This is a genomic window from Mesorhizobium sp. M0518, assembly GCF_040321125.1.
GTDB lineage: Bacteria > Pseudomonadota > Alphaproteobacteria > Rhizobiales > Rhizobiaceae > Mesorhizobium.
In genome coordinates this window covers 1-56,970 of the sequence record NZ_JAMYQY010000001.1, presented here as the reverse complement: position 1 = coordinate 56,970, position 56,970 = coordinate 1, and the positions used below count along the sequence as shown (strand labels likewise).

General features: G+C 63.5%; 52 protein-coding genes. 32 read left to right on the top strand and 20 right to left on the bottom strand.

What is annotated here, in order from left to right; genetic code table 11:
- Positions 1-30: 30 nt before the first annotated feature.
- Positions 31-1,599 (bottom strand): alkaline phosphatase family protein, encoded by a 1,569-nt coding sequence (locus NKI66_RS00260; RefSeq protein WP_352750501.1) that lies wholly within the window; start codon positions 1,597-1,599, stop codon positions 31-33.
- A gap of 227 nt (positions 1,600-1,826) precedes the next feature.
- On the opposite strand from NKI66_RS00260, the gene NKI66_RS00255 reads away from it, so the two are divergent.
- From NKI66_RS00255 to NKI66_RS00230, 6 genes are all read left to right on the top strand, one after another.
- Positions 1,827-2,759, top strand: a complete 933-nt coding sequence (locus tag NKI66_RS00255) for a VOC family protein (RefSeq protein ID WP_023811008.1) — start codon at positions 1,827-1,829, stop codon at positions 2,757-2,759.
- Between the two features lie 4 nt (positions 2,760-2,763).
- Complete coding sequence (locus tag NKI66_RS00250; RefSeq protein WP_023811009.1) at positions 2,764-3,384, top strand: alpha/beta hydrolase; 621 nt, start codon at positions 2,764-2,766, stop codon at positions 3,382-3,384.
- Between the two features lie 2 nt (positions 3,385-3,386).
- Positions 3,387-3,686, top strand: a complete 300-nt coding sequence (locus NKI66_RS00245) for a GNAT family N-acetyltransferase (RefSeq protein ID WP_023811010.1) — start codon at positions 3,387-3,389, stop codon at positions 3,684-3,686.
- A 144-nt stretch (positions 3,687-3,830) separates the two neighbouring features.
- Positions 3,831-4,889: a dipeptidase gene (locus tag NKI66_RS00240; RefSeq protein WP_352722430.1), complete on the top strand. Its 1,059-nt coding sequence runs from the start codon at positions 3,831-3,833 to the stop codon at positions 4,887-4,889.
- Between the two features lie 99 nt (positions 4,890-4,988).
- Entirely contained in the window at positions 4,989-6,299 is a 1,311-nt protein-coding gene (locus NKI66_RS00235; protein WP_352677419.1) for a flavin monoamine oxidase family protein, read from the top strand.
- A gap of 209 nt (positions 6,300-6,508) precedes the next feature.
- Complete coding sequence (locus NKI66_RS00230; RefSeq protein ID WP_352750499.1) at positions 6,509-6,919, top strand: hypothetical protein; 411 nt, start codon at positions 6,509-6,511, stop codon at positions 6,917-6,919.
- A 112-nt stretch (positions 6,920-7,031) separates the two neighbouring features.
- Here the strand turns inward: NKI66_RS00230 and NKI66_RS00225 are convergent, their stop codons facing one another.
- Together NKI66_RS00225 and NKI66_RS00220 are read right to left on the bottom strand one after the other, a co-directional pair.
- Complete coding sequence (locus tag NKI66_RS00225; RefSeq protein WP_352733900.1) at positions 7,032-9,119, bottom strand: ATP-binding protein; 2,088 nt, start codon at positions 9,117-9,119, stop codon at positions 7,032-7,034.
- An 84-nt stretch (positions 9,120-9,203) separates the two neighbouring features.
- Positions 9,204-9,977: a response regulator gene (locus NKI66_RS00220; RefSeq protein WP_352750713.1), complete on the bottom strand. Its 774-nt coding sequence runs from the start codon at positions 9,975-9,977 to the stop codon at positions 9,204-9,206.
- A 46-nt stretch (positions 9,978-10,023) separates the two neighbouring features.
- On the opposite strand from NKI66_RS00220, the gene NKI66_RS00215 reads away from it, so the two are divergent.
- Positions 10,024-10,725, top strand: a complete 702-nt coding sequence (locus NKI66_RS00215) for a response regulator transcription factor (protein ID WP_127271440.1) — start codon at positions 10,024-10,026, stop codon at positions 10,723-10,725.
- A 72-nt stretch (positions 10,726-10,797) separates the two neighbouring features.
- Here NKI66_RS00215 and NKI66_RS00210 read toward each other — a convergent pair whose 3' ends face one another.
- Both NKI66_RS00210 and NKI66_RS00205 read right to left on the bottom strand, forming a co-directional pair.
- Positions 10,798-10,965 carry a hypothetical protein gene (locus tag NKI66_RS00210; RefSeq protein ID WP_023811016.1) on the bottom strand — a complete coding sequence of 56 codons (168 nt, stop codon included), beginning with the start codon at positions 10,963-10,965 and terminating at the stop codon, positions 10,798-10,800.
- Positions 10,966-11,021: 56 nt separating this feature from the next.
- The gene (locus NKI66_RS00205; protein ID WP_352750498.1) at positions 11,022-11,354 is read right to left on the bottom strand and encodes a hypothetical protein; all 333 of its coding nucleotides are present in this window, start codon (positions 11,352-11,354) and stop codon (positions 11,022-11,024) included.
- Positions 11,355-11,709: 355 nt separating this feature from the next.
- On the opposite strand from NKI66_RS00205, the gene NKI66_RS00200 reads away from it, so the two are divergent.
- A complete protein-coding gene (locus NKI66_RS00200; protein ID WP_023811018.1) occupies positions 11,710-12,171 on the top strand; it encodes a L,D-transpeptidase in 462 nt (153 codons plus the stop codon).
- 225 nt (positions 12,172-12,396) lie between these two features.
- Here NKI66_RS00200 and NKI66_RS00195 read toward each other — a convergent pair whose 3' ends face one another.
- On the bottom strand, positions 12,397-15,480 hold the full coding sequence (locus NKI66_RS00195) for an efflux RND transporter permease subunit (protein ID WP_023811019.1): 3,084 nt from the start codon (positions 15,478-15,480) through the stop codon (positions 12,397-12,399).
- Positions 15,477-16,808, bottom strand: a complete 1,332-nt coding sequence (locus NKI66_RS00190; protein ID WP_128305042.1) for an efflux RND transporter periplasmic adaptor subunit — start codon at positions 16,806-16,808, stop codon at positions 15,477-15,479. Before NKI66_RS00190 ends, NKI66_RS00195 begins: the two co-directional genes overlap by 4 nt.
- A gap of 146 nt (positions 16,809-16,954) precedes the next feature.
- Here NKI66_RS00190 and NKI66_RS00185 point away from each other — a divergent pair, with 146 nt between their 5' ends.
- Positions 16,955-17,488: a TetR/AcrR family transcriptional regulator gene (locus tag NKI66_RS00185; protein WP_023811021.1), complete on the top strand. Its 534-nt coding sequence runs from the start codon at positions 16,955-16,957 to the stop codon at positions 17,486-17,488.
- Between the two features lie 122 nt (positions 17,489-17,610).
- Positions 17,611-17,796: a hypothetical protein gene (locus NKI66_RS00180; RefSeq protein WP_352750495.1), complete on the top strand. Its 186-nt coding sequence runs from the start codon at positions 17,611-17,613 to the stop codon at positions 17,794-17,796.
- A 41-nt stretch (positions 17,797-17,837) separates the two neighbouring features.
- Here NKI66_RS00180 and NKI66_RS00175 read toward each other — a convergent pair whose 3' ends face one another.
- From NKI66_RS00175 to NKI66_RS00150, 6 genes are all read right to left on the bottom strand, one after another.
- A complete protein-coding gene (locus tag NKI66_RS00175) occupies positions 17,838-19,517 on the bottom strand; it encodes a dipeptide ABC transporter ATP-binding protein (protein ID WP_352442058.1) in 1,680 nt (559 codons plus the stop codon).
- 1 nt (position 19,518) lies between these two features.
- Complete coding sequence (locus NKI66_RS00170; protein WP_155930577.1) at positions 19,519-20,316, bottom strand: ABC transporter permease; 798 nt, start codon at positions 20,314-20,316, stop codon at positions 19,519-19,521.
- A gap of 50 nt (positions 20,317-20,366) precedes the next feature.
- A complete protein-coding gene (locus NKI66_RS00165; protein WP_023811025.1) occupies positions 20,367-21,305 on the bottom strand; it encodes an ABC transporter permease in 939 nt (312 codons plus the stop codon).
- Between the two features lie 74 nt (positions 21,306-21,379).
- On the bottom strand, positions 21,380-22,912 hold the full coding sequence (locus tag NKI66_RS00160; protein ID WP_050592685.1) for an ABC transporter substrate-binding protein: 1,533 nt from the start codon (positions 22,910-22,912) through the stop codon (positions 21,380-21,382).
- Between the two features lie 74 nt (positions 22,913-22,986).
- Positions 22,987-24,429: an amidase gene (locus NKI66_RS00155; RefSeq protein ID WP_352750493.1), complete on the bottom strand. Its 1,443-nt coding sequence runs from the start codon at positions 24,427-24,429 to the stop codon at positions 22,987-22,989.
- Between the two features lie 46 nt (positions 24,430-24,475).
- Positions 24,476-25,378, bottom strand: coding sequence for a MurR/RpiR family transcriptional regulator (locus tag NKI66_RS00150; protein WP_352554470.1), 903 nt, complete (start codon positions 25,376-25,378; stop codon positions 24,476-24,478).
- A 436-nt stretch (positions 25,379-25,814) separates the two neighbouring features.
- Here NKI66_RS00150 and NKI66_RS00145 point away from each other — a divergent pair, with 436 nt between their 5' ends.
- The 5 genes from NKI66_RS00145 (at position 25,815) to NKI66_RS00125 (ending at position 31,041) form a co-directional block, all read left to right on the top strand.
- On the top strand, positions 25,815-27,143 hold the full coding sequence (locus NKI66_RS00145; RefSeq protein WP_352750491.1) for an NAD(P)H-dependent oxidoreductase: 1,329 nt from the start codon (positions 25,815-25,817) through the stop codon (positions 27,141-27,143).
- A 2-nt stretch (positions 27,144-27,145) separates the two neighbouring features.
- Positions 27,146-28,174 (top strand): thiamine pyrophosphate-dependent dehydrogenase E1 component subunit alpha, encoded by a 1,029-nt coding sequence (locus NKI66_RS00140; RefSeq protein ID WP_127261511.1) that lies wholly within the window; start codon positions 27,146-27,148, stop codon positions 28,172-28,174.
- Positions 28,174-29,172 carry an alpha-ketoacid dehydrogenase subunit beta gene (locus NKI66_RS00135; protein WP_128305050.1) on the top strand — a complete coding sequence of 333 codons (999 nt, stop codon included), beginning with the start codon at positions 28,174-28,176 and terminating at the stop codon, positions 29,170-29,172. Before NKI66_RS00140 ends, NKI66_RS00135 begins: the two co-directional genes overlap by 1 nt.
- 3 nt (positions 29,173-29,175) lie before the next feature.
- Positions 29,176-30,558, top strand: a complete 1,383-nt coding sequence (locus NKI66_RS00130) for a pyruvate dehydrogenase complex dihydrolipoamide acetyltransferase (protein WP_352750489.1) — start codon at positions 29,176-29,178, stop codon at positions 30,556-30,558.
- Positions 30,559-30,672: 114 nt separating this feature from the next.
- Positions 30,673-31,041, top strand: a complete 369-nt coding sequence (locus tag NKI66_RS00125; RefSeq protein ID WP_013529317.1) for a hypothetical protein — start codon at positions 30,673-30,675, stop codon at positions 31,039-31,041.
- Between the two features lie 45 nt (positions 31,042-31,086).
- Here NKI66_RS00125 and NKI66_RS00120 read toward each other — a convergent pair whose 3' ends face one another.
- Entirely contained in the window at positions 31,087-32,058 is a 972-nt protein-coding gene (locus tag NKI66_RS00120; RefSeq protein ID WP_352750488.1) for a sugar-binding transcriptional regulator, read from the bottom strand.
- A 257-nt stretch (positions 32,059-32,315) separates the two neighbouring features.
- On the opposite strand from NKI66_RS00120, the gene NKI66_RS00115 reads away from it, so the two are divergent.
- The 6 genes from NKI66_RS00115 (at position 32,316) to NKI66_RS00090 (ending at position 39,365) form a co-directional block, all read left to right on the top strand.
- Positions 32,316-33,302, top strand: a complete 987-nt coding sequence (locus tag NKI66_RS00115; RefSeq protein ID WP_352750486.1) for an ABC transporter substrate-binding protein — start codon at positions 32,316-32,318, stop codon at positions 33,300-33,302.
- 87 nt (positions 33,303-33,389) lie between these two features.
- On the top strand, positions 33,390-35,093 hold the full coding sequence (locus NKI66_RS00110; RefSeq protein ID WP_352750485.1) for an ABC transporter permease: 1,704 nt from the start codon (positions 33,390-33,392) through the stop codon (positions 35,091-35,093).
- Positions 35,081-36,160, top strand: a complete 1,080-nt coding sequence (locus NKI66_RS00105; RefSeq protein WP_023811035.1) for an ABC transporter ATP-binding protein — start codon at positions 35,081-35,083, stop codon at positions 36,158-36,160. The genes NKI66_RS00110 and NKI66_RS00105 overlap by 13 nt, the downstream gene beginning before the upstream one ends.
- Positions 36,160-37,326: an MBL fold metallo-hydrolase gene (locus tag NKI66_RS00100; RefSeq protein WP_023811036.1), complete on the top strand. Its 1,167-nt coding sequence runs from the start codon at positions 36,160-36,162 to the stop codon at positions 37,324-37,326. The genes NKI66_RS00105 and NKI66_RS00100 overlap by 1 nt, the downstream gene beginning before the upstream one ends.
- Entirely contained in the window at positions 37,323-38,081 is a 759-nt protein-coding gene (locus tag NKI66_RS00095) for a 5'/3'-nucleotidase SurE (protein ID WP_023811037.1), read from the top strand. The genes NKI66_RS00100 and NKI66_RS00095 overlap by 4 nt, the downstream gene beginning before the upstream one ends.
- A 108-nt stretch (positions 38,082-38,189) precedes the next feature.
- Entirely contained in the window at positions 38,190-39,365 is a 1,176-nt protein-coding gene (locus NKI66_RS00090; RefSeq protein WP_023811038.1) for a DUF930 domain-containing protein, read from the top strand.
- Here NKI66_RS00090 and NKI66_RS00085 read toward each other — a convergent pair.
- The gene (locus NKI66_RS00085) at positions 39,362-40,036 is read right to left on the bottom strand and encodes an HAD family hydrolase (protein WP_023811039.1); all 675 of its coding nucleotides are present in this window, start codon (positions 40,034-40,036) and stop codon (positions 39,362-39,364) included. The two genes, NKI66_RS00090 and NKI66_RS00085, sit on opposite strands and share 4 nt — an antisense overlap.
- Positions 40,037-40,129: 93 nt before the next feature.
- Entirely contained in the window at positions 40,130-40,771 is a 642-nt protein-coding gene (locus NKI66_RS00080; RefSeq protein WP_023811040.1) for a hypothetical protein, read from the bottom strand.
- Positions 40,772-40,966: 195 nt separating this feature from the next.
- Here NKI66_RS00080 and NKI66_RS00075 point away from each other — a divergent pair, with 195 nt between their 5' ends.
- The 5 genes from NKI66_RS00075 to ptsP all read left to right on the top strand — a co-directional run bounded on the left by NKI66_RS00075 (position 40,967) and on the right by ptsP (position 45,796).
- The gene (locus NKI66_RS00075; protein WP_023811041.1) at positions 40,967-41,404 is read left to right on the top strand and encodes a transcriptional regulator GutM; all 438 of its coding nucleotides are present in this window, start codon (positions 40,967-40,969) and stop codon (positions 41,402-41,404) included.
- A gap of 88 nt (positions 41,405-41,492) precedes the next feature.
- Positions 41,493-42,254 (top strand): PTS glucitol/sorbitol transporter subunit IIC, encoded by a 762-nt coding sequence (srlA, locus tag NKI66_RS00070; RefSeq protein ID WP_013529328.1) that lies wholly within the window; start codon positions 41,493-41,495, stop codon positions 42,252-42,254.
- A 16-nt stretch (positions 42,255-42,270) separates the two neighbouring features.
- Positions 42,271-43,272 (top strand): PTS glucitol/sorbitol transporter subunit IIB, encoded by a 1,002-nt coding sequence (gene srlE, locus NKI66_RS00065; protein ID WP_023811043.1) that lies wholly within the window; start codon positions 42,271-42,273, stop codon positions 43,270-43,272.
- 108 nt (positions 43,273-43,380) lie between these two features.
- Positions 43,381-43,761 (top strand): PTS glucitol/sorbitol transporter subunit IIA, encoded by a 381-nt coding sequence (locus NKI66_RS00060; protein ID WP_023811044.1) that lies wholly within the window; start codon positions 43,381-43,383, stop codon positions 43,759-43,761.
- Between the two features lie 55 nt (positions 43,762-43,816).
- Entirely contained in the window at positions 43,817-45,796 is a 1,980-nt protein-coding gene (gene ptsP / locus NKI66_RS00055; RefSeq protein ID WP_023811045.1) for a phosphoenolpyruvate--protein phosphotransferase, read from the top strand.
- Positions 45,797-45,810: 14 nt separating this feature from the next.
- Here the strand turns inward: ptsP and NKI66_RS00050 are convergent, their stop codons facing one another.
- Positions 45,811-46,614: a hypothetical protein gene (locus NKI66_RS00050; protein ID WP_023811046.1), complete on the bottom strand. Its 804-nt coding sequence runs from the start codon at positions 46,612-46,614 to the stop codon at positions 45,811-45,813.
- A gap of 159 nt (positions 46,615-46,773) precedes the next feature.
- Between NKI66_RS00050 and NKI66_RS00045 the strand changes: the two genes are divergently transcribed.
- Positions 46,774-47,784, top strand: a complete 1,011-nt coding sequence (locus NKI66_RS00045) for a sugar-binding transcriptional regulator (protein WP_023811047.1) — start codon at positions 46,774-46,776, stop codon at positions 47,782-47,784.
- On the opposite strand, the gene NKI66_RS00040 is transcribed toward NKI66_RS00045, so the two are convergent.
- The 3 genes from NKI66_RS00040 to NKI66_RS00030 are packed head-to-tail and all read right to left on the bottom strand — an operon-like array spanning position 47,771 to position 50,944.
- Positions 47,771-48,622, bottom strand: coding sequence for a TIGR01459 family HAD-type hydrolase (locus NKI66_RS00040; protein WP_023811048.1), 852 nt, complete (start codon positions 48,620-48,622; stop codon positions 47,771-47,773). The genes NKI66_RS00045 and NKI66_RS00040 overlap by 14 nt on opposite strands.
- Positions 48,619-49,893, bottom strand: coding sequence for an FGGY-family carbohydrate kinase (locus NKI66_RS00035; protein ID WP_031213187.1), 1,275 nt, complete (start codon positions 49,891-49,893; stop codon positions 48,619-48,621). The genes NKI66_RS00040 and NKI66_RS00035 overlap by 4 nt, the downstream gene beginning before the upstream one ends.
- A gap of 7 nt (positions 49,894-49,900) precedes the next feature.
- On the bottom strand, positions 49,901-50,944 hold the full coding sequence (locus NKI66_RS00030) for a class II aldolase/adducin family protein (RefSeq protein WP_023811050.1): 1,044 nt from the start codon (positions 50,942-50,944) through the stop codon (positions 49,901-49,903).
- A 192-nt stretch (positions 50,945-51,136) separates the two neighbouring features.
- On the opposite strand from NKI66_RS00030, the gene NKI66_RS00025 reads away from it, so the two are divergent.
- The 5 genes from NKI66_RS00025 (at position 51,137) to NKI66_RS00005 (ending at position 56,841) form a co-directional block, all read left to right on the top strand.
- On the top strand, positions 51,137-51,913 hold the full coding sequence (locus NKI66_RS00025) for a DeoR/GlpR family DNA-binding transcription regulator (protein ID WP_023811051.1): 777 nt from the start codon (positions 51,137-51,139) through the stop codon (positions 51,911-51,913).
- Positions 51,910-53,289 carry an FGGY-family carbohydrate kinase gene (locus NKI66_RS00020; RefSeq protein ID WP_023811052.1) on the top strand — a complete coding sequence of 460 codons (1,380 nt, stop codon included), beginning with the start codon at positions 51,910-51,912 and terminating at the stop codon, positions 53,287-53,289. The genes NKI66_RS00025 and NKI66_RS00020 overlap by 4 nt, the downstream gene beginning before the upstream one ends.
- Positions 53,286-54,830, top strand: a complete 1,545-nt coding sequence (locus tag NKI66_RS00015) for a sugar ABC transporter ATP-binding protein (protein ID WP_023811053.1) — start codon at positions 53,286-53,288, stop codon at positions 54,828-54,830. The genes NKI66_RS00020 and NKI66_RS00015 overlap by 4 nt, the downstream gene beginning before the upstream one ends.
- Positions 54,827-55,825 carry an ABC transporter permease subunit gene (locus tag NKI66_RS00010; protein ID WP_352611812.1) on the top strand — a complete coding sequence of 333 codons (999 nt, stop codon included), beginning with the start codon at positions 54,827-54,829 and terminating at the stop codon, positions 55,823-55,825. Before NKI66_RS00015 ends, NKI66_RS00010 begins: the two co-directional genes overlap by 4 nt.
- A gap of 77 nt (positions 55,826-55,902) precedes the next feature.
- The gene (locus NKI66_RS00005; RefSeq protein ID WP_023811054.1) at positions 55,903-56,841 is read left to right on the top strand and encodes an ABC transporter substrate-binding protein; all 939 of its coding nucleotides are present in this window, start codon (positions 55,903-55,905) and stop codon (positions 56,839-56,841) included.
- Positions 56,842-56,970: the final 129 nt, after the last annotated feature.

The following is a 56,970-nucleotide window of genomic DNA, read 5'->3' as shown; positions in this document are numbered from 1 at the left end:
AGCCCGCGCTGGCAACGGCGCGGGCTTTATTTATGTGTGGCCAGGTGGCAGGCCAGCGGCATGGCCGACTAGGCCGTTCTCGGTCAATTCGGCCAGTGCCAACGACTGGTCGAGATGTTCGGCCCGCCAGGCGAGCAGCCGTTCGGCGAATTCCAGGCGCACGGTGAGATGACTGGGGTCGGCCGCGAGATTGTCCAGCTCGCCCGGATCGTTTTCCAGATCGAACAGCAGCGGCGGCAGGTTGCCGCCGAAATGCACATACTTGAAATGTTCCGTGCGGATAACGGCGAGGTTGCATTGACGTGCGGCGATGCCGAAATGGTTTTCGGCCTCGCCCGCGGCAATCGAGCGGAAGTCAAACTCCCAATGCGCGGCATCGCGCCACGCCGCAGGGGTTTCTCCGCTCAGGAACGGCTTCAGCGAGGCGCCGTCGAGATGCGGCGCGGGCTTTTCGCCGAGTAGGTCGAGAAGGGTCGGCAAAATGTCGACCGCTTCGGTGAAGCTGTCGACACGGCCGCCGGCAGCCTTGCCGTGGCGCGGATCGCGGACAATCAGCGGAATGTGGTAGCTGCCGTCGAAATAGCCGCCCTTGCCCAGCATGAAATGGTCGCCCATCATCTCGGCATGGTCCGAGGTGAGCACGATGATGGTGTCGTCCCACGCGCCCGCGGCCTTAAGTGCTTGCCAGACGCGGCCGAGCTGCGCGTCGACCTCGGAAATCATGCCGTAATAGATCGCGCGGATGCGGCGAAAATCGTCTTCGCTCCAGTCGTGCACCTTGTCTCTGGCTTCGGGCCGGAATTTTATCTGTTTCTGCCGGCCGAGATCATAGGCTAGATAGGGATGGTTTTCCGCCTCTTCCTGCCAGCTTGCCGCGCGCCGGAAGGCCGGGCCGTCAGCCGGATCGTACATTGTATTGTAGGGCTCCGGGGCAATGAAGGGCGGGTGCGGGCTGATGAAGGAAAGATGCGCGAACCACGGCGCGGCGTGCTCCTGTTCGCCAAGCCAACGCGTGAATTCGCCGGTCAGGAAGGCCGCCGGGGTTTGTTGCCCGCGGTAGACGGGCGGCGCGTTGCTGATGGTGGTCCCGGCGCCGTCGGCCAGCGGACGGTGGATGTCGGGGGAGCCGGCGCTGGCGTCGACACCTTGCAGCTCCAGCCAGGATAGCCATTGCTTCTGGTGCTCCGGCAGCAACTGGCGCACCGTAAAGCCGGGCAGCACGCCTTCATAGCTTTGCAGCCGCGGATCGCCCGGGGCCAGCAGGCGCGGATCGAGCGAGACGTCGGTGTAGCCGAACAGCGTCGGATCATAGCCCAAGGCCCGAGCCGAGAGCGCGATGTTGCCGTGGCGCGCGTCGAGCGGCGTGCCGTTGCGGCAGACGCGGTTGTTCATCTGGTAGAGACCGGTGTAGAGGCAGGCGCGGGCGGGCGAGCAGGGCGCCGCGCCGCCATAGTGCCGCTTGAACAGCACACCCTCCCCGGCCAGTGCGTCGGCGTTCGGCGTCTGCACAACCGGATGACCGGCTGCGGACAGACAATCGCCACGCCACTGATCGCATGTGATCAGGAGAATGTTGGGCCGCCTGGCTTTTCCAGTCACTCACGATACCTTTGTCCCGGAATGTCGAATGCCGTTCATGGAAACGAATTCTGGCCACGGCGCAAGCCCGACTCTGCGAGCCAATTGGTGAACGAACTCTGTTCCATCGTTCACTTTTGCGACACAGTCCATTCTGTGTTTGCCGCCTTTGCGTAAACTGCTCGGGTCCTCATATTGGCATGGACAGCGGCGAGGGCCGCACAAGTACCAAGGGAAGGAGCAAGACAATGCTCGACCAGATCAAGGGCCTGCATCACGTCACGTCGATGGCCAGGGATGCCCGCCAGAACAACGATTTCTTCACCAGGAAACTCGGCCAGCGCCGGGTCAAGAAGACTGTCAATTTCGACGCGCCCGACGTCTATCATCTCTATTATGGCAATGAGACCGGCACGCCGGGTTCGGTGATGACCTATTTCCCTTTCCCCGACATCGGCAAGGGCCGGCATGGCGTCGGCGAAGTCGGAACCACCGTCTACTCGGTGCCGGAAGGCACGCTTGCCTATTGGGAAAAACGTTTTGCCGATGAGGGCGTCACCGGCCTCTCGCGCGAAGAGACCTTCGGCGAGAAGCGCCTGACTTTTGCCGGACCGGATGGTGACGGCTTCGCGCTGGTCGAGGGCAAGGGCGACGGCAGAGCGCCCTGGGCGAAAGGCGGTGTTCCGGTCGACCAGGCGATCCGCGGTTTCCATTCGGTATCGCTCAGGCTGAAGGATGGCGGCGCCACTGAGGAGCTGCTGAAGTTCATGGGCTATGAGGAAGTCGACAAGTCCGGCAATCTCAGGCGGCTGGCGGTGAAGAACGGCAATGGCGCCGATGTTATCGACATCGAATCGCTGCCGAGCACGGCCTTCGCCGATCTCGGTGCCGGCTCCGTCCATCACGTCGCCTTCGCGGTCGAGAACCGCGCCAGGCAGCTCGAGGTGCGCAAGGCGTTGATGGACACGGGCTATGGGGTGACGCCGGTGATCGATCGCGACTACTTCTGGGCGATCTATTTCCGCACACCGGGTGGCGTGCTGTTCGAAGTCGCCACCAACGAGCCGGGTTTCGATCGCGACGAGGATACCGCTCATCTGGGCGAAGCGCTGAAGCTGCCGTCGCAGCATCAGCACCTGCGGCCGTATCTTGAACAGCATCTGCAGAGCCTGGAAGGCTGAGGTCATGAGCAAGGACGCTTACATCCACAAGCTGCTGCCCGGTTCGCCGGGCGGTCCATTGCTGTTCGTCTTCCACGGCACTGGGGCCGATGAGAACCAGCTTCTGTCGCTGGGGCGCGATCTCGCGCCCCAGGCAACCATCATCTCGCCGCGCGGTGATGTGTTGGAACAGGGTGCCGCGCGCTTCTTTCGCCGCACCGGCGAGGGCGTCTACGATATGGACGATCTGGCGCGGGCGACGGATAAGATGGCGGGCTTCGTCAAGGCCCATGTAGAAGCAGCGAAGCCATCGGCCGTGCTGGGTCTCGGCTATTCCAACGGCGCCAATGTCCTGGCCTCGGTGGTGTTCGCGGTTCCGGCGCTGTTCGACGCGTCGGTGCTGATGCATCCGCTGATCCCGTTCGAGCCGCAGGTCAAGGGCAGCCTCGCCGGCCGCCATATCCTGATGACCGCCGGCAAGCGCGACCCGATCTGTCCGCCGAACCTGACCACGCGGCTCGAGGCCTATTTGCGTGCCGACGGCGCCGATGTCACAGTGGAATGGCACGATGGCGGGCACGAGGTGCGGCCAAACGAGATCGAGGCGGCACGGCGGTTCTTTGCCGATGCTGCCCAAGGAGCATAGCGATGCCTGAACAACTGCCTGAGATCGAACTTGAGGATCGCGGTTCCAAGGGCCGCTATGTCCTGCGTGGACCCGATGGCGCCGAGGCCGAGATGACCTTCACCAAGATCGGTGAGCACCAGATCATCATCGACCACACCGAAGTGCCGGACGTCTTTCGCGGCCAGGGTGCCGGGCTTCGGCTCGTCACCCGCGCCGTCGAGGATGCGCGTGCGGCAGGCAAGAAGATCATCCCGCTCTGCCCGTTCGCCAACGCCCAGTTCCGCCGCCATCAGGAATGGGCCGACGTGCTGAAGCGGTAGGGATTTCGTTGCTTGGAAACGGCGCGGCAAGCGGCTGCCATCCTGCCGGGGCGGCTTTGGCATTTGCGCGGGTGGCGCATCCTGCCTAAGTAGATAGGATATATCCTAGCCGCCGCGCCGACAAACGAACCGAATGATCCCCCAATGACCGAAACCGATCTCGTTCCCGTCTTCGACGGCCACAACGATACGTTGCTCAGACTCTATCAGTCGAAAGACACGGACGTCGAAAAACTGTTCATCGAGGGGAAATCGGGCGGCCATATCGACCTGCCACGCGCGAAAGCCGGCGGCTTCGCCGGGGGCATGTTCGCCATCTTTCCGCCGCCTGTCGAGAAATCCAGGCGCGGCGCCGTGCCCCTGGCGCCGAGCGTCGCCGAACCGCTGCCGCCCGAGGTTCCGCGCAATGAGGCGCTGACCTCGACGATCGCCATGGCCTCGATCCTGTTCAGGCTGGAACGGGCCGGAGCGCTCACCGTCTGCCGCAGCGCCGGCGATGTGCGCAATGCCATGGCGCAAGGTTCGATCGCCGCGGTGTTCCACATCGAAGGGGTCGAGGCGATCGATCCCGAGCTCACCCTGCTCGACGTGCTGCATGAAGCCGGCCTGCGCTCGCTCGGCATCGTCTGGAGCCGTCCGAACGCCTTCGGCCACGGCGTGCCGTTCCGCTTCCCGTCCTCGCCCGACACCGGACCCGGCCTGACCGATGCCGGCAAGGCGCTGGTCAAGGCATGCAACCAGTTGAAGATCATGATCGACCTGTCGCATCTCAACGAGAAGGGCTTTCGCGATGTCGCGGCGCTCAGCGATGCGCCGCTGGTCGCGACCCATTCCAACGTGCACGCGATCTGCGGCCATTCGCGCAACTTGACCGACTGGCAGCTCGGCGCGATCCGCGAAACCGGCGGCATGGTCGGGCTGAACTTCGCAACAGGCTTCCTGCGCGAGGACGGTCGCATGAATGCCGACACCAGCCTCGATATCATGGTGCGGCATATCGATTCGCTGCTGCAGGCGCTGGGTGAGGATGGCGTTGGTCTTGGCTCCGATTTCGACGGCGCCATGATCCCGGCCGTCATCGGGGATGTCGCCGGCCTGCCGAAGCTGATCGATGCATTGGCGGCACGCGGTTTCGGCCGCGCACTGATCGAAAAAATCGCCTATCGCAACTGGCTCAATATGCTCGAGAAAACGATAGGTTAGAGACAAGCCTGCGGCATGGCGTGTGCGGCCCGCCGGCATATGTCGACAAGGACATACTTCGTCTGTGGAAGCCGGATGCGACTGGGTGGATAGCCGGCAATGCTGAAGACCTTCACGGATGAGGGCGGCGAATTCGAGCGAACCGATGTCGTCATCGTCGGTGCGGGTTTCACAGGCCTGTCGGCGGCGCTCGAGATGAAGAAGGCCGGCATCGATTTCATCCTGCTCGAAGCACGCGACCGCGTTGGCGGACGCGTCGAGTCCCGACTGAACGGACTTGGCGAACGGATCGATAGTGGCGGCCAGTTCCTGTGCGAGGACATGCCGGAATTGATGGCCCTGGTCGAAGCACGCGGCAAGACGCTGGTTGAAACCTATGTCGATGGCGATTTCATTACCCAGCCGACGATGTCCGTACAGAGAGCAGAGCGGATCTATGACGCGGCAATGGCAATCCGCGAGCGCATGAACGGGATCGATCCGGACGACGTCTCGATTGCCGGACTGGCCGTTGCCGACTGGCTTGCCCGCCAGCGCGATTCCGCCGATGCCAGGGCCGTCTTCCGTTCGATGATCGAAGGTCTCTGGTGCATGGCGCTGGATCAGATTCCTCTCTGGTATCTGATCGACAATGACCGACGCGTCACCAACGAGGTGCCGGAGCTGCAATATTTCGTGCGCGAAACCATGCATTCGCTGGCCGACGATCTGGCCCGCGACCTTGGCGATCGGTTGCGGCTCAGCGAGCCCGTCACGCGCATCGAGCACAGTTCGCAAGGTGTTCTTGTCGTTTCGGCCGGGAGTGCCATCGCGGCGCGCGCGGTTCTGGTTGCCGTCCCCCCGGCGACGGTGACGGAGCTCGCCTTTGTCCCTGCCTTGCCGGCTGGACTGGGGCGGGCGCTCGGCGCCTGGAAAAGCGGCGCGGCTATCAAGATCCTGGTGCGCTATGCCAAACCGTTTTGGCGCGGGCGGGATTTGAACGGCATGGTGATGTGGCTCGATCCGCCGGGACTGTTTGCCTGCGACGCCGGCAAGGATGTCGAGCATGCCGCGCTCGTCGTGTTCGTCGGCGGGCCGCTCGCGCTGCGCTGGCGCGACCTCGGCGAGCCGGAACTGCGTGCGGAGGTGACCGGCCGGTTGGAGGCAGCCCTTGGCCCGAGTGCCGGCGACGTCATCGATTTCAGTTTGCGTGACTGGGTAGGAGATCGCTGGAGCGGCGGCGCGTACAGCGATCTTGTTGTCGACGTGACAGCAAGAGATGCCGAGCGAACGATCCTTGCCGGCGCACCCCCGGTGTATCTCGCCTGTTCAGAACTCTCGCCGTCGTTTCCGGGGTATGTCGAGGGCGCTATTATTGCCGGGCGTATCGCCGCGCACAAGATCATTGCCGAGCTTCAAGCTCCGGCCTGAGCCTGGTCTTTTCGAAAAACTGTTTGGCAAGATCGGTCAGGTTGCGCCTCGAGCCCGAGCGCCGTCGAAGCTATGCCCGATTTTGCCCGACTTCGCCCGAATGCTGTTTCGAACTCGTTACAGTGCCAGTCCTTCGCCACCCCATCGTCGTTACAAAGTGCGGATAAGTTCATTTCACCGCCAAAAGAAACTCAGCGAAGGGGAAGGCAATGCATGCGAAAATCCAGACGATCCGCGGCGAGAGCCGCCTTCAGGCTCCAGAACGCAATGACCGCCGTCCGAAACTGGCGCTGCGCCAGCGGGCCAGCGACCACCCCATGGCGATGTTCATGGTGCTGGCTGCTTGCGCCTTCGTCGGCATGGCGTTCACGCCGACAATCGGGCCGGCCTTCGCTTCGTTGAATCCGCCGTCCAAACTCATCGACGGCGCGCAGACGACGACCAGGACCGCGCGTCTGCCGGTGCCGGTGACCGACTTCGCCTGCAAGGGCCAGGCATGGGGTGCCGAGAGTATCGATTGCCTGCGCGCCATCGCCGAACAGTCCGGAACACACAAGAACCGCGCCATCCGCATGATCGCCTATGCCGCGCCCTTGGCCGACACGCCGAATATTTTTTGATTTTGTCGAAGCATGATCCGAAACCGTTCCCGCTTTGGGATCATGCTCTAGACTCCCCGAGCGCTCCCTCCGGCGCGCTCTTCTTCGGCCCCCGCCCCCGGGGGCCTCTTTTTTATCCTTTCAAGACCGCCTGTTCGGCAATGGCGGACAGCACGCTGCGCACGTCCAGTGTGCTGAACGGCTTTTCCAGGATCTGCGGCCGCTGCTGTGCCGGCAGGGCCTCGATTTCGGCTTTCGCACCGATCAGGTCGCCTGTGACCAGCACGAAACGCCGTGCCAGATCAGGCTTTTCGGCGAGCAACTCGCGATAGATCGATATGCCGCTAACGCCGGGCATGCGCAGGTCCGAAAAGACGATGTCCGGCGGCATGTGGCCGCTCAAAGTGGCGGCGCCCGTTTCCCAGACAGGAACGATCCGTGACTTGATGCCCATCAGTTCGAGAATGTCGGAGAGCGAGCCGGCGACATCCGGCTCGTCGTCGATGATCAAGGCGTGGCGCAGGCCGCTCGATCGCGGCTGGTTGTCGCCGGCGGTGGCGAGGCCGGCCACGATGGCCGGCAGCTGGACGACGAAGCGCGCGCCTCTCGGGAGCACTTCCTCGAACCAGACATTGCCATTGTGCCGCTCGATGATCGATTTCGAGATCGACAGGCCGATGCCGGTGCCGACACCGACCGGCTTGGTGGTGAAATAGGATTCGAAGATGCGGCCGCGGATCGTTTCCGGCACGCCGGGCCCATTGTCCTCGACCGAGAAGCAGGGATGACCGCGGTCGCTGCGGAACGTCCGCACCTTGATCAGCCGGTCGCCGGCAATGCCGGCCAAAGCGTGCTGGCTGTTGATGAGGAAATTGGCCGCCACCTGCGTCACATGGTCGGCGTCGGCCATGGCCAGCAGCGGGCCGGCGGCGAAATCGGTGTCGATGGTGATGCCGCTCGAGCGCGCGCCATAGGCGGTCACTTCGAGTGCCGACCGGATCACCTGGTTGAGGTCGGTTTCGGCTTGTGCCGCGGGATGGAGGCGGACCATCGACAGGAAGCTCTTGACGATGCGGCCGCAGCGCTCGGCGGCCGCACGGACTTTCTCGGCGCGCACCTTGGTCTGCGGGTCGGAAGCGAATTCGTGCAGCAGCGTCGATTGCGCCACCACCACGGCCAGCGGGTTGTTGAGCTCGTGCGAGACGCCGGCCAGCAACGAACCCATCGCCGCCATCTTCTCGTTCTGGTGCAGCTTCTCGCGCTGCCGGCCGATCTCCTCCTCGGCGCGCAATTTGTCGCGCAGGTCGCGGATGGAGCCGAAGATCAGGCGGCGGTCGGCAACCCGCATCTCGGTTGCCGTCAGCTCGATCGGGAACACTTCGCCGGCGGCGTTCTGGGTCACCGTCTCGAGCCGTTGGCCGACCATCGGCGCACCGCGGCCGGACATGTATTCGGCCCCCGAAGCATAGCCCTTGCGGTAGTAGATCGGCACGATCGTATCGAGCAGGTCCTTTCCGAGGATGTCGCTGCGCTGAAAGCCGAACATCTTCTCGGCAGCCGGATTGAATTCGATGATTGAGCCGGTCTCGTCGATGACGACGATGGCATCGAGCGAGGCCTGCAGCATGGTGCGGCGAATGACCTCGCTGGCGTGGGCGTCCGAGGGCGAGCGCTCGATGGCGTCGCCGATGGCGAGCGCGATGATATGCAGCGTCGCCTCTTCCTCGTCCGTCCATGCACGCTCGTTGACGCAGTCATTGACCGCCAGCGTGCCCCAGAGATGGCCATGCGCGAAGACCGAGACCGAGAGGAACGATTTGATGTTCTGCTTCTCGAAATCGGTCCTCAGGAAGCCTTCGAGGTCGCGCGTATGGCCGGCGAAGATCTTGCCTTGCCGTTCGTCCTCGGCAAGCCGCTCCAGCAGGGGGTCGGAATTGACGATCGATTGCATGATGACGGTTGGCGACGCCAGTTCGCCGCCGAAAAGAGGGTCGATCCAATAGGCGGCGACGGATTGGGCGAAGCCCTGGCCGGGCAGTTCGCGCAAGCGAAACAGGATGCCGCGCTGGCAATCCATGGCCCGGCAGAGCGTTTCCAGTATGCCGTCCATCTCGCGCTGCCAGTCGCCGGCCTCGCGAAGCCGGCGAACGACGCGCACGGCCGCCATCGCCGCGCCCTGCCTGAACCCTTGCATATCGGTGCTTGCTGCTTCAGCGATCATCTTGTGCCGTCATTCCGGAGTCGCGCCAATTCGGAGTCGTGCCAATTTCGGCTGGCGAGCAACCGAATCCTTCTGGCCCGGTGCTCAGTTGCCGTCGCCGGCCGGCAGCGAGAAGATATAGCCCTCGCCGCGCACCGTGCGCAGGAATTTCGGATTGGCGGGATCGGCCTCGATCTTTTTGCGTAGCCGCATGATGCGAATGTCGACCGCGCGTGACGATTCCGGATCTTCGGTGAAACCGATCGCCTCGGAGATAGCGGCGCGGGTCAGCAGCCGGTTGGCGCGGGTGAGGAAAATCTCCAGCACGTCGAACTCGCTCTTGGCCATATCGATCACCGCGCCATTGGCGCCGGTGACCAGTCTGCCGTCGAGATCGGCCTGAAAGGGGCCGAAGGCAACGGAACGGCGATCCGTCCCGGCCTTCTTGTCCTGGAGCTCCCTCGGCTGGGGAACCCGGCGCAACACGCTGCGCACCCTGGCCAGCACTTCGCGCAATTCGTAGGGCTTGACGATGTAGTCGTCGGCACCGAGTTCCAGCCCGACGATGCGGTCGAGCGCGGTGCCGGCCGCGGTCGCATAGATGATGCCGATCGGCAGTTTCGAACGCAGCCAGCGGCCGAGCGAGAGGCCGTCCTCGCCGGGCATGGCGATGTCGAGAATGGCGAGATGAAACGATTGCGTTTCAACGAGGCTGCGCGCCGCGGCAGCACTTTCAGCGGTGGCCACGTCATAGCCGGATGCGCCAAGATATTCTGCGACCGCGTCCCTGAGGTCGGGCTCGTCCTCGACGATGACAATTCTTGCCCGCACGATGCTTTCGCTCCCATTTTCAGTGGAAAGTAGATTGGGTATAAACATCATGTCCAGCACTCATATCCGGGTTGCCAGGGAACGGTTGGAAAAGATGGCCGCACGATCCGTTATTGCGCTCGTTTCGGTAGCCGAAGTGGTGGCGACCGAACTCGCCGACCATCTCGAGCGGCGCGGCCACGACGTGCATCAGGCACGTCAGCCCTGGGAGGCCGAATCGCTGCTGTCGGGAAAGGGCATCGACGTCGTCGTCGTCGGCGACAGCCTCAGCCAGGCGGAGGGGCGGGACCTGCTCAGACGTTATGGCGGCCAAGGAGGAGGCGGCGAGGGCGGACCGGATTTTATCCTCATCTGCCGGCCGGCCGATCTTGTCGACAAGGTGCTGGCGCTGGAGCTTGGTGCGGCCGACGTCGTCGAGAGCCCGCTCAATGTCCGTGAACTGGCCGCCCGTGTCGGCGGCCTGCTTTCGCGTCGCGGCAGGGGCACCCAGGAACTGATCGTGCTGGAGAACGCGACCGTCGATCTGAGATCGGCCATGGTCATGCATCGCTCCGGCTCCGAGGAACAGCTTTCGCCCGGCCAGGTGGCGCTGCTCAGGTTGTTCCTGGCCAGTCCGCGCAAGGTGCTGACGCGTGACGACATCATCGCCGCGGCACCGGCCGAAAACGCCGACGCCTTCGATCGTTCGATCGATTCGCGCATCGTGCGGCTGCGCCGCAAGCTCGACACCGACACCATCACCACAATACGTGGAGCCGGCTATCGGTTCGATCCGCCGCGGCAATTCGCCGACTGACTGCCGGGTACTGGCGCAATCCCTTTTTTCGGGCATCGGATTTTCCATCTCTGGGCCCGATGCTCTTGATACTCAGCGTACCAGCAGAAGCGATGGCCCCACCGGCATGTCACTGCCCATGGTGAGTTCGCTTGCATGGGCGCGGTCCCTGAGAAGCATGGTGGCAAGACCGGCAAAGCCGAGCAGGCCTTGGGCGTAAAGCAGTGCGGACAGCACCGAAGCAGCGAATTTCGTTTTCATCGTCGCAGTTCCCCAAAAATGCCAATTCTCTAGAAATGAACCTGTTGCGGGTCGCTTCAGGATACCCCCGAAGTGCCCGCGCCGCCCACGGAGCCCTCCGTCGCGGCGCGGGCCTTCGGTCCTCTCGGCAGCAAGTTGCCGGAGGCGCCGCGCAAACCCGTCAGCCTAAGGCCGACCCGCCAGAGGGCCTTGAGCCGGGCGATGCGCAGGCTGGAAACAATCCAGACCGTGGCGAAAAACAGTGCGGCATGCAGCGTCGAAATCTCGCCTGATGTCATCGCGCCGAGGCTTGTCAGCGGGGTGCCGGCAACCGTGCCGACGCCGCCGATGACCGCTGCCGCGATGCTGATCCTGAGAAGCCAGGACAGCGCGTTCGATTTCGTTCCCATGTTCGTTACCGGCTGTTTTCGTTGCGTCAACTTTGCTCGCACCCCGTATCCGGATCATGCCGCTTGGAGCCGCGCTTTGTTGCAGGTTGGTTTCGATATCGACGACTGTTCTTTCACATGACGCCAATTCGCGCTTTCATTTGGAGGCGGATACTCATGTTCCCGCCGCTTGGTCTTGGCTGGCGGACTTGCCGAACGTGTTCCACCCCCATTTATAAGAGGGACGTTTGTTAACCAGTGGAAACAGATTCGAAACAGAAGCGAGCATTTTGCGAAATCCTCTCGAAACATGACGTTGGGATAAGCGGCCATCGAATTGGAGCCGGCCTAACCGGCAGAGAGAGGGGACTTCATCATGCATACCGCCATTTCCGCCAAGCTCATCAACATCACCGCCGCTGCCTTGACTGGTGCAGCACTGCTGCTCGGCGCCGGCTCGGGTGCGGCGCACGCCGCCAACAAGATCGTGGCGCGCGTTTCGCTTTCGCAGCAGATCATGGAAGTCTCCGTCGACGGCCGGCCGACCTTCGCCTGGAAAGTCTCCACCGGCGACCGGGCCCATGTGACGCCGACCGGCTCGTTCAAGCCGACCCGCATGCATGAAATGTGGTACTCGAAGAAATACGACAACGCCCCGATGCCGCACTCGGTCTTCTTCAGCGGCGGCTATGCGGTGCACGCGACCTATGCGATCAAGCGCCTCGGCCAGCCGGCGTCGCATGGCTGCGTGCGGCTGCACCCCGACAACGCCGCCGATTTCTACCAGCTCGTCGAAACCTTCGGGGCGACCAACACCAGCATCGTCATCGTCAAGTAGCAGGCTGGGAACGGTGGCGTGTCAGCATGCTGTCGCGCCTTGTTCAAGGCTCCCGCCGGAAAACGCTGCGGTATCGAGCACAGCGCAAACCGGGTGTATTGAGTACAGCGCAAACCGGCGGTATCGAGCCCAGCCAAAAGAAAGAGGCCGGGAAATTCCCGGCCTCTTTCTTTTGCTTCCATGGATTTGTCCTGCATATTTCCGGGCGGGACTCCCTCGACCGCCCTAGCTCGGCAGTGCCGGCATCAGCTTGGGGTCCGGCTTCTCCGCCAAATGAGGCAGATCCTTGCTGGCGATGAAGGTGTAGAACATGGGCACGACGAAGAGCGTGAACAGGGTGCCGACCAGGATGCCGGTGAAGATGACCAGGCCCATCGAATAGCGGGCCGCGGCACCAGCGCCGCTGGACGTGATCAGCGGCACCACGCCGAGCGCCATCGCCGCTGTCGTCATCAGGATCGGCCGCAGGCGCACCTTGGCCGAGGCGATGATGGCGTCGCGCCGCCGCATGCCATGTTTTTCACGCTGCTGGTTGGCGAACTCGACCAGCAGGATGCCGTGCTTGGTTATCAGACCGATCAGTGTGATCAGGCCGACCTGCGTGTAGATGTTGAGCGTGCCGAGGCCCAGATTGAGCGGCACGATCGCGCCGAAGATCGACAGTGGCACCGCCATCATGATGATCAGCGGGTCGCGGAAGCTTTCAAACTGCGCCGCCAGCACCAGATAGATGACGACCACGGCGGCCGCGAAAGCGATCAGGATGGTGTTGCCCTGTTCCTTTTCCTGCCGCGATTGACCGGAATAGTCGAGGAAGAAGGTGTCGGGCAGGCTCTCCTTGGCGATGTCCTCCAGCGCCTTCAGCCCGTCGCCGGTGGTGACGCCGGGCAGCGGGAGCGCCGAAATCGTCGACGAATTCAGCTGGTTGAACTGCTCGATTGCCGCCGGCGCCGCATTGGTCGAAATCTTGACCACCGCCGATAGCGGCACCATCTCGCCCGTCACGCTGCGCACGAAGTATTCGCCGAGCTTGTCGGGGTTGTCGCGAAACTCTTGCGGCACCTGCGGGATGATGTCGTAGCTGTTGGAGTCGCGGTCGAACTGCGCCACTTCGGCGCCGCCGACCAGCAAGGTCAGCGTGCGGCCGATATCGGCGATCGGCAGGTTCAGCGCCGCGGCGCGGTCGCGGTCGATGGTCACCGTCACCTCCGGCGCGTCATAGGCCATCGAATTCTGCACGACGATGAAGCGGCCGGAGGCCTGCGCCTTGTTCTTGATCTGCTCGGCCACCTCGTACACCTCCGAGGAAGCGCCCGTCGATCGCACCACCATGGAAATGGGCAGGCCGCCGCCGGAGCCCGGCAACGTCGGCGGTGCAAAGACGAAGGCCTCGACACCGGCCACTTTGGCGATACGGGCCGTAATGTCGGCCTGCAGTTCCTTCGAATTGCGCTTACGTTCCGCCCAGTCCTTGAAGGCATAGCCGACGAAGGCGCTGTTTGTCGTGCCGCCGAAGGCCACGGCCGAGAACTGCGCCCGTGTTTCGGGAATATCCTTCACCAGGCCGAGGATCTGGTTGACGTATGTCTCGGTGTAATCGGAGGTCGCATAACGCGGCCCCGTCACAATCGAGAGCAGAAAGCCCTGGTCTTCTTCCGGCGCCAGTTCGCTTGAGGTCTTGGTGAACATGAAGCCGGTGACGCCGACAAGCGCAAGCACGATGATCAGCGTCAATGGGCGATAGTTCAGTGATCCGGTGACGGCCCGTTCATAGACATGCTCGACGCGCGCGAAGGTGCCGTCGACAATGCGCTGGAAACGGCCCGGCGTGCCGGACTTCAAGAGGCGTGCCGACATCATCGGGGTGATGGTGATGGCAATGACACCCGACAGCACCACCGAGCCGGCGAGCGTGACCGCGAATTCACGGAACAACGCGCCGGTCAGGCCGCCGGTGAAGGCCAGCGGCGCGAACACGGCGGCCAGCGTCATGGTCATGGCAACGATGGCCGACGATATTTCGCGCATACCGCTGAACGCGGCCTGCATCGGCGACATGTGGTCTTCTTCCATATGGCGATGGATGTTCTCCACCACCACGATGGCGTCGTCGACGACCAGGCCGATCGCCAGAACCATGGCCAGCAGTGACAGCAGGTTGATCGAGTAGCCGACCGCAAACAAAAGGAAGCAGACGCCGATCAGCGACAACGGGATGGTGATGATCGGCATCATCACCGACCGGAAGGAGCCAAGAAACAGAAGGATGACGACGATGACGATGGCAACCGCCTCGGCGATGGTCTTGAACACCTCTTCGATCGAGGCGCTGATCTGCCCGGTCGCGTCGTAGACGACCTCGATCGTCATTCCCTTCGGCAGTGTCTCCTGAATCTGTGGCACCAGCTTGGTGAGCGCCGCCGCCGTGGTCAGCGGATTGGCCGCCGGCGTCGGGAAGATGGCGAGGAAGGTGCCGGGCTTGCCGTTGAACGAGACCCTGGTGTCGGTGTTCTCGGCGGCGAGTTCGACGCGAGCCACGTCGCGCAACCGCACCACATTGCCGTCAGTCGAGCGCAGCGGCAGCTCGGCGAAGGCCTCCGGCGTCTGCAATGTCGAGCGCACGGTGATCGAGGAAACGACATACTCGTTCTGGGTGTTGCCGGGCGCCGACAGGAAGTTGGAATTGTTGATCGCCGTCAGCAGTTCGGAGGCCGTCACGCCGCGCGCGGCAAGCTTGACCGGATCGATCCAGACGCGCATCGAGTATTCCTGGGCGCCGAAGATCTGCACGTCGGCGACGCCTTCGACCGTCGACATGCGCGGCCTGATGACGCGCTCGATATACTCCGTAAGCTGCTCCTTCGTCATGTTCGGATTTTGCATCGAGATGTACATCATCGCGAACTGCTGGCCGGTGCCCTTGACGATGACAGGGTCCTTCGATGCGTCCGGCAAGGTGCCGCGCACGCCCTGGACCTTGGACAGAACTTCAGTCAGCGCGACGTCGGGGTTCGAGCCGAGCTTCATCTGCACCGTCACGGTGCTGGAGGACGGGCGGCTGGACGAGGTGACGTAGTCGATGTTTTCGGTCGAGGCGACGGCGCGCGCGATCGGGGCGGAAATGAAGCCCTGGATCAGATCGGCGCTGGCGCCCGGATAGGCCGTGGTGATGGTGATCGCCGTTTCGTCGACCTTCGGATACTGCCGGATCGACAGGTTGAAGATGCCCTGGAAACCCAGAAGCAGGATCATGCAGCCAAGGACCGTCGAAAGAACAGGCCGGCGAATGAAGAGATCGGAGATGCTCATTGCTGGCCGGCCTGCTTGTTTGCCGATTTGGTCGGGTCGATGGTGTTGTCCACAACGACGGACATGCCGTTGAAGAGGCGGTTCTGACCGGCGGTGACGACTTCGTCGCCAGCCTTCAGCCCCTCGACGATCTCGACCATGCCTTGATTGCGGCGGCCGGGCTTGACGAACACCTGCGACAGCACGAGCGCGGGCTTGTCACCTTCCGCCGCCGGCTTGGCCGCATCGGGAGCCTGGTCAGTCGGCTTTGCCGCATCGGCGGTGGGCTTGGCAGCATCAGCCGCCGGCTTCATGGCATCGGCCGGCTTGGTGTCCGCAGGCTTGGCATCAGCCGATTTGTCGGCTGCCGGCGCGGCGGGTTTTTCCTCCGGCTTGGCAGCTGGCGCCGCCTCGGCGGGCTTGGCTGGCTGCACCACGAAGATGTAGTCGCCATAGAGACTTGTCGTCAGCGCCGTCTGCGGCAGGGTCAGCACGTTCTGCTCTTCGGGCAGCTCGACACGCACCTGCACGAACTGGCCGGGGGTCAGCTTGCCATCGGGATTGGCGACTTCCGCCCGGATGTTCACCAGCCGGCTGGACGAGTCGATCTTCGGGTCGATGCCGCGAATGGCGCCTGCGAATGGCCTGTCCTCACCGCCAAAGCCCAATCGAATCGTCTGGCCTATCTTGAGCAAGGCGAGTTGCTGTTCGGGAACCGAGAAATCGACCCGCATCGTGTCGAGATCCTGCAATGTCACCACGGCGGTGCCGGGCGCCAGATACTGGCCGATATCGATCCTCGGAATGCCCACCGTGCCGCCGAAAGGCGCCGTCAACTGCTTCTGCTCGAGCACGGCCTGCAGCTTGGTGACCTGAGACGCCGAGGCCGAGGCCGCCGCACGCGCCGTGTCCAGCGTCGAGTCGGAGCCAACGCCACGCCTGGTCAGTTCGATGGCGCGGGCAAGCGATGTCTGATCGAGCGCGGCCTGAGCCTTCTGTGCGTCGAGATCGGCGCGCTCGACGGCGTCATCGAGCTGCAGCAGAACCGCATTGTCCGCCACCTTCTGGTTGGCATGGAAAAGGATGTCCTTGACGATACCGGTGGTCTCGACCGTCAGGTCGACACCGCGCACGGCCTTGACCGTACCGATCGCCTCGACGCCCGGCGTCCAGGCCGAAGGCTTGGCGATGGTTGTCGAAACGGTTGCTGCCGGCGGCTTCATCGATGCGAAGTACTGCTTGATGCCGTTGTCACGCAGGAAGTTGAAGCCGACGATGCCGCCGACCACGACGACGAGCAGGGCCAAAACCAGAACAATGATAAATATACGGAGTATGCGCTTGAACAAGGAAGTCCCCTCAGTCGAAAATCCGGCGCGAAGCGCAGATATCGGGACACATATCGACTGCGGGTCCCGATTTCAAATAATGGCGGTCTTACTGTACCGTCTGGACGGTCTTGTCAATTGGGCCTAAGCTTGCGATGGGAGGCACCATGAGAGCCCAACGACCGAATTCGCGCGAGAAGATTCTCGCTGCGGCGGCTGATGTTGCCCGGGAATCCGGACCAGGCAGCCTGTCGCTGGATGCCGTCGCCAGCCGTGCCGGCGTGTCGAAAGGAGGGCTCCTCTACAACTTCCCGACCAAGGCCAAATTGATGCAAGGTTTGGTCGAAGGCTATCTGCGTGAGTTCGAGCACGCGCTGGAAGCCGCCCGCACAAATGACAAGGACGAAAATCCCCTAGCCGTCTACATCAGGCTGTCGGCCAATGATTGCGAGGAAAAGCAGCCGTCGGCGTCCTGGATCTTCTCGGCCATCGCCGAGGATCCCGATTTCATGATGCCGATAAAGACCTTCAAGCGGCAGCTTTTCGAGCGGCTGAAGGGCGAAACGCCGGATCTCAAATCGCTGTTGATCTGCTATCTCGCCATCGAGGGATTGCGCAGCATGAACCTCTTCGATTCGGATGTCCTGTCGAAAGACGAGCGAGAGTTGTTGGTATCGTCCCTGCTCGAGATTGCCAAATAGGCGTGGCCCACCCGCTTTTCGGCAGGCCTGTTCGTGAACGCGGCGTTCGCCGGCGTCACACAGGGTTCATCGTGCGGTCTAGCGTCTCCCAGTTCTTTGCTGCAATGCATCTGGAGTGGGACATGGTGGATATAGTTTCCAGCGAGGCGGGCATTCCGAGACCGGATCATCCGCTGGAACAATCGGGCAGCGCGAAGTGGTTCCTGCCCACCTTCGGCGTGCGCACCGTCGCCCCATTGCAGCCGGAACCGTTCGCCGCCGTCGTTCCGGCAACGCCCGACGCAATTTGCTGCTTGCCTGGGTGCTGACGCTGCCGTGCTCGATCACGCTCGGCCCTGAAGGCTTTAGTCTAGCATTTGCTTCCGGCGGCCAGTAGCGGGGTGTCTCCTGGTTGGATTCCGCTGCTCGTTCGACGCGAGAGTTTCGGGATAGCGGCGATCAACTCTTGGGTATAGGCCTGCTGCGGACGATCCAGAACGTCTTCCGTATTGCCATACTCAACCAGCTTGCCGTGCTGCATGACCGCAACGTGCTCGCAGAGATAACGCACCACGCCCAGATCGTGGGAAATCAGGATCAGCGTCAGCGACAATTCGCGGCGCAGCCGCGCAAAGAGGCCGAGCACCTGGGCCTGGATGGTGACGTCCAGAGCGGAGGTGACTTCATCGGCGATCAAGATCTCGGGCTCCAGCGCCAGGGCTCTGGCGATGCCGACGCGCTGCCGCTGGCCGCCGGAAAGCTGCGTGGTGCGTCGGTCCAGCAACTGGCGTGGCAATTCCACTTTTTCCATCAGCTCACGGATCCGCTCCGGGATGTCTCTTTCCGGGCAGATGTTCTGTTGCCGCAGCGGTTCGGCCAGAGTTCGCGCAACCGTAAACGCCGGGTTGAGGGACATGAACGGGTCCTGGAACACCATCTGCAGTTTGCGAACCTGCTCCGGTCGGCGCTGCCTCAGTGCGCGATCGAGCGATTGGCCGTCCACCTCGATCTCTCCTTGTTGCGGCTGCACAAGGCCTGCAATAGCCCGGGCTATGGTGCTCTTGCCGGAACCGGACTCGCCGACGATCCCCAGCGCCCCACCGCGCCGCAATGCCAGCGAAACATTGTCGACGGCGCGCACGATTTGCGGCGGCTTGCGCGTCGCCCAGGCCGCAAGGCTCTGCCCAGGGTAGAAGTTCACGCACAGGTTCTTCACCAGGAGATGCGGTTCCGTCGCCACGGGGCAGGCATGCGTGGTCGGCTTCATCAGCGAGGGTTGGGAAGCGATCAGGCGCTTCGTGTATTCATGGGCGGGGTCACGCAGGATCTGATCGACCGAGCCGATTTCCAGCACCGCACCGTCCTTCATGACGACGACGCGGTCGCACATTTCCGCGATCACGCCAAGGTCGTGAGAGACCAGAATGACCGACAGGTTGCGTTCACGCCGGATGCCGCGGAGCAGGTCGAGTATCTGAGCTTGCACCGTGACATCAAGTGCCGTCGTGGGCTCGTCGGCAATCAGCAGTTTCGGTTCGCAGGCAAGGGCCGCCGCAATCATCACCCGCTGACGCATGCCACCGGACAGCTCGTGAGGATAGGCGCCCGCGCGCCTTGGCGCGTCCTTGATATGCATGTCTTCGAGCAGTCCGACCGCCCGCGCATTGGCCTGCCGCCAGGATATGCCCTGATGGACCACCATCGCCTCGCCCACCTGACGCCCGACCGTCATGATCGGATCAAGATGCGCCGACGGGTTCTGGAAGATCATCGCCGCTTGCCCGCCGCGCAGCCGGCCCAGCTCGGCATCCTTCATGGCGAGGACATCGCTGCCCTCGAACATGATCCGGCCCGACTTCACCAGTGCGTTGCCGGCAATCAGCTTGAGGATGGCTCTGCAGGCCACCGTCTTGCCCGATCCGGATTCACCGACGATCCCAAGGACCTCTCCCGCTTTTAGTGAAAAGCTGACGCCGCGCAGGGCGTGGACGTCGCCAAAATCGGTGGTGAAGTCGATGGTGAGGTTCTCGACGCTGACGAGGTCGCTCATCTCAGGATTCCGTGTTCAGGAGGCGGGCGAGACCATCAGCGGTCAAGGAGAGGCCGAGCGCCAGAAGGCAGATGGCGATGCCTGGGAAGATCGCAATCCACCATGCGGTCGTCAGGTAGGTCTGCCCATCCGCGATCATGGCGCCCCATTCGGGCGTCGGCGGTTGTACGCCGAGGCCGAGAAAACCCAATGATGATCCGAGCACGATGGCCAGCACGGCATCGGTCATGACGAAGACGATCGATGGGACGATGGCATTCGGCAGGATGTGGAACAGCATGATGCGCAAATGCCCAAAACCCATGCCACGTGCCGCCAGCACGAAATCGACGCCGCGCAGCACCAGCGCCTGGCTCCGCACAAGTCGGGCATAGCTGACCCAGTTCACCAAGGTGAGCGAGATGAAGTAGCTCTTGAGGCCGGGCCCCAGCACGGCCACGATGGCGATCACGAGGACGAAATAGGGAAATGATACGGTGACCTCGAGGATGCGCATCAGCACCGCATCGATCCTGCCGCCCAGGTAGCCGGCGATGAGGCCGATGGTCGTCCCCAGGATGATCGGACCGACCACGCCGAAGAAGGCCATGGCGAGATCGTAGCGCGCGGCAAACAGTGTCCGCGCCAGGACATCGCGGCCGATGGCGTCCGTGCCAAACCAATGCTCGGCGCCAGGTGGTTTCAGCGCCTGCATCACATCGACCTTGATCGGGTCGAAACTGGTCAGCACCGGCGCCAGAATGGCCACGACGATCCAGGCCAAGGTGATGGCGCCGCCAATGGCCAAGGTTGCCGGCATCGTGCGGATCCGCGCCATGGCCAAGGGGCCGCTGCCTCGCATCACATCGCTCATAATTCCACCCGTGGGTCGAGAATGGCGGTCAAGACATCGACGGCAAAATTCGAAATGACGACACCTACGGCAAGCAGCAGGGCCACTGCCTGGACGACGAACTGGTCGTGCGTGAGAACGCCGCGGATGAGCAGGTTGCCGAGCCCTGGAATGTTGAAGACATTTTCGACAACGACCGTCCCGCCGATCAGGAAGGCGACCACGACGCCCAGCAGATTGACTGTCGGCAACAGGGAATTCCAGAACACATGCCGGGAAAAGATGTAGCTTTCCGGCAGGCCCCTGGAGCGGCAGGCGATCGCATAATCCTTGTCCAGCTGCTGAATGAAGGTCGCGCGCAGATTGCGCGCGAGGATCGGCGTCACCCCGATACCGATCGTCAGGGCCGGCAAGAACAGATGCCACAGATTGTTGATAAAGGTCGGTCCGTAACCGGATACCGGGAAAATCTTCAGCCGCAGGCAGAAGCCCATGATCAACAGCAGGCCGACAAAGTAGGACGGCACGCCGACGCCCGCGACGCAGACGAGACGGATGAGGTGATCGATCCACCGTCCGCGCTGCCGGGCAGCGGTGACCGCGAGCGCGAATGTCAACAGCAGCGAGATCACGAGGCCGTAGAGGATCAAGAAAACCGTTGGCGCGATCCGTGCCGCGATGACGCCGCTGACGGGACCCCGGAAGGCGATCGACTGACCGAAATCGCCGCGCAGGCAATTCAGCACGTAATAGAAATACTGCACGGGGATGGGCTGATCGAGACCGTATCGCGCCCGCACGAATTCGATCGCCTCCTGACTGGCCTTGGGGCCAAGCATGAGGCGAACCGGATCGCCGGGTGTCATTTGCAGCAGCAGGAAGGTGATCACACTGATACCCAGCAGCACGGGGATCAACTGTATCGGCCGTCTAAGCACGAAGGAGAATCGATTCATGGTCGGGATCCTGGTGTCAAATCGATGCGAGACGGGGACGAAGTGTCTCGTCCCCGTCTCGCATCCTGTGCCGATCAATCCAGGCTGGTCCCGCCGATGGACGAGAATTGCAGGCCGACGTTCAGGACCAACCCTTTCACGCTCGGGGCGTAGGCGTTGAGCCACGTCGGGTGATAGAGCGCCACCTGCGCCACCTCGTCCACCACGGTCTTCTGGATCTGGGCATAGAGCTCGGCCCGTTTGGCATTGTCCGCCTCGCCCGAGGCTTCATCGATCAGTTTGTCGACCGTTTCGTTGTTGTAGCGGGTGTAGTAGGACTTGTTGTCGCCCGCGCCCCAGACGCACCAGCGCAATGCGTTGTCGGGATCTCGCGTCTCGTTGTACCACCAGTTCATTTCCGCCTGATACTCGCCATCGGCGAGGCGGGTCCATGCCTGGGTTGAATCGATCTTGGCAATGTTGACGGTGATGCCGACTTCCGCCAACTGCGCCTGGATCAGCACCGCCGCCTTTTCCTCGTCGGCACTTCCGGCATTCTGGATGAGTTCGAAACTGGCTCCGGTCTTGCCGGATTCTGCCAGCAGGGCCTTGGCCTTTTCGACGTCTCGGGCAATGACTGGCAGCGATTTGTCGAAGAAATCGAGCGTCGGGCTCATGATGGAACTGGCCGGCGTGCCGAGACCCAGCGTCACCGCGGCATTGATGGCCGTGCGGTCGATGCCATAGCTGACGGCCTGGCGGAATTTGAGGTCGTTGAAGGGTTCTGCCGAATGGTTGATCAGCATGTCATAGGTGGTGCTCGAAGGTTCAGGGTCGGCCCGGAAGCCGGCGGCCTTCAACTCGGCCATGCGCGGGGCCGGAACTGCGAGGCAGACGTCGAGTTCGCCCGCCTGCAACATCGAGACCCTGGTGTTGTCGTCCGGGACATAGCGGAATTCGACGCCGTCGATCTTGGGCTCGCCTTGGCGGTAATAATGCTCGTTGCGGCCAAGGACCACGCGGTCTCCCGGCTTCAATTCGACGAATTTAAACGGCCCTGATGTGACCGGCGCCTTGGCGAAAGCGTCGTCGCCCATTTTCTCGACCGCTGCCTTCGGCACGATGCCGGTATTCCAGATTTCGGTCAGCGTCAGGAAGGGCGTGAATTTGCGGTCGAGCGTCATCACCACTGTCCTGGCGTCCTTTGCCTCGACCTTGGTCAGGGGCTGAAACGGCGCCGCATAGGCGGAATCCTTCTGGAAGCGCATGCGGTTCCAGCTGAACGCCACGTCCTCGGCCGTGATCGGCGACCCATCGGAAAATTTGGCCTCGCGCAGGTGGAAGGTATAGGTCTTGCCGTCATCCGCGATGTCCCAGCTCTCGGCAAGGCCCGGGCCGACTTCTGTGCGATCGGCATTGGCATGCAGCAGGCGTGCATACATCATGCCCTGGATAAGGATATCGGCTCCGTAAGTGGTTTTGATCGGGTCCAGGGTGAGAACCTCGGCCCCATAGGCCATACGCAGTATCTTGCTGCCGTCAGCATTGGCTCGAAGCAATGTGGCCGGCAACGTCGCGATGCTGAAGCCGGCAAACGCCGCACTTTTGAGGAATACTCTGCGGTCCATGACAATCTCCCATTTTCGTTGATGATGTTCCCGGGGCGGTTCCATGCTTGTTGGTTCAAGCAGTCCTTGTTGGTTCAAGCAGTCTTGGTGATGTGGGCAGGTGGTTTGCGCTGGTGCCAGGCGTAGTCGGCCTCAAGCACCGCACCTAGCCGTAGCAGCAGATCGTCGCGTCCGAATGCGGCGACAAACTGCACGCCGATCGGCAGGCCGTTTTGCGTCCAGCCGAGCGGCAGAGATATCGCCGGCGATCCAGTGCCGTTGAAGAGCGCGCTGAACGTCTCCTTCGGCGCCAGATCGGCGAACACCGTATCGATGTCGCGGCCGGGACGATCCGGGTTGTACGTGCCGAGCAACTCCGGCGAGATCGCGCAAGTCGGCGTCACCAGCACGTCATGGACGGCCAGGAATTCGCCAACCGTCCGCGTGATCTGGTCATAAACAGCGAGGGCCGCGATCAGGCTTGCCGCGTCCAGCGTTCGGCCATGGCGATAGACAGCAAGTGTCGTCTGCTGCAGGCAGGCCTCTTCGACTGGCCGTCGCAGCAAGCCCGCCAACTCGTCGAGCGACTGCGCCGTAGAAGCTGCCCAGATCACTTTCTGTGCCGCCAGATAGCGCTCATAATCGAACACAGGCCCGGCTTCGACGACCTTGTGGCCCAGTTGCTCCAGCCTCTTGCCCACTTCGAGAACTGCCGCCTTCACCTCGGCGTCGAGCGGATAGCCGGACCAGGACGTTGTACACAGGGCGATGCGCAAAGCCTTTGGTGGCGTCTTGATCGCCTGGGCATAGCTGGTGGTTGGAGGGACGATCTCATAGCTGTCGCCGGGAAGCGCACCAGACCCCAGATCAAGCAAAGCCGCCGTGTCGCGGATCGAGCGTGTCAGCATGAATGAAATGGCGAGACCCAGCATTGGCGCATTCGATTCCGGCGCGCCGCTGATCCGGCCACGAGACGGCTTCAGGCCGACGACACCACAAAAGGCGGCGGGGGTGCGGATGGAGCCGCCACCATCGGCGCCTTGCGCGAAAGGAACGATGCCGGCGGCGACGGCCGCGGCTGCGCCGCCGCTCGATCCCGAAACACCCCTGCTGGTATCCCAGGGGTTGCGTGTCGCACCATAGAGGGAGGATTCGGTTGCCGCCGCTATGCCGAATTCCGACGTGGTGGTACGCCCGATATTGGCAAGGCCGCCGGATCGCATTTTCACCCAGAAGGCGTGATCGTCGCCGCAGATGAAACCCTTGGCGAGAACGCTGCCGAACTCTCCCGGCCGGCCAGCTTCGATGGGGAAATCCTTGGTCAATGTCGGCATGCCGTGGAAAGGTGCGGGTCCGGGGACCTCGCCGAGCGCTTCGATCGCATCGGCATAGGTTTCGATCACGGCATTGAGCTGCGGATTGACCGCGGCGATCCCTGAAATGATGCAGTTTCCCAGTTCGCGCGGCGTAACTTCCCGCTTGCGCAGGAGCTCGGCCAGACCAACGCCGTCATAGGCGGCGTATTCCGTCAACTTCATGCGCTTGCCCTGACAGTCCGCGGTTTCAGCAACGGGTGATGCATCGTCATTCTTCGACTTCTTCCTCTTTGATGTGCCGTGCGACGCGCCGTGGCGGTTTGTGGAAGGTTCGCAGGATCCCGGCGATATCCTCCAGCTCATTCATCCGCGTCTCGGCCGATTTGCCGAGTTTCTCGGCAACGGAATGCGTGAGGAGGTTCAGAACCGAACTTATCGCGGCCGTCGAATCCCAGTACAGGTCGACGCGCGTCGATACTTCGAGCGCCAGTTTTGTGTATTCAGATGCCCAATGACTGTATTTGTCGGTAACGATGATCAGAGGAATCTTTCGGCGCTTGATCTGGGCACACAGCCGAAAACTCATCGCTGCGTATTCCGCCGTGTCGATCAGCAGCACGCAAGAATTTTCGCCGCTATCGGTGAGGATTTCCGAGAACGTGCCGCCCAAACCTTCGGCAAAGCGGACATCGCTCCGCACCCAGCGCAGACGCGTCGCGAAATCGAGCCCCAATCCCTTCACTGCCTGGAAGCTGACGCAGTTCACGCGATCGCAGGTGCTCAGCAGATGAACAATTTCGGACCACATCTCGCCCTGGGCAAGGCCATAGGCCGCGGTCAAGGCCTGCTGCTCCATCTCCAGGCTGCGAGCCAACCGCTCCTGCTTTTCGCCGCCGATGCGGAAACGCAACTCGGCACTGTCCAGGCCCGGGCCAGCGGCTTTCGGTGCGGAGCGCAGGCCACGCTTCATTTCCTTGAGATCGGTGTAGCCGAGACGCCGTACGAAACGGGTGACACTTGCCTCGCTTACACCGGCGCCGGCGGCAATGGTGGCGCCAGTTTCAAAGGGAATGTCATGGATGTTGGCGAGCAGGTATCGCGCCATTGCCTGCTCGGTCCGGGCGAAATCCAGCCAGCCCTCACGCAACCTGGCTTCCAGCGCGCTGGCCACCTCAGTCTCACCGGACACAGTCTTCTCGCCAGGCGTTTTCATCTTCATCGACCGCAACGTCCCTTGGCAGACCTATTTGGAACAGACCGGAAAAGGCCACCCCAGGAAGCGCACTTCATTTCCAGTCGTGACGCGACGCTAGCACGCGAGAACACGCCATGAAAGATAAATTTTATAGTTTTATATTCCGGTATTTTTATTTCACAGCCGTCCATATCCCAAAAAGCGTTCCGCGCTGGCGTTGTTCCAGCGCGACTGCGAGCGAACCTGTCTTTGCGCCCCGCGCGGTTCCCAGCTTCGTTTTCCTCCGTGGTTCGGGCTGCCGGGAAAGTGGTTTTAAGCACGAGAATTTGGACATTAGTCTTGACAGAAATACAGATGTTCAATACCCGTCAGGCAATCGAACAAGCCTGCATTTTTGGGAGGAACGAGCGGTATGGCTTCCAATGTTTCATTGACGGGCCTTGCCCGCGATCTCGAGGAACGCGCCAAGTCGGGCAAGCCTATCCGCATCGGCCTGATCGGCTCGGGCGAGATGGGAACCGACATCGTCACCCGTGTCGCCCATATGTCGGGCATCGAGATCGGCGCCATTTCCGAACTGAACCTGCCTGCCGCCAGCAAGGCGGTCGATATCGCCTTCCAGGAAACCGGGCATGCGCGCGAAGTGTCCAACGCTTCGGCGATGACCGCGGCGATGGAAGCCGGCAAGGTCGCGGTGACCAACGACGCCAATCTGGTCATCAACAACGATCTGATCGACGTCGTCATCGACGCCACCGGGGTTCCCGCCGTCGGCGCCGAGATCGGGCTGCGCGCCATGGAACATGGCAAGCATCTGGTGATGATGAATGTCGAGGCCGACGTCACCATCGGCGCCTATCTGAAGAGCGAGGCCGACCGGCTCGGCGTCACCTATTCGCTGGGCGCCGGCGACGAGCCGTCTTCCTGCATGGAGCTGATCGAATTCGTTTCGGCGATGGGGCATCCGATCGTTGCCGCAGGCAAGGGCAAGAACAATCCGCTCAACATCGACGCGATTCCCCCCGACTATGAGGAGGAGGCCAAGCGCCGGCACATGAACGTGCGGATGCTGGTCGAATTCGTCGACGGCTCCAAGACCATGGTCGAGATGGCGGCGATCGCCAATGCCACCGGCCTGGTTCCAGACAAGGCCGGCATGCATGGCCCGGCGGCGACGCTTGGCGAACTGTCCAAGGTGCTGGTGCCGCAGAAGGATGGCGGCGTGCTGTCGAGGGTCGGCGTCGTCGACTATTCGATCGGCAAGGGTGTCGCGCCCGGCGTCTTCGTCGTTGCCGATATGTCGCATCCGCGCATCTCCGAGCGCATGGAAGATTTGAAGATGGGCAAGGGCCCGTATTTCACTTTCCATCGTCCCTATCACCTGACCTCGCTCGAAGTGCCGCTGACCTGCGCCCGCGTCGTGCTCTACGGCAAGGCCGACATGGTGCCGCTGGCCAAACCGGTGGCCGAAGTCGCCGCCGTGGCCAAGAAGGACATGAAGCCCGGCGAGAAGCTCGATGCGATCGGCGAATATTGCTATCGTGCCTGGATCATGACGACGCCTGAGGCGCGCGCCGCCAAGGCCATTCCCTGCGGCCTGCTGCAGGGCGGCTCGGTCACCGCGCCGATCAAGAAGGGCGAGCTCATAACCTACGCGAATGCAGCGCCCGCGGCGGGCTCCAAGATCGCCGAACTGCGCGCCCGCCAGGACAAGCTCGTCTATGGGTCCGTGGGAGCGTGATCATGGCCACAGCCAGCAAAGCCGTCACTGACAGTCGCGCCAATCTGCCCTTCGTCTACCGCCACTACAGCGCCGAGCAGCTCAGGGAGGTGCTCCACAAGATGTACCTGATCCGCCGCTTCGAAGAGGGCGCGGAGGAGTGCTACACGCGCGGTCTCATCCACGGCACCATGCATTTGTCGATCGGCCAGGAAGCCAGCGCCATGGGCATCTGCATGCCGCTTGCCGAGGATGACCAGATCACCTCGACGCATCGCGGTCATGGCCACTGCATAGCCAAGGGTGCCGAGGTCAAGCGCATGTTCGCCGAGTTCTTCGGTAAGACCACAGGCTATTGCAAGGGCCGTGGCGGCTCGATGCACATCGCCGATGTCGGCAAGGGCAATCTCGGCGCCAATGGCATCGTCGGTGGCGGCATCCCGATCGCCGTCGGGGCGGCATTGTCCTCCAAGATGATGAAGACCGGCAAGGTCGTGGTCTCCTTCTTCGGCGATGGCGCCAACAATGAAGGCGCTTTCCACGAGGCGCTCAACATGGCGGCGGTCTGGAAGCTGCCTGTCATTTTCGTCTGCGAGAACAATGGCTATGGCATGTCGACATCGACGGCCCGCTCGACCGCCGTCAAGAACATCGCCGAGCGCGCCGCCGCCTATTCGATGCCCGGCGTCATCGTCAACGGCAACATCTTCTCCGAGGTCGCCGAGGCGTCTCATCAGGCCATCGCCCGAGCCCGCGCCGGCGAGGGGCCGACGCTGATCGAGTCCAAGACCTACCGCCATCGCGGCCATTCCAAGAGCGACCGCAACCGCTATCGCACCAAGGAAGAGATCGAGGACTGGATGTCGAACCGCGATCCGATCACCCTGTTCGAAAGCGAGCTCAGGGAATTCGGCTTCATCGACGACAAGGGCATCGAGGCCATTCGCGATGCCGTGGCGCAAGAGATCGCCGAGGGCATCGAGTTCGCCAAGGCGAGCCCATCGCCCGATATCAGCGAGACCGGAAATTACGTGTATACGGAGCAGGCGTGATGGACGCGATGGTGCGTGAACTGAGCTACGCCCAGGCGATCCAGGAAGCCATGGCGATCGCCATGGACATGGACGAACGCGTCTTCCTGATGGGTGAGGATATCGGTGTCTATGGCGGCGCCTTCCAGGTCACTGGCGACCTGGTCGAACGTTACGGCGCTGACCGCGTCATCGACACACCGATTTCGGAACTGGGCGGCGCGGGCGTTGCGGTGGGCGCTGCCCTCACCGGCATGCGGCCGATCTTCGAGTTCCAGTTTTCCGATTTCGCCACGCTTGCCATGGAGCAGATCGTCAACCAGGCGGCCAAGATGCGCTTCATGCTGGGCGGCGAGGTTTCGGTTCCCGTGGTGATGCGCTTTCCCGCCGGTTCCGGGACTGGTGCGGCGGCTCAGCACAGCCAGAGCCTCGAGGCCTGGCTCGGCCATGTGCCGGGTCTGAAAGTCATCCAGCCGGCGACCCCCTATGATGCCAAGGGTATGCTTTTGGCGGCGGTCGCCGATCCCGATCCAGTCATGATCTTCGAGCACAAGCTGCTCTACAAGATGAAGGGACCGGTGCCCGAAGGCTATTACACCGTGCCGATCGGCAAGGCCGATATCCGCCGCGAGGGCCGGGATCTCACCATCGTCGCCACCTCGATCATGGTGCAGAAGGCGCTCGACGCGGCTGCCGCGCTGGAGAGCGAAGGCATCGACGTCGAAGTCGTCGATCTCCGGACCATCCGGCCGATGGACAAGCAGACCGTCATCGACAGCGTCAAGAAAACGTCGCGGCTGCTATGCGTCTACGAAGCGGTCAAGACGCTGGGCATCGGCGCCGAAGTCAGTGCCATGATCGCCGAGAGCGAGGCTTTCGATTATCTCGATGCGCCGATCGTGCGGCTGGGCGGCGCCGAAACGCCGATCCCCTACAATCCGGAACTTGAGAAAGCGACGGTGCCGCAGGTTCCCGACATCATCACCGCCGCGCGCGACCTCGTGAAAGGGGTTCGCTGAGAAATGCCGACCGAAGTCATTCTTCCCAAGGTCGACATGGACATGGCGACCGGACAGATCTCGCGCTGGTTCGCCGAGGAGGGCGCGCGCGTCAAGAAGGGCGATGTGCTGTTCGAGATCGAGACCGACAAGGCGGCGATGGAGATCGACGCGCCGGCCAGCGGCGTCCTGCGCGATGTCAGCGGCAAGGAAGGTGTCGATATTGCGGTCGGCGCTGCCGTCGCGTGGATTTATGCTGACGATGAGGCTTATGGGGCTGATGTCGCTGCGACAAAGCAGGACAAAGCGCCAATCTCCCCACCCGTAGGGGAGATGTCGGCGAAGCCGACAGAGGGGGGCGCTGCCCAGCCAACGTCGCATTCTGTCACGCCCCCCTCTGCCCTGCCCTCTTTGCCGCCACTTGGCATCTCCCCCACAAGGGGGGAGATTGGCCAATCCCCATCCGCCGGCCGTGCAACACCGCTTGCCCGACGCCTGGCCCGCGAGGCGGGTCTTGCCCTTGCCAGCATTGCCGGCACCGGCCCGCATGGCCGGGTGGTGAAGGCGGATGTCGATGCGGCGATTGCCGGTGGAGGCGCCCAGGCGGCGCCTGCCGCCAAGGCTCCTGCTGGCGCTCCTGCGCCTGCGGTGAAGGCGATGTCGGACGATCAGGTGCTGAAGCTGTTCGAACAGGGCTCCTACGACCTCGTCCCGCATGACAATATGCGCAAGACCATCGCGCGGCGCCTGGTCGAGGCCAAGACCACCATCCCGCATTTCTACCTGACACTCGACTGCGAACTTGATGCGCTGTTGGCGCTGCGCACGCAAATCAACGCCGCTGCCCCGGTGAAGAAGACCGATAAGGGCGACGCTCCGGCCTACAAGCTGTCGGTCAACGACATGGTCATCAAGGCGATGGCGATGGCGCTGAAGGCGGTGCCGGATGCCAATGTGTCATGGACCGAAAGCGCCATGGTCAAGCACAAGCATGCCGATGTCGGCGTCGCGGTGTCGATCCCGGGCGGCTTGATCACGCCGATTATCCGCAAGGCCGATGAGAAGACGCTGTCCACCATCTCCAACGAGATGAAGGATCTGGCCAGCCGCGCGCGCAGCCGCAAGCTGAAGCCGGAAGAGTATCAGGGCGGCACCACGGCGGTGTCCAACCTCGGCATGTTCGGCATCAAGGACTTTGCCGCCGTCATCAACCCGCCGCATGCGACCATCCTGGCCGTTGGTGTCGGCGAGGAGCGGGCAGTGGTCAAGAACGGCGAGATCAGAATAGCCACCGTGATGTCGGTGACGCTGTCGACCGACCATCGCGCCGTCGACGGCGCGCTGGGTGCCGAACTGCTGGTCGCCTTCAAGAACCTCCTTGAAAATCCGATGGGCCTGCTGGTCTGATCCACCAAGCAGAAGCCGGCGCCGAATGATGCGCCGGCTTAAAACAGAAACGACTTGTCAGGCGCCGACCCTTGACCCATGTTCTATCTGGATTGCGATCCAGGGAGGCCAAATATGCCTGCATTCGACCCATCTGACGTCAAAACCCTGTTCGGCAAGGTCATGGGCGCGTCGCCATCCGATATCAAGCTGGTGGCGCAGCGCCTGCACGACCACGCCTTCGAGCCGCGCATGTCGGCGGAGGAGACCAGGCAGCTTGTCGCCAGCCTCGGCTATGACAGCCTGGACGCGTTCTGCGCCGATATCGGCCTGCCCACGCATATTGCCGAGCGCTGGAGCCGTTTTGGTGTTTCCGGCGAGATGAAGCAGGTTTTCACGCTGTTGGCGGCGCAGCGCAAGCGGGTGGCCGAGGCGATCGCCGAATTCGAATCCATGACCCATGTCGGTGTCGAGGATTTTTTGCGCGAGCGCGGGCTCATTTAGCGGGAAACACGGGTAGCGGGAAACACCGGGGCCAGTCGAACCGGCTCAGCCGCCCTTGGCAAGCAGCGCCGTGGCGGTATCGCTGTCGGTGATCAGCACGTTGGTGTCGACGGCTTTCAGCGCGGCGAGGATCGCCGCGACCTTGCGCTTGCCGCCCGCGGCGAGAACCACATTCGGCACGTTGCTGACCACATCGAGATCGATGGCCATGACGCGGCTGTTGACCTCGTGGTCGACCAGCCCGCCGGCGGCATCGACAAAATAGCACAGCATGTTGGCGACCGCGCCCTTCGCTTTCAGCGGAGCGATCAGCGATGAGGGCACGATGCCGTGCCGGAAGATGGTGGCGTCCGGCGACATGTCGCCGACGGTGAGCAGCGCGATGTCGGCGGCGGCCGCGCGTTGGCGTACATCCTGCAGGGTCGGCTGCGCCCAGAGGAGATCGCGCAGCGAGGAATTGTCGACCGTCACCGGCGCGGTGATCTGATAGCTGTCGACCTCGAAGACGTCTGCGACCTTGGCAGCAACGATGGATGGATTGATCCATTGCGAGTGCGGCAGGCTGCCGACAAGCGCCACCACGCAGGCACGCTTCAATTGCCGGCGGGCAAGGAAGCCGAGGCTGGCATGCAGGGTCGCGCCGCCACCGATGGCCAGCGTCATGCCGTCCTGCATCTGCTCGCCGAGATAGGCCGCGACGGCATGGCCGATGGCCTTCTCCAGATGGTCATGCGCCGAAGGTGTCGGGATGACGACGGCGGCATCCAGACCCCGCCGCTTTTCCAGTTCCCGCTCGAGCGCCACCTGCCCGGCGGTCGGCGCGTTGATCATGGTGACGACAATGCCCTCGGCGGTGCAGGAGGCCAGCGTACGCATGACCTTCACCCTGGAAACATCGAGCTTTTCGGCGATCTGTTCCTGGGTGAAACCTTCGACATAGTAGAGCCATGCCGTCTTGACGGTAAGGTCCGACGAGACCATCGGTAGGCGAGCCTGTCTGGGTTTTTCCGTGGTCATCGGTTCCTGTCCCTCATGAGCCGTGGCCTGCCCGGTGCTCATCAAGGAAACACCGGCCGGATGTCAATTGATGCCGATCGCAGGCGCGTCGATTGTCGCACAGTTTTGTTCATTTGTAATTGACATCGTACATATGAACATATTTTGTGGGTTTCACGCGCTGTGTCATCCACCAGTCATATGCGCCGTGCAGGGAGGAAGAGACGGGGAGCCGGCCAGAGCCGGACCGGTCATGCACAGAAAGACAGGAGGTCTCATTGAAGACGCACTTCATCAAGCTGCTGGCCAGCCAGCTGGCGCTCGCGGCAACTTTGTTTGCCGGCGTGGCAAACGCCGAAACACTGACTCTCTACACGTCCCAGCCGGAAGCCGACGCGGCCAAGACCGTGGATGCCTTCAAGAAGGCGCAGCCGGGTATCGATGTGAATATCTATCGCTCCGGAACGAGCGACATCCTGACCAAGATGGCGGCCGAGTTTGCCGCCGGCAGCCCGCAGCCCGATGTGCTTTTGATCGCTGACGCGGTCTCAATGGAGCTGTTGAAGAAGGACGACCGGCTGCTGCCCTATCCCGAGGCAAAGCTCGACGGCATCGAAGCGGATGCCTATGATGCCGACAAGACCTATTTCGGCAGCAAGCTGATCACCACCGGCATCGTCTACAACACCGCGGCGACCGAGAAGCCGCAGCATTGGGCCGATCTTGCCAAGCCCGCCTATGCCGATGGCCTGGTCATGCCGAGCCCGCTCTATTCGGGTGCCGCCGCCTACCTGCTTTCGGGCTTCGTCGGCGATACCAACTATGGCTGGGATTTCTTCCAGAAGCTGAAGACCAACAACACCGTCAGCGTGCGCGGCAACGGTGCGGTGCTGAAGTCGGTGGCATCGGGCGAGAAGCCCTATGGCATCCTCGTCGACTTCATGGCGATGAACGCCAAGAAGAAGGGTTCCCCGGTCGAATTCGTGTTCCCCTCGGAAGGTGGGCCGGCAGTGACCGAACCGGTCGCCATCATGAAGACCGCCAGGAATGTCGACGGCGCCAAGAAGTTCGTCGACTTCATTCTTTCCGATGACGGCCAGAAGCTTGCGCTTTCGATGGGCTATCTGCCGGCGCGCGCCTCGGTCGGCCGCCCCGAATGGCTGCCGGAAGGCGTCAAGGTCAAGGTGATGTCGTTCGACACCAAGGCAATCGTCGCCAAGACCGACGCCGACAAGGCGAAGTTCTCGGAACTGTTCGGCGGCTGAGCCGGCAATCCAGTCGGCATGCCCCCTAGCGGCATGCCGACTGCGAAACCCGAGCGCATCGGCTGATCGATCCCAGGAAAAGCAATCATGTCAACACGGATCAGGGAAAGCCGGGGCCAGGAAATGGTCCTGACGGCGGCGGTGGCCATCGTCATCGTCCTGCTTTCGCTGCTGCCGATGCTGCGCCTGATCAAGGAAATCGTGGCACCCGGCGGCACGCTGTCGACCGTCGCGATAAAGGTGGGGCTCGCCAGTCCGGCGACCTGGATCGCCACCTGGCACACACTGGTCGTCGGTATCGGCGGCACCCTGCTTGCGGTGCTGTCGGGAACGCTGGTGGCCGTCCTCGTCACTCTGACCGATATCCGCGCTCGCAGCGCCATGGTGCTCTGTTACGTCATGCCCCTGATGATCGCGCCGCAGGTGACGGCGCTTGCCTGGCTGCAGCTGTTCGGCCCGGCAAGCCCGTTCCTCAAGCTGTTCGGGGCGGCACCGCCGCTCGGGACCAGGAACCCGCTCTATTCCACCTCGGGCATCATCCTGCTGCTCGGCGTGCAGTATGGCCCGCTGGTCTTCCTGCTGGTGCGCGCCGGCCTGCGCAAGCTGCCGCGCGAACTGGTCGAAGCGGCGCGGGCGGGCGGTGCCGGCTGGTTCACCGTGCTGGTCACCATCGTGCTGCCGTTGATGACGCCCTCGATCATGGCCGCCGCCGCACTTGCCTTCGTCTCTTGCGTCGGCAATTTCGGCATTCCGGCCTTTCTCGGCATTCCCGCCAACTATCTCGTGCTGCCGACGCTGATCTATCAGAAGCTGGCCGGCGGCGGCGCTGCCGTGCTCGGCGAAACCGCGTTCCTGTCGGTGCTGATCGGCATCATCGCCATGGCGGGCATCCTTGCCCAGGAGATCATGAGCCGCCGCCGGGACTATCGCATCAGCTCCACGTCGCTTTCGGCCGAGCCCTATGAACTCGGTCGCTGGCGGCCTACGGTCCAGGCCGGCATGTGGCTGCTGATCATCGTGGTGCTGTTCCTGCCGCTGTTCGGGCTGGTTCTGACATCGCTGGTGCCGGGCTACGGCATCGCGCTCACCGCCAAGACGGCAACGCTCGACAATTATCGCTTCGTGCTGTTCGAGCATGACGCGGCCAGCCGCGCCTTCTTCAACAGCTTCTGGCTGTCGATCGCGGCGGCCTTCTTCGCGGTTCTGGTCGCAGTGCCGATCGGCTATCTGATCGCGTGGGGCAAGCAGCGCTGGGTGCGGCTGCTCAATCTGTCGGTGGAGCTGCCCTATGCCTTGCCAGGCGTGGTGCTGGCGATCGCCTCGCTGCTCATGTTCCTGCGGCCGATCCCGTTGACCGGCATCCAGCTCTACAACACCGTCTGGATCATCCTCTACGCCTATCTCGCCCGTTTCCTGGTGCTGGCGCTGCGGCCGACCATCAGCGGCTATCACCAGATCGACCGGGCGCTGGAGGAGGCTGCGCAAGTGGCCGGCGCCGGGCTGTTCACCCGCATGCGCACGATCATCTTTCCCCTGGTGGCACCGGCGGCGATCGCCGGCGGCCTGCTGATCTTCATGACGGCACTGAGCGAACTCACCGTTTCGGCGCTGCTGTGGTCGTCGGGCTCGGAAACGATCGGCGTGGTGATGTTCTCCTTCGAGCAGGGCGGCGATTCCAACTATGCGGCGGCGATGTCCGTCATCACCGTGGCGGTCACTTTCGCGCTGATGCTGGTGACCAATCTGCTTGCCCCCTACCTTCCGACCGGAGTGCTGCCATGGCGCGATTGAGCCTGGACAATGTGACCAAGAGCTTCGCCAATTTCGATGCCGTCAAGGACGTATCGATCGACGTCGCCGACGGCGAGTTCCTGGCAGTGCTCGGCCCTTCCGGCTGCGGCAAGACGACGTTGCTGAGGCTCGTCGCCGGATTCGAGAAAGTGACGTCGGGCGAAATCCGCATCGGCAGCGAGGTCGTGTCGGGCAAGGGCGGCAGCGTCGCGCCGGAAAAGCGGCGCGTCGGCATCGTCTTCCAGAACTATGCGCTGTGGCCGCATATGACGGTGGCCGAGAACATCGGCTATTCGCTGAAGGTGGCGAAGCTCGACAAGGCCGTCGCCCGCCGGAAGGTTGAAGACGCACTGGCCCTTGTCAATCTGCAAGGGCTGGGCGAGCGTCGGCCGGCCAATCTTTCCGGCGGCCAGCGCCAGCGCGTGGCGCTGGCGCGCTGCCTTGTCGCCGCGCCCTCGCTAGTGCTGTTCGATGAGCCGCTCGCCAATCTCGACGTGCATCTGAGGGCATCGATGGAGGACGAGTTCGCATCCTTCCACAAGCGCACCGGCACCACTATCGTCTACATCACCCATGATCAGGCCGAGGCGATGGCATTGGCCGACCGCATCGCGGTGATGGATGGCGGGCGCCTTGCCCAGCTGGCGACGCCGCGCGAGCTCTATCATGAGCCGGCAAATGAAATGGTCGCATCCTTCATTTCGCAAGGCATTTTGCTGCCCGCCGACGTGCTGAGCGCGGAGCAGGCGGGCCACTGCAAGGTCCGGGTTCTCGGGACTGAACTGATTGTCCGCTGCCGGCCAGGCGAGCGGCCGCGCGCTGGCGCCAAGATCTGCTGCCGGTCAGCCGATCTCGACGTTTCGCCGGATGGCCCCGGCTTCGATGGCCTGGTCAAGCGGGTGATCTATCAGGGTGGCTCGGCGCGTATCGAATTCACGCCTTCGACCAGTCCCGACATCACCTTGCACTTCGAACAGCCCGACCCAGTCATGCTGGAAAGCGGGTCCCGGGCGCGTCTGCGCATAAGGTCCGGCTGGCTGATCCCGGCGGTGGGGGCGGCATCGTGATGATGCTCGACCTACTCGGCGGCTTTGGCGAAAAGGGCCGCACCAGTCTTGCTGTCAGCAGCGGCAAGGATCGCATCCTGCTCGACGTCGGCATCAAGGTCGGCGCCTCGGGGGCGGACTACTATCCGGCGCTGAACGGGTCGGCCGCCGACATCGATGCGCTGTTCGTCTCGCATGCCCATGAGGATCATGTCGGCGCGCTGAGCTGGCTGCTGTCGCGCGGCTATGCCGGCCCGATCTTCATGACGGCGGAGACCCGCAATGAGGCGCCCGCCACGCTCGCCGGCTATGCTGAGCCCGAGGATTTCAGACGGTTCCCTTTTCCCGAAGACCGCATCGAATTGTTCGAACCCGGCGATACGCTGAAGAGCGGAAATCTCACGATCCGGACGGGACGCTCCGGGCATGTGGTGGGCGGCGTCTGGTTTGCCGTGGACGATGGCGAGAGCCGCGTCGCCTATTCGGCCGATGTGGTGCCGGACAGCAATGTCTTCGTCATGGACGCGATCCCGCACTGCGACCTGCTTGTCCTCGATGCTTCCTATGGCGCCGATCCGGTGCCGGGGGCGGCGCGGGCGCTCGAAATATCGCAGTGGGTTGCGACGCATTCGGGCGGGTGTCTTTTGCCGACGCCGCTCTCGGGTCGGTCGCTGGAGCTGATCGCGGCCTTGCCGGGGCCGTTCGCCATCCATGCCGGCATGCGTTCGTCGCTGGAAGCGCAGATCGGCGCCACCGCATCCCTGTTGCCAGGTGTCTCAGAACTCTTGCTTCGCCGCCTGCAAGACGCAGCCGACTGGACCGATGCCGATCCCCTGCCGCCAATGCCGTTGCTGGCGGATGACGGTATGGGTGAGGCCGGCCCGTCGTCGCGCCTCTTGCCGCGTGCCGACCATTCCGGTTTTCCGGTGCTGCTTACCGGCCATCTGCCGTCAGGTTCGCCGGGCGATCTGTTGCACAAGGCCGGCCGGGCGGACTGGGTGCGCATGCCGACCCATCCGACGCTGTCGGGCAATGTCGACATCTGGGAGAAGGCCGGGCGTCCCGCAGCACTCGGTCATTCCTGCACGCCGGACCTTCTCGGCGATCTGCAAACCCACATCCCGTCGTTGCGCACGCAATGCCGCACCGGCCAGCGCATAGTGGTGTCGGAGGCGAAAAAACGATGAGAATTCTGATCTGCAACGACGACGGCATCGAAGCGCCGGGGCTTGCCCGTCTGGTCAATGCGGCCGGCGGGTTGAGCGACGATGTCTGGGTGGTCGCGCCCGACGGCAAGCGCACTGCTGCCGGCTCGTCATTGACGATTGCCAGGCCGTTGACCATGGGGCGCGTCAAGCCGAACTGGTACTCCTGTTCCGGCACCCCGGCCGATTGCGTGGTAAGCGCCATGACCTGGCTGTTCGCCGATTCCGACAAACCGGGCCTTGTGCTGTCGGGCGTCAACGATGGCCGCAACGTTGCCGAGGACCTTGCCTATTCCGGCACGCTCGGCATTGCGCGGGAGGCGACGTTTTGGGGCGTTCCAGCCATCGGCTTCTCACGCGTGAAAAATCCTGATTTCACCGATGGCGACGACCAATGGCTTGGCGCGCTGATCGCTTCATTGTGGCAATCGCGCGCCGACTGGGCCGCTGAGGGGCATTGGCTGAGCATCAACCTGCCGACCTTGCTGCCGGCCGAAATCCGGCAGCCGCGCATCGGCCGCGACAAGATCGCCCGCAAGGCCGAGATCGTGGAAAGCGACGGCGAACGCACGGTCATCACCGTGCCGCGCGGGCGCGCTCATGCAAGTGAGCCGGGTGACGAAAACGAGGCGATCGATGCCGGCTTTATCAGCATCAACCGGCTGAACTGGTTTGGCGAGACACGGCTGGACGAACGGTTTCTGGACAGGATCCCGCGCCAGCGGCAAACTGGCTGACCTGGGGTCTGCGCGTCGTCATCCGATCACCAACCTGTCAGCGGTTAAATCAAGCCAATCCACTACCTATGCTTGAAGCCGCCGCCATTTCATTCCACATCGGTGCGGATGAAGGGCGAAACAGGAGAACGGCGGCGGCATCTGCTGTGGGCTTTGCCCGCATCGCTGATCCTGCATGCACTCATCGCGGCGTTTCTGGTCTATGGCCTGCCGAGACCCGAGCAGCAGCCGGCTCAGCAGGAACAGCCCGTCAATGTCGCGATCGTGCCCCCGCCCGAAAAGCCCAAGCCGAAACCTGCTCCAAAGCCACCGGAGCCGACACCTGAAAAGAAGGCTGAAAAGCCGCCTGAACAAAAGCCGCCTCCGGAACCGCCGAAACCGCCAGACGACCAGGTTTTGAAGCGCGTTTTCCAGTACGGCCAGAAAGATACCGGGCCGGAGAAATCGCTCGACGGAAGCAGCGCTAAACCCAACACGCCGTCGCCGGCCAAGGATGAGGCGCCGAAGCCGCCTGTAGCACCGACACCCGCGCCGACCCAGCCCGCCCCGGCTGCAACGCCACAGCAGAAGGCAGAGCCCAGCAAGTCTGACGAGAAGCCAGCCACCGTTGCGCCGGACGAAAAGCCCGCGCAAAGCGAGGAGAAGCAGGCGACCGAGGACACCGACAAACAGCAGCCGGACAAACAGGAACCCGCACCGCAACCCGACGAAAAGCAAGCCGTCGTGACGCCAAAGCCATTGACGGCTGAGACCGGTGACAAGCCGGCGCCTCCAGCCTCGACCGAAAAGGCAAAGCCCAAAGCCAAACCTGCCAAGACAATGACGTTCAAACCCGCAAAAGCTTTCAAAGCGCCGAGCGGGAATGCTGGAAGGTCAAATCCCACCAACAACGCCCTTGCGGGATCACCGATCTATTCCGGCCTTCCTGGCGTCAGAAAGCTTTACTCGCAAGGGGCAACCGGCAATGCGTTCGCTACAAGCTCCATGGAGAATGTGCCGCGCGGTCAGCGCGTGGCCACCCTTTGCGGCAACGTTCTGAGCCGGGAATTGCAAACTGCCGACTATACGGTCAAATGGGTGCCAACCATCACGCTGGACAAAGGCAATGTTCTCAATCCTCCGCAGGCCGCCTTCAGCACCAGAAACGCCTGGTATAACCTAAATTTCCGATGCGAAGTCGACGCCGATGCGACCAAGGTCCTGTCCTTCAACTTCCGTGTGGGCTCATTGGTGCCGCCTGGCGAATGGGCCAGCCGTGGATTCACAAAGTATCGCCTAAACTAGGCCGGCACACCAAACCTAGCCAATTGCCGGCTAACTTCTTGCCAGTCGGCGCAGACGAAATCGGCACCGGCAGCTGTCAGCCGCGCGGCGTGCTCGGCATAGGTATGGCCGCCGCCGGTGTAGCCGATCGCCGTCATGCCGGCGGCGACAGCGCCCTGGATGCCGAAGGGCGAGTCCTCGATGACGATGCAGTCAACGGGATTGGCGCCGATCTTGTCCGCCGCGAAGAGGAAGATGTCCGGCGCGGGCTTGCCGTTCTTGACCATCGAGGAGCTGTAGATCGCGTCGCCGAAGAAACGCGCCAGCCCGGTCACGGCAAGGCTGTGGTTTATGCGCTCGACGGAGGAGGACGAGGCGACACAGCGGTCGCCCGCAAGCGTCGCGAGAAACGCAGTGATTCCCGGTGTCGGCTTCAATTCCTGCGAGAACAGCACCTTGGTCTCGGCCCAGATGTCGCCGTCCGCCGCCGCCGGAAATTGGTGCCCGGTCAATTCCTTGATCCTGGCGATGATATCGGACTGCTTCATGCCGACGCATTGGGCGATGATGCTGGTGTTGACACCGGGCATGCCGTGCTTTTCGTAGACGCGCTCATAGGCGCGGGCGGCCAGCGGCTCGCTGTCGACAAGAACGCCGTCGCAATCGAAAATAATAGGCCTTGGTCGCGCCACGCGTTTCCCTCTCGAGTCAATTTTCGCACATCGCTATCGGCAAAAAGTCAAATGTTCAATAGCGCGTGCGTTTTGGGGGCGCGAAGAGCGGGCTCAAAGCTGGCGCAACGCATCGCTCGCACGGGAAGACCCGAGCGCCCGTTGCATGGCTTGCCGGGACTGCGCGCGATCTGGGGTGATCCAGTTCGGTTCGGCGCCGAGAAAGCGGTCGAGGAAAGCCACCGCATAGGCCGGCATCTCGGTCACATTCTCGCGATAGGACCACCATGTGCGCAAATCGTCGGCGCATTTGTCGATGCCGGGTGCCGTGCCGAATTCCTGCTCGTGGATCGCCGAAATCACCGAGACGCAGTAGTTGGTGTAGAGGAAACCCTCCGGCCAGAAGCGGACGATTTCCAGCGTGCCGGCGTTCGTTTCCGTCTCGATCAGTTGGGTGAGGCCGGATATTTCTTTTGCCGGCGCCTGTTTTATCAACTCGCGCAGCACGAGGCCGGCGGCAAAGACGATGAAGTCGGCGCGGTCGATCGCGGCGAAGCGCTTCTGCGCTTCCATGATCTCGACCCAGTCGAGAAAGGCTCTGGTGAGCTTGGCCTCGTCGATCTCGAAGCGCACGCCGAACGTGTCCGAGACCACCTTGGCGCTGCCGCGAAAGGTGGCGCGGAACCAGCGCAGCTGCCGCAGCCGATGGCGAAGATCCGGCATCAAGGCCAGCTCGTCCCTGAAGGGCAGCTCCATGTTCCTCGTATCCTGTTTCCCGGTCAGCCTAGCACAACAGCGCCACGGCCGAAATCGGTCAGCGCCCTTGTAGATGACCGCAGCCGAGGCCAATATCATACATATTGACATTCTCGGAAACAAATGTTCTCACTTTGCTGTTGTCACGCGCCGGTCCAAGGTGCGGTTCAACTGAGGCTTCGGGAGGAGAACCGAATGGCGATTTGGCAGTGGGGACTGCTTCTGCTGGTTATCGTGTGGGCGCTGCAGTCGCTCGGCGTCTGGCTGCAGATGCGGCACTATTCGGATGTCTTCAGGGGCGTCACCGACCAGTACAAGGATGGCTTCGTCGGAGCCGGCAATTTTCGCGGCCGGTTGGCCAAGGGCACCATCGCGCTCGTCGTGGTGACGCCTGATCTGGTCGTGCGCCGCCTGATGGTGATGAGCGGCCGTTCCGTCTTCACCAAATTCAAAAGACATGAAGAATTCGAGGGTGTTCCCCTCGATAAACTCCGGTCCAACCCTGCAATCATGGGGGAGGGGGAACCCGGTGTGGCCGAGGCCGTGAAACGGGCGATCGAGCAGATCGACAAGACACGGTCGGAGCCGGGGAAGAAGCCGGGCCTGTCCGGCTTGAACATAGCAAGGGCTTAGGGCCGCAGGATTTCGGGCTCTAAATCAAAGGGATAGAGGACGCCGCGCACCGACTGGGATCAACCGGCGGGTGGCATAAGGAGGAGAAATGTCTGTATTTTCGTTGTTGGCGCAGCATGCCGACATGGCCGTGCACAATCTGCATGTCGCAGGTGCCATGGTCTCGGATGCCGCATTGCATGGCAAGCTCGCAGTCGAGCATGCCTCCGACCATCTCGTTGTCCTCGCACAAGCGGACAGCGGACCGATCACCGTCGATCAGTTCAAGGAAAAGCTGAAGGACGTCCAGCAGGAAGAGCAGCTCGGCTGGCTGACCGCCATCGGCAAGTACTTCATCGGCATCTTCCAGAAGGGCGGCGAGGTCTTCGCCGGCTTCGTCACCGGCATCATCCCGACGCTGGTGGTGCTGATGACGGCCTTCTACGCCGTCACCGAACTGGTCGGCGAAGAGCGCGTGCATGGCCTGGCGCGCGGCGCCGGCCGGATCGCGCTGACGCGCTACACGCTGTTGCCGCTGCTGGCGGTGTTCTTCCTCACCAATCCGATGGCCTATACGTTCGGATCGTTCCTGGAAGAAAAGCACAAGCCGGCCTTCTATGACGCGGCCGTGTCCTATGTGCACCCGCCGCTCGGCCTGTTCCCGCACATCAATCCCGGCGAGTATTTTGTCTGGGGCGGCATTCTCGTTGCGCTGCTGGAGCTGGAAAAGAAGGGCGTCGTCGTTGCCGGTTACCACGTCAAGGTGGCGATCTGGTACGCAATCGTCGGTCTCGTCGTCATCCTGCTCAAGGGCATGCTGACCGAACGCATCACCGCCATCATGGCACGCCGCCAGGGCGTCGAGCTGTAAGGGCGGGGAGGACATCATGGCCAAGACATATAAAGCCGTACGCATCTCCCGGGGCAAGACCGGTTGGGGTGGCCCGCTCGTGATCGAGCCGACCGAACAGCGCAGCAAGGTTGTTTCCGTCACCGGTGGTGGCATCCACCCGGTGGCACAGCTTATTGCCGACATGACCGGTGGCGAAGCCGTCGACGGCTTCAGGGCGCCGCCGATCGAAAGCGAGATGGCGGTGGTGGTCGTCGATTGCGGCGGCACCGCACGATGCGGCGTCTATCCGCGCAAGCGCATCCCGACCGTCAATCTGACGCCGGTCGGTCAATCGGGGCCGCTGGCCCAGTTCATCACCGAGGACATCTACGTTTCGGGCGTGAAGCCGGCCAACATCACAATGGCGGACGGATCCGAAACGGTCACGACTGCAGGGGGAGCAGCAGCGATGAGTTCAAGCAACAATGCGGCCGCGGCACCACAGCCGCTGCCGAGCGAGGGTGGGCTGATCGGCCTCATCAGCACGATCGGCCGGGTCATGGGACGTATCGTCGGCATCTTCTTCAATGCCGGCCGCCGCACCATCGACCAGGTCATCCGCAACGTGCTGCCGTTCATGGCCTTCGTGACCATGCTCATCGGTCTGATCCTGTATACCGGCATCGGCGATGTGCTGGCGCAGCCGATGGGTCCGCTGGCCAACAACATCGTCGGCCTGCTGATCATCTCGGCGATCTGCGGCCTGCCGTTCCTGTCGCCCATTCTCGGGCCAGGCGCTGTCATCGCGCAGGTCATCGGCGTCGCCATCATCGGCCCGCAGATCGCCAACGGCACGATTTCGCCGGCAATGGCACTGCCGGCGCTGTTTGCCTACAATACCCAGGTGGGCTGCGACTTCGTCCCCGTCGGCCTGGCGCTCGGTGAGGCCAAGCCGAAGACGATCGAAATCGGCGTTCCGGCGGTGCTCATCAGCCGCCAGATCATGGGGCCGGTCTCGGTGCTGATCGCCTGGGTCGTCAGCCTGATCGTGTTCTAAGGCAACTCTGGGAAAAGCGCATAATGCTTTCCCTTGGAAATTGCGTCAAAACAAAGAGTTAGAGCGGTTCACCGCTCTAGGGAAAGTTGAGAAAATGAGGTTCGCCATATGACGGTTCTGTTGAGAACACGGGTCACTGCCATCGGCCCCGAAGTGGCGGACCTTGCCGAAGGGGGCGTGGTCATCCTGTTTGCGGATGGCTCGCCGCCGGAGCTTGCCGAGGTTTCGGTGCTCCACAAGGCGGAGCAGGGACCAAGTGACGGAGCGCCCGCCAAGGGCGCTTCGATCACCCTCGGCCCGGTTGTCGCTGTTATCACAGCGGTCGGCTCCAGCGCGTGGAGCAAGGTGCTGGAAATGGGCCATGTCGTCATCTCGTTCAACGGCGCTACCGAGGCCGAGAGGCCGGGCGAGATCTGTGCGTCGCAAGTCGACCCGCAAGCGCTGGTGGCCGCCCTGAAGACCGGCGCAATCATCACCATCGCCGCCTGACAGCATTCGCGCCGTGGCCTATGTTGGGAGCGGCGCCCAAAACCAGAGTATTGCCATGGAACGCTCGACCATCGTCAGAGTGCATGAAGGTTTGCACGCCCGTCCCGCGACGCGGTTCGTGAAGCTCGCCAAGGGCTTCGAATCCGACGTCGAACTGGTCAAGGACGGCAAGGCGGTCAGCGCCAAGAGTTCGGTCAAGCTGATGCTGCTGGCGGTCAAGGAGAACCAGGAAGTCACGGTGCGGGCGAATGGCGCCGATGCCATCGAGGCACTCGAGGCGCTGATCGGCTATCTCGAGAATCCGCGGGCCGGCCTCGATGATGAAGCGGAGGCGCAGAGCCCGGCGAACGATGCCGGGCAGGAAGCGGCACCCGCGCCCGGATCCGTGCCGGCGGCACCTGACGGGGCAAACCGCCTGCGTGGCGTGGCCGCCAGCGAAGGTTTCGCCATCGGCCCGGCCTTTGCGCATTTTCCACCCGATATCGCCGGACAGGGCCGCGTGTTGCGGGCCGAGGAGATAGAAGGCGAGATCGACAGGTTCCGCACGGCCGTCGGCGCGGTCCAGGCCCGTATGGATAATGCGTTGGCGCAGGACAGCCTGTCGGCTGGAGACCGCGGCATCGTCGCCGCGCTCAGGGATATCGCCGCCGACGATAGCCTGACTGGTGAGGCCGAGGGCCTGATCAAGGGCGGCAATGACGCGGTCTCCGCCGTCATCACCGCCGCCTCCACCATTGCCGCCGAATTCAGCGCGGTCGACGATCACTATCTCAACGCGCGGGCGGATGACGTTCATGCGGTCGGGCGGCAGATCTGCCTCGTGTTGCTGGGCCAAGACGATGTCAGCCTCGAAAACATACCCGAAGGGGCTATCCTGATTGCCGATGACATCGGCGCCTGGGATCTGGCACGCGCGCCGCTGAAGCGTATCGGCGGCGTGGTGTGCGGCCATGGCGGCGCCACCTCGCACATCGCCATCATCGCGCGCTCGCACGGCATTCCGGCAGTGCTCGGCCTCGGCGGCCAGGTCAATGCCTTGCGCACCGCGCGAGACGTCGCGCTCGACGGCAATGCCGGCCATGTGATCATCGACCCCGACGAGGCGACCCGTGCCGATTTCGCCGGCCGCGTCGAAGCGGCGGCAAAGGAGCGCGCCGGCCTGACCATCTTCAAGACGGTGACGCCGAAGCTCGCCGACGGCAGGATCATCGAGGTCGCGGCCAATATCGGCTCACTCGAGGAAATCGAAGCGGCGCAAGAGGCTGGTGCCATGGGCATCGGCCTGTTCCGCACCGAGCTTTTGTTCATGCGCCATATGCATCTGCCCTCGGAAGACATGCAGGCCGAGACCTATGCGGCGCTGGCCAAGGCTTTTGCGCCTTATCCGGTCATTGTACGCACGCTCGACATCGGCGGTGACAAGCCGATTGCCGGCATCGAATTTCCCGACGAGGAAAACCCCTTCCTCGGCTGGCGCGGCATCCGCATGTGTCTCGACCGGCCCGACATCTTCAAGCGCCAACTGCGGGCGCTGCTGCGCGCAGCCGTGCACGGCAACATCAAGGTGATGCTGCCGATGGTGTCCGACCTCTCGGAGGTCAGGCAGACGCGCGTGCTGGTTGACGAATGCACGGCCGAGCTGAAAGCCGAAGGCGTGCCGCATGCGACCTTCGATCTCGGCGTAATGATCGAAACCCCGGCCGCCGTGCTGATCGCCCCGACGCTGGCCAAGGAGGTCGCTTTCTTCTCGATCGGCACCAACGATCTGACCCAGTACATCATGGCCGCGGACCGGCTCAATCCGACCGTCGCCAAGCTCAACGATGTCACCAATCCAGCCGTCATGTCGGCGATCGAAATGACGGCAAAAGCCGGCGTCGCCGCCGGTATCATGGTCGGCATGTGCGGTGAGGCGGCCGGCCGTCCGGATCTCATTGCGACATTTGTGAAGATGGGGCTGACCGAACTCTCGATGAGCCCGGCTTCCATCCAGCGCGCCAAGAAAGCGATCATGGCCATGGCCGCTGAAGGCTAGCCCAGGCCGGCCAACTACGGCAGATGGGCAAGCAAGGTGGCGAACACCGGTGTCAGTTCAGCGATCGGGTTTGCCTTGGCGCAGGCCTGAACGATGCGGTCGTGGCGAATATCCGCCGCCAGTATCGCGATCTCCAGCATATCCGGCTCCGGCGCGCCGTCCCTGCCGGCGGTCGCCAGGCCGCAGGCCAAAGCGAGCGGTGCCAGGCAGCTTACGTCAAGCGCGCTGCTGCCCACCACCGCCGGCGTTTCGGACATCGTTTCGGCAAAGCGGACCGGACGCTGGCCGAGGCACTCGACCAGCAGCGCCGAACAGGTGGCCGCGATTGCCTGCAGTCCGGCACCTGGCGCGGCCAACGCGGCCAGCAGATCGCCATGCCGCTTGCGCATCGTGGCATGGACGGCCGCGAAATCGGCTTCGTGGATGCGGGCATTGTCGATGTTCAGGCCGGCAAGAACCGCCTTGGTCAGATAATACATATCGCGCCGGAACAGGCGTTCGGCGTCCAGTTGGCGATCCTCGTTGCCGACCGGGAAATAGGTGCCGAGGCCCTTCACCGTCGTGCCGTCCACCTTGATCGGGCGCTCATGCGGGACGAAAGCTTCAGCGATCGACAGCGCTTCGTCGACGGCACTCGCGGCATGGCTGAGCAGGCCTTCGATGCCCTTGCCTGGAAACGGCGGCAGATGGCTGGTTGCTTCGCGCAGGATGCTGGCATCGCCGCTGCCGTCATGGCGGCTCTGGCGGATGATTTCGCGGACTTCCCGCAGCCGGTCCTTCAGATTGACGCGGACATCTTCGGAGATTTGTCGGAGCATCGCGGATCGCCTTGAAATTTGCTGCGGATAGCCGCCAACCGGGGCAGCCGCCACTCTCTACATTGTTCCTATCGATTGGTAGATCAATAGGCGATACTAGACCAGCATGCAGAATCGGCGGCAGCGCGCTCGTCCGTCGCCGCAGGGGGAGAGACAGACTTGGGCAGACGACGACAGGGCGAAAGCGAAGACGGTCGAGGCGAGGCAACCGAGCAGGTCGCCAGCGAAAGCCGGACGGATCGCCTCAGGATTCGCGCCGCCTGGATGTATTTCGTCGAACAGATGACGCAGAACGAGATCGCCGACGTGCTCGGCGTCGGTCGCGTCACCATCGTGCGCATGCTGGCGGATGCCCGGGCGCGCAACGAAGTGAAGATCACCATCGAGAGCGAATTGTCGGAAATCGTGCGGCTTGAGCGCGCGCTGGAGAAGACGTTCGGGCTGCAGCAGGCGCTGGTGGCGCCGCTTTCGGCACCCGATGCCGATCCGATACCAGCGATCAGCGCCAAGACCGGCAGTTTCCTGTCGGACACGATGAAGTCCGGGATGCGGGTCGGCGTCGGCTGGGGGCAGACGCTGTTCTCGAGCCTGCCCTTCATCAGCGCCAAGTCGCTCACCGATTTCAAGGTGATTTCGCTGCTTGGCGGTGTCGGCGTCGTGCGCCGGGTCAACCCAGCCGAGTTCGCCTGGCGCTTCGCTCAGATATTCCAGGGCGACGGCTATCTGATGCCGACACCAGCCGTCGTCGACAGCGTCGAGACCAAGATCGCACTGATCGAGCGCTGCGGCCTGCAGGAGATTTTCGAGATGGCCGACGTGCTCGATGCCGTTCTGCTGAGCGTCGGCGGGATCGCCTCGGCCACCACCTTCTCTCGTGGCGGCTTCCTCAAGGAGGCGGATCGGGAGGCCCTGCTTGCGCGTGGCGCCGTGGGTGACCTCCTGTTCCATTTCTTCGACCGCAACGGCGATCTGGTCGACCATCCCGTCAACAGCCACGTGATGTCGGTGGATGTCGACCGTCTGCGCAAGGCACCGATCCGTATCCTCACTTCCGGTGGCGAGGAGAAAACCGAAGCGCTGCTCGGCGCCATGACCCTCATTGCCCCAACCATCCTGATCACCGACGAGGAGAGCGCGCGGCGCATGCTGGAAGCGGTCAGCGGAAGCTGAAGCTGTCCGTGATGTAGTCCGGCCAGGCCTGCTGTTCGTCGAAAACAGCGGCGAGATCCGGTGTGTCCGCCAGTATTCCGCTCAGCACCAGCGCGGTGGCGATGCCGGTGCTGTTTCCGCCCGATATATCGTGTTCGACGCTGTCGCCGACACAGACCACGGTGCCACGGTCCGGCTCGCCGGCCAGCGCCAGCGCGGCGTCGAAAATCGCCTTGTCGGGCTTGCCGATTCGGGTAACGCTGCCGCCCAGGCTTTCATAGAGATCGGCCAGACGGCCGGCGCCGAAGCGAGGGCCAACGGCCGTCAGCATGATGATGTCGGGATTGGTGCAGAAACACGGCACCCGCCGCTCTGCGGCCGGCGCGAACAGCCTGCGATAATGGTCGAGGTCAAAGCGGTCACCCTCGCTGGCCGCGATCAGCACCAGTTCGGCCTCATCGCCGGACCCGGTCAGCACAAAAGGCAGGCCCTCGATCGCGGAGCGGTCAGCTTCACGGCTGATCAGCAGGCATTTTGTCCCTGGGCGCAGCTTCCCCGACGTCGCCATCTCCCTAAAGGATCGCCACGCCACCTCGCCGGAAGAAACGAAATGATCCCAGCTTCCCGCTTCGAAGCCGAGTTTTATGAGCCGGCTTTCATTGGGTCGTGCCCGCCTGCCGGAGTTCGAAACCAGCACCACGGTCTTGCCGGCGCGCTTCAGCGCCGACAGCGCTGCCACCGCGCCCGGATAGGGCCGTGTGCCGTCATGCAGCACGCCGAACTGGTCGAGCAGGAACACGTCGTAGCGCTCCGCCAGCGGCCCGATGCCGTCGAGACGTTCGATCGTTTTCGCGCTCATAGGAGTCCTGCCCGGCTTGCACCCATCAGCGCCAGCCGCGCCGTGCCGGCGGCGGCCTCGTCGGAAAGCGCGGGCAGGAAATCGACGCCGAGCCTGCGCCGCCGGATTGCCGTCCAGGCTGGGTTCGCCGCCCCGCCTCCGACGCTCCTGACCGATATCAGCGCGGGCGCGCCGAGTTCGGCAAGCCTGTCATAGCCGAGCGCTTCGATCGCGGCGATGCCTTCGAACATCGCTTTCAGATAATCGGCGTCGTCCGCCGGCCGGGGTGCAAGGCGAGGCGGCAGCGCCGGATCGGCGATCGGAAATCGTTCGCCCGTGGCGGGAAGCGGATAGTAATCGAGGCCGGTGTCGGTCTCCGGGTCGATTTTTGCGCTGAGTTCGATGATACGGGCGAGCGGAAAATGCTGAGCCAGCACCTTGCCGCCGGAATTCGACGCACCGCCTGCCAGCCAGGCGTTGCCGAGCCGGTGGCTGTAGATGCCGAAGCGCGGCGCCGAAATCGGCCGGTCGGACAGGATCTTGATGGTCAGCGAGGATCCCAGCGCGGTGACGCCGTCGCCGATCGCGGCAGCACCGGTCGCCAGGAACGAGGCGCAGCCATCCGTGGTTCCGGCGACGACGGCCACATCGCGCGGCAAGCCGAACAGTTCCCCGGCTTCCGCGGTGAGGGCGCCGGTGACTTCGCCCGGCTCGACCACGCGCGGCAGCAACTCCACGCGCATTCCGGTCGCGGCGATCCATTCCGGCCAGCGGCGGGCCTCGACATCATAGCCTGTCTTCAGGGCATTGTTCTCGTCGCTGACGTCGAAGCGGCCGGAGAAGTTTCCGGCAATCCAGTCGGCCTGATGCAGCACCGCCGCAATGCCCGGCAGATGCTGGAAGCGCAGGGCCTTGGCGAGGCCGGATGTCGCTCCGTGCGCTGCACTTGCAGCCGGCGCGGTGCGGTCGATCGCGGCCAGAATGTCGTCGTCATCGACCTTGTCGTTGTACATCAGCGGTTCGGCCAGCGGCCGCCCGGCGACGTCGACCGGCAGCAGCGTGCCGGAGGTGCCGTCGATGGCGATGGCGCGGACCGCCGTGCGGTCGATGCCGGAAAGCAGGTCCGTCAGCACCGCCTTGACCGCTTGCCACCATGCCGTGGGGGCTCGGTCATCGCGGCCAAACCTGTCGAGTGGAACGGCCGAATGCCCGGCTATGGAAAAATCCGGGCGCATGGCGACGGCGCGCGCACCTGATGTGCCTAGGTCGATGCCGATGACAAGTGGCATCATGTCCATGCTAGCCGCCAGCCGCGTTGAGCTTCTGGCGATATTGCTCGGCGTCCCAGTTGACCAGCTCGTCATTCTCGGAAGCGGTGAGATAGTTCAGCCGTGCGGCGACGTCGATGCGCGCCGTCACGTCGGCGAGGCAGCGTTGCATGGCATCGGCGCCGGCACTGGCGTCGCCGCGCATCAGCACGCCTGCGCCGGGAAACAGGATCGCCGCAGGCGACGTGTCCAGTCGTGCAATGACATCGGCCACCGCCTCGCCTGGTTTCGCCACGATGGAGCCCTGGCCGAGGAAGATGACGTGGTCCGGATAGAGGCTGCCGGCCTGCGCCATGCGGCGGCTCTCAGGGTCGAGCGCAACCGCATGCGCTTCGACATCGGCCGGCAATCTGTAGAAGCTGCCGCCGGCAAGCGCCGCCAAGGCATCGAGGTCGGGTGCGGCGGTCGCGCGCGCCGGCCGGGCCAGCAATGACCTGATACGGCGCAGCAGAAGCTCCGCCTCGGCGACGGTTTCGGCGGCGACGACCAGCCCGTGATTGCCAAGGATCAGCACGTCGACACCAGGCCGCAGTTTCTCGGCAATGCCGCGTGCAAGCGGCAGGCCCGGCCGGAAATAAGGCACATAGGCCCATTCGATGCCATCGAGCCGCCTGGCGACCTCGGCCTCGCCATCGGCCTGCACGGCAAGCGAGATGGTGTCGACGCAATGGACGTGAAGAACCACGCGCTGCGGCATCAGGGCGTGCACCGTGGTCTCGATCGACGGCCGCAGGCCGCGCGGGTTGAGCGCTGCAATGGTGAAACCCTGCGGCTGGTCGGCGGCGCGATCGCGCTGTTCGACGGCTCTCAGCAACGGCGCCATCGCCACCGGCACCATGATGTCATCGACCAGCGCGTCCTTCAGCCAGGTGCCGGAGGCCTTGATCCACAGCGTGTCGCCGGCTTTCAGCGAGGTGTTGCCGCCTGCCGCCTGGGTCAGATGCGGGCTCTGCCCGATGCTGGCCGAAAGCGCCCGTAAGGCCGCCAGCTCCTGCGCATCAGCTTGGGTCGCCATGGCGCTTTTCCTCCAACGGCTCGGCCGTGTCCTGCGCGAAATCCCGTTGCCGGGGTCGAATTGGCGCTGATATCGCAGATACGAGTGATCTACGTCAACAGTGATCTAGTATCATCAAAACCCGCTTGCAATCCGGCTAATGTTGAGTAAGTTGCGCCAACTGCCATGGAAATGGCATCCGGGAGGAAAGAATTGAGCGACTCCGGCCGCCAGCGTCAGATCGTCGAACTGCTGCGGGATCGTCCGTTCGCTTCGGTGCGCGAGCTGCAGGAACGGCTTGGCGTTTCGGCCGCGACGGTCAGGCGCGATATCGACAGGATCGACGAAGCCGGCGAAGCGCGGAAGGTCTATGGCGGCATCTCGGCGCTCGACGGCGCTTCCCAGGCCGGTGTCGCCTACGCCCGGCCCTATGACGAGAACCGCGACCTTGCGGTCGAGGCCAAGCGGCAGATCGCCGCTCTCGCGGCGACCATGGTGCGTGACGGCGACGCCGTCATCGTGCATGGCGGCTCGACCTGCTTCCATCTCGGGGTCAAGCTCGCCGAGCGCAACATCCGCCTCTACACCAACTCGATGCCGCTGGCGGCCTATCTCAGCGACCACGGCCATTGCAGCCTGACGGTTGCGGGCGGTGATCTGCATCGCGAACCCGGCATCATCCATTCGCTCACCCAGGCCGTGCCCTTCTACGCCTCCAAATTCTTTCTCGGCGCGCAAGGCCTTGGCCAGGAAGGCGTGATGGAATCGCACCCGCTGCTGGTACGCTCGATCTTCGATCTCAGCCTCTGCGCCGACCAGATCGTGGTGCTGGCCGATAGCCGCAAACTGTCGATCCACGCGCGCAATGTTGCGCTGCCGCTTTCCCGCATCGGCACGCTGGTCACCGACGACGGTCTCTCCGACGCCGATGCGCGCATGCTGGAGGACGCCGGCGTCATGGTGCGGATAGCCTCGGGAGCCATCCAGTGAAGGTGGCTGTCCTCGATTTCGGCAAGACCAATTCGAAGCTGTTCGTCTTCGGCCAGGACGGGCGCATTGTCGACGAGCGCCGGACCCAGCCGAAATGGGTGCGCCAAGGCGGCTTCAGCGTGCTCGACGAGGCGGCGCTCCACCATTGGGCGCTCAGCGCCGTTGCCGATGCGGTCGATGGTCATGGAGTGGAAGGGGTCATGGTCTCGGGCCATGGCTGCACCTTTGCCTTGGTCGACGAGGCGGCGCTGACGCATCCGATCCTCGATTACGAGCAAGAGCCGCCGGCCGAGATTGCCGCGCGGATCGATCGCCGCATTCCGGGCTTTGCCGAGACCTTCTCGCCGCGGTTGCCGCTGGGCTTCAACTACGGCCGCCACATGCTGTGGCTGCAGGAGGTCGAGCCCGACGCGTTCGCCGCGTCGAAATCGATCCTCGGCTATCCGCAATATTGGAGCTGGCGCCTTGGCGGACGGGCGGTCTCGGAAGTATCCTATCTCGGCTGCCATTCGCATTTGTGGGCGCCGCGCCGCCAAGATTTTTCCTCGCTGGTCGACGCGCAGGGCTGGCGTGACCGGATGCCTGCCTTCGAGCGCGCCGGCACCGTTATCGGCGAGCAGCGCCTCGGCGCTGCGGCAAGCCCGATCGCCATCCACAACGGCGTCCATGACTCGAATGCGGCGCTGCATGCCTATCGCCGGCAGGAGCTTGGCCCGGTCACCGTCGTTTCTACCGGCACCTGGGTCGTCGTGCTCAATCCGTCCTGTCCCCTCGACGCGCTCGACCGGGATCGCGACATGCTGGTCAATGTCGATGTCGGCGGCGGCCCAGTGCCGACCATCCGCTTCATGGGCGGGCGTGAATTCGCAACCATCAGCGCCGGCTGGCAAGGCGAGATCGCCGGCCCGGCGGTGCAGCGGGTGATCGATGCCGGCATCATGGCGCTGCCGAGCTTCGCGCCGGGCGGGCCGATGGCGGGGCATTCCGGCCGACTGGCGGGGCGCGCGCCCAATGTCGAGGAACGCGCGGCTACGGCGCTGCTCTACGTCGCGCTGATGGTCGATCTCTGCCTCGACCTCATCCATTCGAACAACACGGTGATCGTCGATGGCGGGCTGAATACGGGCGGTCTGCTCGCCGGACTGCTGGCGCAATTGCGTCCCGACCAGGCTTTCCTGCAGGGCGCCACGCTGGAGGGCAGTGCCACCGGTGCAGCGGCGCTCGCCTTCGAGAGCGTTGGGCGCGAATTCGCCGCCGAAGTTCCGGAGCCGGTGCGCGCGTCGCGTTTCACCGGGTTGGCAGGCTATCGCGGCAATTGGCGTGACGCCACCATGGACCGGGGCGTCGCTGGTGCGGCAGTGGGAGGCGCGCGATGAGTGCGATTGCCAAGGCCGAGACGGCGCGCCAGCCGGTGCTGGAGATGCGGCACATCTCCAAGACGTTCGGCGCGATCCGTGCCTTGCACGATGTCTCGCTCAGCGTCCATGCCGGCGAGCTGCACGCCTTGATGGGCGAGAACGGCGCCGGTAAGTCGACATTGATGAAAGTGCTTTCAGGCGCCTATCGGCCGGATGCCGGTGGCGAGATCCTGATCGACGGCATGCCGGCCGCGACCGGCGATCCGATCAAGGCGCGCGCCAGCGGCGTCGCGGTGATTTATCAGGAGCTGTCGCTGGCGCCCAATCTGACGGTGGCGCAGAACATCTTCCTCGGCAACGAGCCGCGACGCTTCGGCATCGTCGATCGTGACCAGTGCACCCGGCGCGCCAGGGAGATCATCGCGCGTCTGGGCGTCTCCTTTTCGGCCCGCGACATGGTCTCCAGCCTGTCGCTCGGCGAGCGACAATTGGTCGAGATCGCCCGCGCGCTGTCGACCAATGCGCGCATCATCGTCATGGACGAGCCGACGACGTCGCTGACCTCGCGCGAGACCGACCGGCTGTTCGAGGTCATCGCGACGCTGAAATCGCAAGGCATCGCCATCATCTACATCAGTCACCGCATGGAAGAGGTCTACCAGCTTGCCGATCGCGTCAGCGTGCTGCGCGACAGCGGTTATGTCGGTACGCTCGAACGTGCCGACCTCAGCGCCTCGCGCCTCGTCTCGATGATGGTCGGCCGCGATCTGTCGGCTTTCTACAAGAAGGATCATCGGCCGCCGGACGAAAAGCGCGCGGTGGCGCTCTCGGTGCGTGGCATGTCCGACGGCCGTCTCCTGAAAGACTGTTCGTTCGACCTGCACAAGGGCGAGGTGCTGGCGCTGGCGGGTCTGGTCGGTTCCGGCCGTACCGAGCTTGCGCGGCTGATCTTCGGCGCCGACAGGCGCGTGTCAGGCACGCTGGAACTCGACGGCAAACCTGTAACCATCGGCTCGCCGCGCGAGGCGCTCGATGCCGGCATCGCCTATCTGACCGAGGACCGCAAGGAACTCGGCCTGTTCCTCGACATGTCGATTTCCGACAACATCAGCATGGGCGTGCTGGCGCGGGATTCGCGCGCCGGCGGCTTGCGCGACTTCGCGGCCGCCGAAAGGCGCGCTTCCAAGGCCGTTGCCGGTCTCTCCATCCGCACCAGTTCGGTGCAGGCCAATGCCGGCTCGCTGTCGGGCGGCAACCAGCAGAAGGTGCTGCTCGCCCGCCTGCTCGAAACCGAGCCGAAGGTCGTCATCCTCGACGAGCCGACCCGCGGCGTCGATGTCGGGGCGAAATCGGAAATCTACCGGCTGATCGACAATCTCGCCAAACAGGGCATCGCCATCCTGATGATCTCCAGCGAACTGCCCGAGGTGATCGGCGTCGCCGACCGCGTGCTGGTGATGCGCGACGGCACGATATCGGGCGAGGTGACGGCATCGCAAGGCGAACCGCTAAGCCAGGAAAAAATCATGGAACTTGCAACGGGAGCGGCTCAGCAATGACCGACAAGGCGACCGAGATCAGCGCAGGCGGCCAGGCCACCGGCACCAGCCGACGGTTGCGCACGGCTTTCGCTGCCCTTGGCATGCTGCCGGTGCTGATCCTGCTGGCGGCCGGCTTCCAGTTCCTGAACCCGCGCTTCCTGACCGAGACCAACCTGTTGATCGTCACCCAGCAGTCGTCGATCAACATCGTGCTGGCGGCCGGCATGACCTTCGTCATCCTGACCGGCGGTATCGACCTGTCCGTCGGCGCCATCCTGGCCGCATCGGCGATGGTGGCGGTGATGGTGTCGCTGGTGCCCGACTGGGGTTTGCTCGGTGTGCCGGCGGCCATTCTGGTCGGCCTCGGCTTCGGCCTCATCAACGGGCTGCTCATCGCCTATATCAAGCTGCCGCCCTTCATCGTCACGCTGGGTTCGCTGACCGCGGTGCGCGGCGTCGCCCGCCTGCTCGGCCAGGACACCACGGTGTTCAATTCGGACCTGCCGTTCGATTTCATCGGCAACGGTTCGCTGTTCGGCATTCCGTGGCTGGTCATCATCGCGCTGTCGGTGGTGGTGCTGTCCTGGCTGGTGCTCAAGCGCACCGTGCTCGGCACCTGGATCTATGCCGTCGGCGGCAATGCCGAAGCGGCGCGGCTGACCGGCATCAAGGTGCCGCTGGTGCTGCTCTTCGTCTATGGCATTTCCGGCCTGCTGGCCGGCCTTGGCGGCGCCATGTCGGCGGCCCGGCTCTATGCCGCCAACGGGCTGCAGCTCGGGCAGTCCTATGAACTCGACGCCATTGCCGCTGTCATCCTCGGCGGCACCAGCTTCGTCGGTGGCGTCGGCTCGATCTGGGGTACGCTGATCGGCGGCCTGATCATCGCGGTGCTCTCCAACGGGCTCATCTTGGCCGGTGTCTCCGACATCTGGCAGTACATCATCAAGGGATTGGTCATCATCGTGGCGGTCGCCCTCGACCGCTACAGGCTCCAGGCAGGAGCAAGAACGTGATTGACCTTAGTCGCCGGCGTCAACGACCGGTTTCATGTAACGCACCGTGAGAGGCGCGGGGCAATCGGAGGAAAGCAATGAAGACCATCGCCAAACTGCTCTGCGGCGTCGCACTCGCGTCGCTCGCCATCGCGCCTGCTTCGGCCAAGGACCTCAATAAGGTCGGCATCTCGGTCGGCCTGCTCGGCAATCCCTTCTTCGTCGCCACCATCAAGGGCATCGAGGACGCGGCCAAGAAGATCAACCCAAAGGTCGAGGTGACCTCGGTGTCGGCCGACTATGACCTCAACAAGCAGGTCTCGCAGGTCGATTCATTCATCGCCGCCGGTGTCGACGTGATCATGCTCAATGCCGTCGACGCCAAGGCGATCGCGCCGGCGGTGAAGAAGGCACAGGCTGTGGGTATCGTCGTTGCCGCCTTCGACGTTTCGGCGCCGGGCGCCGACGTGACCGTGATGACCAACAACGTCAAGGCCGGCGAAGAGGCCTGCCAATACCTGGTCGACCACACCGGCGGCAAGGGCGACTACGTCATCCTCAACGGACCGGCATCGTCCTCGATCCTGGAGCGGGTGAAGGGCTGCAAGAACGTGCTGGCGCAGCATCCCGACATCAAGATCCTCTCCGACGACCAGAATGCCGAAGGCTCGCGCGACGGCGGCCTGAAGGTGTTCCAGTCGCTGCTCACCCGCTTCGACAAGATCGATGCGGTGTTTGCCATCAACGATCCGACGGCGATCGGCGCCCAGCTTGCCGCCAAGCAGCTCAACCGCTCGGAGTTCATCTTCACCGCCGTCGACGGCGCGCCCGATATCGAGAAGGAACTCTCCTCCGGCACCTCGATGATCAAGGCCTCGGCCTCGCAGGATCCCTATGTGATGGCCGGCCAGTCGCTGACGATGGCGGCCGAACTTCTGGCCGGCAAGAAGCCGGCGGAGCCGACCGTCCTGCTCGACCCGAAGCTCATCACGGCCGAGAACCTGAAGGACTACAAGGGCTGGACCGCAGCCCGCTAAATCCTCCCAAGGCCGGTGGGGGGGGGGGGGGGGGGCCGGGCCGCCCCGGGGGGCGCGGCGGCGCGGCGGTGGGGAGGGGGGGGGGGAGGTAATTGGGTGGTGGGGGGGGGGGGGCCGGGGGGGGGGCGG

Coding starts and splice junctions, on each gene's coding strand:
- NKI66_RS00255 (WP_023811008.1), top strand. CDS start 1,827: ATGCTCGACCAGATCAAGGGCCTGCATCACGTCACGTCGATGGCCAGG.
- NKI66_RS00250 (WP_023811009.1), top strand. CDS start 2,764: ATGAGCAAGGACGCTTACATCCACAAGCTGCTGCCCGGTTCGCCGGGC.
- NKI66_RS00245 (WP_023811010.1), top strand. CDS start 3,387: ATGCCTGAACAACTGCCTGAGATCGAACTTGAGGATCGCGGTTCCAAG.
- NKI66_RS00240 (WP_352722430.1), top strand. CDS start 3,831: ATGACCGAAACCGATCTCGTTCCCGTCTTCGACGGCCACAACGATACG.
- NKI66_RS00235 (WP_352677419.1), top strand. CDS start 4,989: ATGCTGAAGACCTTCACGGATGAGGGCGGCGAATTCGAGCGAACCGAT.
- NKI66_RS00230 (WP_352750499.1), top strand. CDS start 6,509: ATGCATGCGAAAATCCAGACGATCCGCGGCGAGAGCCGCCTTCAGGCT.
- NKI66_RS00225 (WP_352733900.1), bottom strand. CDS start 9,119: ATGATCGCTGAAGCAGCAAGCACCGATATGCAAGGGTTCAGGCAGGGC.
- NKI66_RS00220 (WP_352750713.1), bottom strand. CDS start 9,977: ATGTTTATACCCAATCTACTTTCCACTGAAAATGGGAGCGAAAGCATC.
- NKI66_RS00215 (WP_127271440.1), top strand. CDS start 10,024: ATGGCCGCACGATCCGTTATTGCGCTCGTTTCGGTAGCCGAAGTGGTG.
- NKI66_RS00210 (WP_023811016.1), bottom strand. CDS start 10,965: ATGAAAACGAAATTCGCTGCTTCGGTGCTGTCCGCACTGCTTTACGCC.
- NKI66_RS00205 (WP_352750498.1), bottom strand. CDS start 11,354: ATGGGAACGAAATCGAACGCGCTGTCCTGGCTTCTCAGGATCAGCATC.
- NKI66_RS00200 (WP_023811018.1), top strand. CDS start 11,710: ATGCATACCGCCATTTCCGCCAAGCTCATCAACATCACCGCCGCTGCC.
- NKI66_RS00195 (WP_023811019.1), bottom strand. CDS start 15,480: ATGAGCATCTCCGATCTCTTCATTCGCCGGCCTGTTCTTTCGACGGTC.
- NKI66_RS00185 (WP_023811021.1), top strand. CDS start 16,955: ATGAGAGCCCAACGACCGAATTCGCGCGAGAAGATTCTCGCTGCGGCG.
- NKI66_RS00180 (WP_352750495.1), top strand. CDS start 17,611: ATGGTGGATATAGTTTCCAGCGAGGCGGGCATTCCGAGACCGGATCAT.
- NKI66_RS00175 (WP_352442058.1), bottom strand. CDS start 19,517: ATGAGCGACCTCGTCAGCGTCGAGAACCTCACCATCGACTTCACCACC.
- NKI66_RS00170 (WP_155930577.1), bottom strand. CDS start 20,316: ATGCCGGCAACCTTGGCCATTGGCGGCGCCATCACCTTGGCCTGGATC.
- NKI66_RS00165 (WP_023811025.1), bottom strand. CDS start 21,305: ATGAATCGATTCTCCTTCGTGCTTAGACGGCCGATACAGTTGATCCCC.
- NKI66_RS00160 (WP_050592685.1), bottom strand. CDS start 22,912: ATGGACCGCAGAGTATTCCTCAAAAGTGCGGCGTTTGCCGGCTTCAGC.
- NKI66_RS00155 (WP_352750493.1), bottom strand. CDS start 24,429: ATGAAGTTGACGGAATACGCCGCCTATGACGGCGTTGGTCTGGCCGAG.
- NKI66_RS00145 (WP_352750491.1), top strand. CDS start 25,815: ATGGCTTCCAATGTTTCATTGACGGGCCTTGCCCGCGATCTCGAGGAA.
- NKI66_RS00140 (WP_127261511.1), top strand. CDS start 27,146: ATGGCCACAGCCAGCAAAGCCGTCACTGACAGTCGCGCCAATCTGCCC.
- NKI66_RS00135 (WP_128305050.1), top strand. CDS start 28,174: ATGGACGCGATGGTGCGTGAACTGAGCTACGCCCAGGCGATCCAGGAA.
- NKI66_RS00130 (WP_352750489.1), top strand. CDS start 29,176: ATGCCGACCGAAGTCATTCTTCCCAAGGTCGACATGGACATGGCGACC.
- NKI66_RS00125 (WP_013529317.1), top strand. CDS start 30,673: ATGCCTGCATTCGACCCATCTGACGTCAAAACCCTGTTCGGCAAGGTC.
- NKI66_RS00120 (WP_352750488.1), bottom strand. CDS start 32,058: ATGACCACGGAAAAACCCAGACAGGCTCGCCTACCGATGGTCTCGTCG.
- NKI66_RS00110 (WP_352750485.1), top strand. CDS start 33,390: ATGTCAACACGGATCAGGGAAAGCCGGGGCCAGGAAATGGTCCTGACG.
- NKI66_RS00105 (WP_023811035.1), top strand. CDS start 35,081: ATGGCGCGATTGAGCCTGGACAATGTGACCAAGAGCTTCGCCAATTTC.
- NKI66_RS00100 (WP_023811036.1), top strand. CDS start 36,160: ATGATGCTCGACCTACTCGGCGGCTTTGGCGAAAAGGGCCGCACCAGT.
- NKI66_RS00095 (WP_023811037.1), top strand. CDS start 37,323: ATGAGAATTCTGATCTGCAACGACGACGGCATCGAAGCGCCGGGGCTT.
- NKI66_RS00090 (WP_023811038.1), top strand. CDS start 38,190: ATGAAGGGCGAAACAGGAGAACGGCGGCGGCATCTGCTGTGGGCTTTG.
- NKI66_RS00080 (WP_023811040.1), bottom strand. CDS start 40,771: ATGGAGCTGCCCTTCAGGGACGAGCTGGCCTTGATGCCGGATCTTCGC.
- NKI66_RS00075 (WP_023811041.1), top strand. CDS start 40,967: ATGGCGATTTGGCAGTGGGGACTGCTTCTGCTGGTTATCGTGTGGGCG.
- srlA (WP_013529328.1), top strand. CDS start 41,493: ATGTCTGTATTTTCGTTGTTGGCGCAGCATGCCGACATGGCCGTGCAC.
- srlE (WP_023811043.1), top strand. CDS start 42,271: ATGGCCAAGACATATAAAGCCGTACGCATCTCCCGGGGCAAGACCGGT.
- NKI66_RS00060 (WP_023811044.1), top strand. CDS start 43,381: ATGACGGTTCTGTTGAGAACACGGGTCACTGCCATCGGCCCCGAAGTG.
- ptsP (WP_023811045.1), top strand. CDS start 43,817: ATGGAACGCTCGACCATCGTCAGAGTGCATGAAGGTTTGCACGCCCGT.
- NKI66_RS00050 (WP_023811046.1), bottom strand. CDS start 46,614: ATGCTCCGACAAATCTCCGAAGATGTCCGCGTCAATCTGAAGGACCGG.
- NKI66_RS00040 (WP_023811048.1), bottom strand. CDS start 48,622: ATGAGCGCGAAAACGATCGAACGTCTCGACGGCATCGGGCCGCTGGCG.
- NKI66_RS00035 (WP_031213187.1), bottom strand. CDS start 49,893: ATGATGCCACTTGTCATCGGCATCGACCTAGGCACATCAGGTGCGCGC.
- NKI66_RS00030 (WP_023811050.1), bottom strand. CDS start 50,944: ATGGCGACCCAAGCTGATGCGCAGGAGCTGGCGGCCTTACGGGCGCTT.
- NKI66_RS00015 (WP_023811053.1), top strand. CDS start 53,286: ATGAGTGCGATTGCCAAGGCCGAGACGGCGCGCCAGCCGGTGCTGGAG.
- NKI66_RS00010 (WP_352611812.1), top strand. CDS start 54,827: ATGACCGACAAGGCGACCGAGATCAGCGCAGGCGGCCAGGCCACCGGC.
- NKI66_RS00005 (WP_023811054.1), top strand. CDS start 55,903: ATGAAGACCATCGCCAAACTGCTCTGCGGCGTCGCACTCGCGTCGCTC.